Source organism: Bacillus pacificus, from assembly GCF_020861345.1.
Taxonomy (GTDB): Bacteria; Bacillota; Bacilli; order Bacillales; family Bacillaceae_G; genus Bacillus_A; species Bacillus_A pacificus.
On sequence record NZ_CP086328.1, the window covers coordinates 3,972,441 to 4,030,111 of the forward strand.

At 35.7% G+C, this 57,671-nt stretch carries 54 protein-coding genes and 4 pseudogenes (2 of these 58 cut by a window edge); 18 read left to right on the top strand and 40 right to left on the bottom strand.

Features of this window, described 5'->3' with window-relative positions:
- The 6 genes from LMD38_RS20645 to asnB form a co-directional block, all read right to left on the bottom strand.
- Positions 1–2,311, bottom strand: the 5' portion of a protein-coding gene (locus LMD38_RS20645; protein WP_062822690.1) for a cation-translocating P-type ATPase. Its footprint begins 2,228 nt before the window's first position; only the first 2,311 of its 4,539 coding nucleotides appear in the window; its start codon is at positions 2,309–2,311; the stop codon falls past the left edge of the window.
- 45 nt (positions 2,312–2,356) lie between these two features.
- Positions 2,357–2,707, bottom strand: a complete 351-nt coding sequence (locus LMD38_RS20650; RefSeq protein WP_062822691.1) for a YtxH domain-containing protein — start codon at positions 2,705–2,707, stop codon at positions 2,357–2,359.
- 784 nt (positions 2,708–3,491) lie between these two features.
- The gene (locus LMD38_RS20655; RefSeq protein ID WP_000382768.1) at positions 3,492–3,797 is read right to left on the bottom strand and encodes a hypothetical protein; all 306 of its coding nucleotides are present in this window, start codon (positions 3,795–3,797) and stop codon (positions 3,492–3,494) included.
- 117 nt (positions 3,798–3,914) lie between these two features.
- The gene (katB, locus tag LMD38_RS20660) at positions 3,915–5,381 is read right to left on the bottom strand and encodes a catalase KatB (protein WP_001069174.1); all 1,467 of its coding nucleotides are present in this window, start codon (positions 5,379–5,381) and stop codon (positions 3,915–3,917) included.
- A gap of 59 nt (positions 5,382–5,440) precedes the next feature.
- Entirely contained in the window at positions 5,441–6,400 is a 960-nt protein-coding gene (hemH, locus tag LMD38_RS20665; protein WP_001075098.1) for a ferrochelatase, read from the bottom strand.
- Between the two features lie 338 nt (positions 6,401–6,738).
- Positions 6,739–8,586 (bottom strand): asparagine synthase (glutamine-hydrolyzing), encoded by a 1,848-nt coding sequence (gene asnB / locus LMD38_RS20670; protein ID WP_000334012.1) that lies wholly within the window; start codon positions 8,584–8,586, stop codon positions 6,739–6,741.
- Positions 8,587–8,824: 238 nt separating this feature from the next.
- Between asnB and LMD38_RS20675 the strand changes: the two genes are divergently transcribed.
- Positions 8,825–9,379: a DUF2777 domain-containing protein gene (locus LMD38_RS20675; RefSeq protein ID WP_061183248.1), complete on the top strand. Its 555-nt coding sequence runs from the start codon at positions 8,825–8,827 to the stop codon at positions 9,377–9,379.
- 60 nt (positions 9,380–9,439) lie between these two features.
- Here the strand turns inward: LMD38_RS20675 and LMD38_RS20680 are convergent, their stop codons facing one another.
- Positions 9,440–9,805 (bottom strand): YisL family protein, encoded by a 366-nt coding sequence (locus LMD38_RS20680; RefSeq protein ID WP_000233489.1) that lies wholly within the window; start codon positions 9,803–9,805, stop codon positions 9,440–9,442.
- 150 nt (positions 9,806–9,955) lie between these two features.
- Here LMD38_RS20680 and rocD point away from each other — a divergent pair, with 150 nt between their 5' ends.
- Positions 9,956–11,146 carry an ornithine aminotransferase gene (rocD, locus tag LMD38_RS20685; RefSeq protein ID WP_000616655.1) on the top strand — a complete coding sequence of 397 codons (1,191 nt, stop codon included), beginning with the start codon at positions 9,956–9,958 and terminating at the stop codon, positions 11,144–11,146.
- Positions 11,147–11,253: 107 nt separating this feature from the next.
- Complete coding sequence (locus tag LMD38_RS20690; protein ID WP_061183250.1) at positions 11,254–11,538, top strand: hypothetical protein; 285 nt, start codon at positions 11,254–11,256, stop codon at positions 11,536–11,538.
- A gap of 35 nt (positions 11,539–11,573) precedes the next feature.
- Here LMD38_RS20690 and LMD38_RS20695 read toward each other — a convergent pair whose 3' ends face one another.
- Positions 11,574–12,473 (bottom strand): fumarylacetoacetate hydrolase family protein, encoded by a 900-nt coding sequence (locus tag LMD38_RS20695; protein ID WP_178378399.1) that lies wholly within the window; start codon positions 12,471–12,473, stop codon positions 11,574–11,576.
- Between the two features lie 247 nt (positions 12,474–12,720).
- On the opposite strand from LMD38_RS20695, the gene LMD38_RS20700 reads away from it, so the two are divergent.
- From LMD38_RS20700 to gerPF, 7 genes are all read left to right on the top strand, one after another.
- The gene (locus tag LMD38_RS20700; protein WP_000462840.1) at positions 12,721–12,900 is read left to right on the top strand and encodes an aspartyl-phosphate phosphatase Spo0E family protein; all 180 of its coding nucleotides are present in this window, start codon (positions 12,721–12,723) and stop codon (positions 12,898–12,900) included.
- 96 nt (positions 12,901–12,996) lie between these two features.
- A complete protein-coding gene (gerPA, locus tag LMD38_RS20705) occupies positions 12,997–13,218 on the top strand; it encodes a spore germination protein GerPA (protein ID WP_001111187.1) in 222 nt (73 codons plus the stop codon).
- A 14-nt stretch (positions 13,219–13,232) separates the two neighbouring features.
- Positions 13,233–13,439 (top strand): spore germination protein GerPB, encoded by a 207-nt coding sequence (gene gerPB, locus LMD38_RS20710; RefSeq protein ID WP_001012508.1) that lies wholly within the window; start codon positions 13,233–13,235, stop codon positions 13,437–13,439.
- Between the two features lie 68 nt (positions 13,440–13,507).
- Complete coding sequence (gene gerPC, locus LMD38_RS20715) at positions 13,508–14,122, top strand: spore germination protein GerPC (protein WP_001070750.1); 615 nt, start codon at positions 13,508–13,510, stop codon at positions 14,120–14,122.
- Positions 14,123–14,128: 6 nt separating this feature from the next.
- Entirely contained in the window at positions 14,129–14,323 is a 195-nt protein-coding gene (gerPD, locus tag LMD38_RS20720) for a spore germination protein GerPD (RefSeq protein WP_001102341.1), read from the top strand.
- A gap of 15 nt (positions 14,324–14,338) precedes the next feature.
- Entirely contained in the window at positions 14,339–14,725 is a 387-nt protein-coding gene (locus LMD38_RS20725; RefSeq protein WP_000902338.1) for a spore germination protein GerPE, read from the top strand.
- 42 nt (positions 14,726–14,767) lie between these two features.
- The gene (gene gerPF / locus LMD38_RS20730) at positions 14,768–14,983 is read left to right on the top strand and encodes a spore germination protein GerPF (RefSeq protein WP_001141566.1); all 216 of its coding nucleotides are present in this window, start codon (positions 14,768–14,770) and stop codon (positions 14,981–14,983) included.
- An 80-nt stretch (positions 14,984–15,063) separates the two neighbouring features.
- Here gerPF and LMD38_RS20735 read toward each other — a convergent pair whose 3' ends face one another.
- The 7 genes from LMD38_RS20735 to LMD38_RS20765 form a co-directional block, all read right to left on the bottom strand.
- Complete coding sequence (locus tag LMD38_RS20735; protein WP_016716842.1) at positions 15,064–15,351, bottom strand: RNA polymerase alpha subunit C-terminal domain-containing protein; 288 nt, start codon at positions 15,349–15,351, stop codon at positions 15,064–15,066.
- 12 nt (positions 15,352–15,363) lie between these two features.
- Entirely contained in the window at positions 15,364–19,089 is a 3,726-nt protein-coding gene (gene addA / locus LMD38_RS20740; protein WP_062822692.1) for a helicase-exonuclease AddAB subunit AddA, read from the bottom strand.
- The gene (gene addB / locus LMD38_RS20745; protein ID WP_000058555.1) at positions 19,086–22,601 is read right to left on the bottom strand and encodes a helicase-exonuclease AddAB subunit AddB; all 3,516 of its coding nucleotides are present in this window, start codon (positions 22,599–22,601) and stop codon (positions 19,086–19,088) included. The genes addA and addB overlap by 4 nt, the downstream gene beginning before the upstream one ends.
- A 116-nt stretch (positions 22,602–22,717) precedes the next feature.
- Complete coding sequence (lepB, locus tag LMD38_RS20750) at positions 22,718–23,281, bottom strand: signal peptidase I (protein WP_061183253.1); 564 nt, start codon at positions 23,279–23,281, stop codon at positions 22,718–22,720.
- 56 nt (positions 23,282–23,337) lie between these two features.
- On the bottom strand, positions 23,338–23,931 hold the full coding sequence (locus LMD38_RS20755) for a TVP38/TMEM64 family protein (RefSeq protein WP_000347516.1): 594 nt from the start codon (positions 23,929–23,931) through the stop codon (positions 23,338–23,340).
- Between the two features lie 353 nt (positions 23,932–24,284).
- Positions 24,285–24,881 carry a DUF4306 domain-containing protein gene (locus LMD38_RS20760; RefSeq protein WP_029141079.1) on the bottom strand — a complete coding sequence of 199 codons (597 nt, stop codon included), beginning with the start codon at positions 24,879–24,881 and terminating at the stop codon, positions 24,285–24,287.
- 239 nt (positions 24,882–25,120) lie between these two features.
- Positions 25,121–25,702, bottom strand: a complete 582-nt coding sequence (locus LMD38_RS20765) for a competence protein ComK (RefSeq protein ID WP_061183254.1) — start codon at positions 25,700–25,702, stop codon at positions 25,121–25,123.
- 283 nt (positions 25,703–25,985) lie between these two features.
- Here LMD38_RS20765 and LMD38_RS20770 point away from each other — a divergent pair, with 283 nt between their 5' ends.
- Together LMD38_RS20770 and LMD38_RS20775 are read left to right on the top strand one after the other, a co-directional pair.
- Positions 25,986–26,171: a hypothetical protein gene (locus tag LMD38_RS20770; RefSeq protein WP_000391455.1), complete on the top strand. Its 186-nt coding sequence runs from the start codon at positions 25,986–25,988 to the stop codon at positions 26,169–26,171.
- Between the two features lie 322 nt (positions 26,172–26,493).
- Entirely contained in the window at positions 26,494–26,715 is a 222-nt protein-coding gene (locus tag LMD38_RS20775; protein ID WP_000412680.1) for a hypothetical protein, read from the top strand.
- 337 nt (positions 26,716–27,052) lie between these two features.
- Here LMD38_RS20775 and cspA read toward each other — a convergent pair whose 3' ends face one another.
- Entirely contained in the window at positions 27,053–27,256 is a 204-nt protein-coding gene (cspA, locus tag LMD38_RS20780) for an RNA chaperone/antiterminator CspA (protein WP_000301522.1), read from the bottom strand.
- Positions 27,257–27,577: 321 nt separating this feature from the next.
- Here cspA and LMD38_RS20785 point away from each other — a divergent pair, with 321 nt between their 5' ends.
- Entirely contained in the window at positions 27,578–28,369 is a 792-nt protein-coding gene (locus LMD38_RS20785) for a phosphotransferase (RefSeq protein ID WP_062822693.1), read from the top strand.
- Positions 28,370–28,511: 142 nt separating this feature from the next.
- Here the strand turns inward: LMD38_RS20785 and aceA are convergent, their stop codons facing one another.
- The 10 genes and pseudogenes from aceA to LMD38_RS20835 form a co-directional block, all read right to left on the bottom strand.
- Entirely contained in the window at positions 28,512–29,789 is a 1,278-nt protein-coding gene (gene aceA / locus LMD38_RS20790) for an isocitrate lyase (protein WP_000787356.1), read from the bottom strand.
- 23 nt (positions 29,790–29,812) lie between these two features.
- Entirely contained in the window at positions 29,813–31,402 is a 1,590-nt protein-coding gene (gene aceB, locus LMD38_RS20795; RefSeq protein ID WP_228919963.1) for a malate synthase A, read from the bottom strand.
- Between the two features lie 204 nt (positions 31,403–31,606).
- Positions 31,607–32,386: pseudogene (locus tag LMD38_RS20800) on the bottom strand (S-layer homology domain-containing protein).
- Between the two features lie 129 nt (positions 32,387–32,515).
- Positions 32,516–33,172, bottom strand: coding sequence for an S-layer homology domain-containing protein (locus tag LMD38_RS20805; RefSeq protein ID WP_016716778.1), 657 nt, complete (start codon positions 33,170–33,172; stop codon positions 32,516–32,518).
- A 345-nt stretch (positions 33,173–33,517) separates the two neighbouring features.
- Positions 33,518–34,420 carry a DMT family transporter gene (locus LMD38_RS20810; RefSeq protein ID WP_062822694.1) on the bottom strand — a complete coding sequence of 301 codons (903 nt, stop codon included), beginning with the start codon at positions 34,418–34,420 and terminating at the stop codon, positions 33,518–33,520.
- 95 nt (positions 34,421–34,515) lie between these two features.
- Positions 34,516–35,781 carry a M48 family metallopeptidase gene (locus tag LMD38_RS20815; RefSeq protein WP_062822695.1) on the bottom strand — a complete coding sequence of 422 codons (1,266 nt, stop codon included), beginning with the start codon at positions 35,779–35,781 and terminating at the stop codon, positions 34,516–34,518.
- 187 nt (positions 35,782–35,968) lie between these two features.
- On the bottom strand, positions 35,969–36,088 hold the full coding sequence (locus LMD38_RS20820) for a hypothetical protein (RefSeq protein ID WP_016716775.1): 120 nt from the start codon (positions 36,086–36,088) through the stop codon (positions 35,969–35,971).
- Positions 36,089–36,099: 11 nt separating this feature from the next.
- The gene (locus tag LMD38_RS20825) at positions 36,100–36,399 is read right to left on the bottom strand and encodes a hypothetical protein (RefSeq protein ID WP_001006054.1); all 300 of its coding nucleotides are present in this window, start codon (positions 36,397–36,399) and stop codon (positions 36,100–36,102) included.
- 147 nt (positions 36,400–36,546) lie between these two features.
- Positions 36,547–36,901: pseudogene (locus LMD38_RS20830) on the bottom strand (hypothetical protein).
- 1 nt (position 36,902) lies between these two features.
- Positions 36,903–37,751: a CPBP family intramembrane glutamic endopeptidase gene (locus LMD38_RS20835; protein WP_061183260.1), complete on the bottom strand. Its 849-nt coding sequence runs from the start codon at positions 37,749–37,751 to the stop codon at positions 36,903–36,905.
- A gap of 141 nt (positions 37,752–37,892) precedes the next feature.
- Here LMD38_RS20835 and LMD38_RS20840 point away from each other — a divergent pair, with 141 nt between their 5' ends.
- On the top strand, positions 37,893–38,597 hold the full coding sequence (locus LMD38_RS20840; protein WP_062822696.1) for a response regulator transcription factor: 705 nt from the start codon (positions 37,893–37,895) through the stop codon (positions 38,595–38,597).
- 9 nt (positions 38,598–38,606) lie between these two features.
- A complete protein-coding gene (locus LMD38_RS20845) occupies positions 38,607–40,349 on the top strand; it encodes a sensor histidine kinase (protein WP_016716771.1) in 1,743 nt (580 codons plus the stop codon).
- Positions 40,350–40,743: 394 nt separating this feature from the next.
- On the opposite strand, the gene LMD38_RS20850 is transcribed toward LMD38_RS20845, so the two are convergent.
- Positions 40,744–41,646, bottom strand: coding sequence for an AraC family transcriptional regulator (locus LMD38_RS20850; RefSeq protein WP_016716770.1), 903 nt, complete (start codon positions 41,644–41,646; stop codon positions 40,744–40,746).
- A gap of 118 nt (positions 41,647–41,764) precedes the next feature.
- Here LMD38_RS20850 and LMD38_RS20855 point away from each other — a divergent pair, with 118 nt between their 5' ends.
- Both LMD38_RS20855 and LMD38_RS20860 read left to right on the top strand, forming a co-directional pair.
- On the top strand, positions 41,765–42,268 hold the full coding sequence (locus LMD38_RS20855) for an RNA polymerase sigma factor (RefSeq protein WP_153016934.1): 504 nt from the start codon (positions 41,765–41,767) through the stop codon (positions 42,266–42,268).
- Positions 42,269–42,273: 5 nt separating this feature from the next.
- Positions 42,274–43,392, top strand: coding sequence for an anti-sigma factor (locus LMD38_RS20860; protein WP_016716768.1), 1,119 nt, complete (start codon positions 42,274–42,276; stop codon positions 43,390–43,392).
- Positions 43,393–43,433: 41 nt separating this feature from the next.
- Here LMD38_RS20860 and LMD38_RS20865 read toward each other — a convergent pair whose 3' ends face one another.
- The 3 genes from LMD38_RS20865 to LMD38_RS20875 form a co-directional block, all read right to left on the bottom strand.
- A complete protein-coding gene (locus tag LMD38_RS20865) occupies positions 43,434–44,411 on the bottom strand; it encodes an HD domain-containing protein (protein ID WP_062822697.1) in 978 nt (325 codons plus the stop codon).
- Positions 44,412–44,636: 225 nt separating this feature from the next.
- The gene (locus tag LMD38_RS20870; protein ID WP_062822698.1) at positions 44,637–45,743 is read right to left on the bottom strand and encodes a metallophosphoesterase; all 1,107 of its coding nucleotides are present in this window, start codon (positions 45,741–45,743) and stop codon (positions 44,637–44,639) included.
- Between the two features lie 146 nt (positions 45,744–45,889).
- Complete coding sequence (locus LMD38_RS20875) at positions 45,890–46,807, bottom strand: alpha/beta hydrolase (protein WP_061183266.1); 918 nt, start codon at positions 46,805–46,807, stop codon at positions 45,890–45,892.
- Between the two features lie 168 nt (positions 46,808–46,975).
- Between LMD38_RS20875 and LMD38_RS20880 the strand changes: the two genes are divergently transcribed.
- Complete coding sequence (locus tag LMD38_RS20880) at positions 46,976–47,521, top strand: TetR/AcrR family transcriptional regulator (RefSeq protein ID WP_062822699.1); 546 nt, start codon at positions 46,976–46,978, stop codon at positions 47,519–47,521.
- Positions 47,522–47,570: 49 nt separating this feature from the next.
- Here LMD38_RS20880 and LMD38_RS28750 read toward each other — a convergent pair.
- From LMD38_RS28750 to LMD38_RS20930, 10 genes and pseudogenes are all read right to left on the bottom strand, one after another.
- Positions 47,571–47,921 (bottom strand): annotated as a pseudogene (locus LMD38_RS28750) (hypothetical protein); the annotation flags it as partial.
- 209 nt (positions 47,922–48,130) lie between these two features.
- The gene (locus LMD38_RS20890; protein WP_016716763.1) at positions 48,131–49,135 is read right to left on the bottom strand and encodes an ABC transporter permease; all 1,005 of its coding nucleotides are present in this window, start codon (positions 49,133–49,135) and stop codon (positions 48,131–48,133) included.
- Between the two features lies 1 nt (position 49,136).
- Positions 49,137–50,015, bottom strand: coding sequence for an ABC transporter permease subunit (locus LMD38_RS20895; RefSeq protein ID WP_061183267.1), 879 nt, complete (start codon positions 50,013–50,015; stop codon positions 49,137–49,139).
- A gap of 797 nt (positions 50,016–50,812) precedes the next feature.
- Complete coding sequence (locus LMD38_RS20900; RefSeq protein ID WP_061183709.1) at positions 50,813–51,739, bottom strand: hypothetical protein; 927 nt, start codon at positions 51,737–51,739, stop codon at positions 50,813–50,815.
- A gap of 134 nt (positions 51,740–51,873) precedes the next feature.
- The gene (locus LMD38_RS20905) at positions 51,874–52,524 is read right to left on the bottom strand and encodes a hypothetical protein (protein ID WP_061183710.1); all 651 of its coding nucleotides are present in this window, start codon (positions 52,522–52,524) and stop codon (positions 51,874–51,876) included.
- A 278-nt stretch (positions 52,525–52,802) separates the two neighbouring features.
- Positions 52,803–53,687: an Rpn family recombination-promoting nuclease/putative transposase gene (locus LMD38_RS20910; RefSeq protein ID WP_062822700.1), complete on the bottom strand. Its 885-nt coding sequence runs from the start codon at positions 53,685–53,687 to the stop codon at positions 52,803–52,805.
- A 361-nt stretch (positions 53,688–54,048) separates the two neighbouring features.
- Entirely contained in the window at positions 54,049–54,414 is a 366-nt protein-coding gene (locus LMD38_RS20915; protein WP_073530680.1) for a ribonuclease E inhibitor RraB, read from the bottom strand.
- Between the two features lie 51 nt (positions 54,415–54,465).
- Positions 54,466–55,221, bottom strand: coding sequence for an Imm26 family immunity protein (locus LMD38_RS20920; RefSeq protein ID WP_062822533.1), 756 nt, complete (start codon positions 55,219–55,221; stop codon positions 54,466–54,468).
- Between the two features lie 164 nt (positions 55,222–55,385).
- Entirely contained in the window at positions 55,386–55,988 is a 603-nt protein-coding gene (locus LMD38_RS20925) for a hypothetical protein (protein ID WP_062822532.1), read from the bottom strand.
- Between the two features lie 24 nt (positions 55,989–56,012).
- Positions 56,013–57,671 (bottom strand): annotated as a pseudogene (locus LMD38_RS20930) (RHS repeat domain-containing protein) (its annotated part continues 642 nt past the right edge of the window); the annotation flags it as partial.

Genomic DNA, 57,671 nt, shown 5'->3' on the forward strand with positions numbered 1-57,671 from the left:
ACTCCCCCGTTAACATTGCTTCATTCACTTCCAAATTCCAAGAATGTATAGTACGAAGATCAGCAGGTACACGGTCTCCAGCCTGCAGGCAAACAATATCACCGGGAACAAGCTCACTACTTGCTATTTCTACTTCTTCCCCTTCTCGAAGTACTATACAATTCGGCGCACGGAATTGATTTAAAGCTTCCACTACTTTTTCGGCCTTCCGCTCTTGAAGGGTTCCAATTACCGCATTGACAACGAGGATTATGCCCATTGCTAATCCGTCAAACACACCGCCTGATAATACAGACAATCCAGCTGCTCCAAGTAAAATAAGCGATGTAAACTCTTTAAATTGGCCCATAAATGAAACAACCCAAGGAACAGACTGCTTCGGTTCAATTGTATTCACCCCATACTTTTTTTGTCGCACTTGCACTTCTTGCTCACTTAATCCTCGCTGTTTCTCCACTTGTAAATCATTTATTACATCTTCTTGCGAGAGTGTATACCATTTAGTAGAAGGTTCTCTCACTGACGAGTCGTTCTTATTCCCTATCTCTTTATTAGAAAAAATCTTCTCACTCACCCGCTTTGCTCTAGATAAAAATGTTAAAGATAGAGCATTCGCCATTAAAGCGATGACAGGTGCAGTAAATATAGACCAAACAGCCAACATCTCTCCAGCAATATTCCACATTTTTGCTACTCGAAAATGTTCCTTCACTAGCATATCTATTCGTTTTGCATACGCTATTGATTGGAAAATATTTTTCATTTCATAGTGAGCTACTGACGGAAATTCAATCTTTTCCTCACATACAAATAACACTTCTTCCCCATTCAAACGGATACGCTCTACACGTTCTACAACATCGCTATGTCGCCAGCTTGTATCTATACCGTATTGCGTAAGAACATCCTCATTTATATTTAAACTATTTCCCATAACAGCTATTGCCCATTTATTTTCGTTTAACTTATGAAAGATATGTGCAAACTCAGGAACAATTGTTATTTTTGATCCAACTAACAATCCGAGGCATTTTTGACCCTTTGCTACAAACTGAATGTTAAACCCTTCTTTGCTTAGTCTCTTCGCTTCTAACTCATATAGGCTTATATCTACACCATTTCGTTCTGCAAATTCTTTACTACCGACAAAAGATGGCATACCTTGTATTTCACCTTTTATCCCTTCATCATCAGCTTCAACTTCAAAAGCTTTCCTTAACGTTTTTCTTGTTTGCTTCGCTCGTTGCACAACCTCATCTTTCCAATCATGCTCACTTTTCTCTAGTAACGAAGCTGCCGTGCACAAAACTTGCCCTTCATCTTCTGAAACGCAGCTAATCTCCGCTTCTTCATTACGGAATATACGAGACACATCGTCAAATACGACCGTTCTCGTTCGAGACAATTGAGATAATGACCCTTCATTTGGAATAACGTATCCTCTTTCTCGCGCAACGAGATCCCCTTGTCGCCACGCATACTCAGCAGATGAAACAGCAGGTTTTGGATTCGCAGCTAATAAAACCGCCATTCCGCGTAACGGATTTCTCGTAAATGCCCATGTTGCTCCGCCAAAAAGCATACCCCATTTCGATTGTCTTTCACTGTATGCTTTAATCTCCGGGGATAACATCCTTTCTTTGTACGAATCTGTTTCTTCATTTATATTCGCCTGACTACGCTTCCAATTTAAATAGTTTAATAGACTAAGTCCCGCTAATACGATAATATTTTCTCGCGCAAGTGCTAGCGCTAGCGTTCCTATGCCAAGCACTAAATCAGAATTCACTTTTTTGCTAGCAACCATTTTTTTGAATCCTCGTTTAAGAAACGGATATCCTGTTACAACGGATAAAGCACCCGATACATAAAAAAGCCCTGGACTTCTAGCTAAAGCTGACCTTCCCATAAATAATTGCTTTATACCAAATGCACCTAATCCAGCAACAGAAAGCGCTAACGGTAACGGGACACCTTCACCTTTTTTCTCGTAAGAAATTACACTAGATGAAGAATCTTCTACTTTCTTCGTTTCTTCCATATTATTAAGGTTATTATTTTTTGTAATTTGTTCTTCTAGGAGTTTAATTATTTCACAAATTGTATGTAGAGAGGTCTTGTTGATATCGTAAGTAATAAGGGCTCTTCCCGTAGAAATAGAGGGACTTACTTGATAAATACCTTCCACGTCACGAAAACGTTCTACTATCAAGTTCGCCATATTTGTATTGTATTTCAGTTTATATATTTCAATTCGAATTCTTCCAGGTAACGATCGTATAAATCTCGTTTTCAATGATTTACTCTGCATCATCATCCTCCTTATTCTTGTAAATGAAATAACATCACTTACTATTTAAGGAGTAACAGGTAGGCTTTCATAATCTACACTCTCATTCGAATGATATGCATTTACACGAGATGCCCATTTTTCCTGGAATTTAGAAATTGTAATCGGCACTGCTTCTACCGCTCCGATAATCGGTGATACTGTTTTTACCGCCGCTTTTCGTGCCGCTTCTTTAACTTTCGGCAGAGCTTCTTCCATTTCTGAACCAGCACTTTTTATTTGTTCTTTTGCCCCGAGAAAAGCAGATACTGTTTTTACCGCTAATTTTCTTAACCCCGTTCTCGCTTTCGGTGACGCCAATATAACTGCTGCTACCCCAACAGCTATACCGATTGGTGATTTCATAAATCGAAACATGTACATTTCTCCTCACTTCATTATTTTTGAGTCTGTAAACTGAATCAATCCTATCCAAGCTAAGTAAACGTGTAATCCATTTTGTCACATCCTTTTTTTGTAAAAAGTATATATCGAGTATATATTTTCATTTGCATTATTTCAACAATTTATTAGTTTTTTGTAAATTTTATGTTAATTCAGAAAAATGTTTTGTGAACTTTTCTATTCTTATGCAAGTATACAGGTAATATATTCCACATTATTCTTGCTCAATTATTGAGATTATATTGAGAATTCGTTTTATTTTTTTACAAATCACAAACTAAGACATGCACTTTTACAAAACAAATTTTATATACTATAAAAAATGCCTCAGGGAGTGATTTTCATGAGCTTATCCTATTGGAAATACGCAATTCTTAATCATATCACTACAAATTTCCGCACCTTCTTATTTAATATCATTGTCGCTATTTTAGGTGAAATCGCACTTTTCCTCGTCCTCAGTTTTGTCCCAAAAAGATTTCATAAATTTTTCGCATAAAAAGGCCTGAGTTCCTATCTATTGTAGAACTCAGGCTGCTTAGCTTTATTGAATGTAGGGGAACCTTTACATATTGTTTATATTCGCATCTTGAAATACCCCATCTAGTATTTGGTAGAATATATCGGCGATTCTTCGGATATATCGACGATTTTTCAAATATATCAGCGATTATTTCAATATATCGACGTTTCGACACAGGATATCGATTTACCAGCAAATTTCGACATGACTTAAACGTAAAATACCCCGTGTCACTCACGAATCACCATACTTACTTTTATTCAAACTTAATATAATAAGAAATGCAATCGCTATTACAGCTAAAAAACGAACTGGATTAAACGGTGTTCCTACCGTTTCATTAAAACGATGATAAATAAAAGGGATCATCTCAAGTACCATTAGCCCCATTGCAATTTGAAACGTCTCAGCCATCGCTTTGTTTTTTATAAATACAGCACGCTCATCACCTTGTTTCCCAATCGCTATAAACATCTTTATAATAGCAAACACTACAAATAAAAAGACACTTAACGCAATAATAAAAATCAAAACATCCATCAAAATACACCTCTTATATGTAAAACTTATTTGACAAGAGTATAACACCTTTTACCCATCATGTAAAATATCTTTTACACAAAAAAAGACGACCGTTTAACAGTCGTCTTTTCCAATTTATTTCGGAGCATTTCCTACATATTGCGTAATATCAACATTTAATGATTGCGCTAAACGCATACCGTACTCTTGATCTGCACGGAAGAAGTTACAAACAGCTAGTAATTTCGTGCGTTCATTTACGTCTTTTAAGTCATTTGTTAAGTTTGCAATTAAGTTGTCTTGCTCTTCTTTAGAGAATGAACGGTAACGCTCACCAGCTTGTTTGAAGTCATTTGGTTTGTCAATTTTCTCACGAGATACATAGCCTTCTACTTTCATAGTTGAATCACGGTAAGCTGGGTCTTCAACTGGATTTTCAGCATGACGGCTCGGCTCGTAGTTGATTGTAGATGGGTTTTGATTGATTTGCATTGCACCATCACGTTGTTGGTTATGAACAGCTGCATATGGGCAGTTTACAGGAATTTGTAAGTAGTTTGCACCAAGGCGATAACGCTGTGTATCTGGATAAGAGAATAAACGACCTTGTAATAATTTATCTTCAGATGGTTCAATACCATTTACAGTTGCACTTGGAGAGAACGCCACTTGTTCTACTTCAGCAAAGAAGTTTTTCGGGTTACGATTTAACGTCATTGTCCCTACTTCCATTAATGGAAAACGATCTTCTGGCCAAACTTTCGTTGGATCTAACGGATCGAAATCTAAAGAATCCGTTTCTTCTAGTTGCATCACTTGTACGTGTAAATCCCACTTCGGATAATTTCCTTTTTCGATTGCATCGAATAAGTCACGAGTTGCATGGTTGAAGTCTTTTCCTTGTACTTCTTGCACTTCTTTTGCACTTAAGTTACGTACACCTTGCTGTGGTTTCCAGTGATATTTAATGTAGACAATTTTACCTTCTGCATTAATCCATTTAAATGAATGTACACCGAAACCTTCCATTTCACGATAGCTCGCTGGTGTACCGTAATCAGAAAATACCCATGTCATCATATGTGTAGATTCTGGACTTAACGTCATGAAATCCCAGTAACGATCTGGTGTTTGAATATTTGTATCAGGTGCTGGTTTTAAAGAATGCACCATATCAGGGAATTTAATTGCATCACGAATGAAGAAGACCGGTAAATGATTACCTACGATATCATAGTTTCCTTCTTCTGTATAAAATTTAACAGCGAACCCACGTGGATCACGAGCTGTTTCTGGAGAACCTTGACCATGAATAACCGTTGAAAAACGAACAAATACAGGCGTTTCAGTTCCTTCATTTTGTAAAAATGCTGCTTTCGTATATTGCTTCATGCTATTTTTCGTAACGAATACACCATGAGCACCTGCACCACGTGCGTGCACAACACGCTCTGGAATACGTTCACGATCAAAGTGAGCCAATTTTTCTACTAAATGATAGTCTTCTAATAATACCGGTCCACGGCGACCAGCTGTACGAGAATTTTGGTTGTCTCCAACCGGAGCACCTTGGTTTGTTGTTAAACGATTATTTGGATTCATCTAGGGGGATCCTCCTCTTTCTTTCATAGTAATTATTATTTATTTAAAATTATTATAATCTAATTATTATTCAAAACTAAATCTTTGTCAACTACTTCTTTCATTTTTTTGGAAACAATTTCAGTTAAGCAATCGATAAATATAGATTGTGAATTTGGCATATTCGGTCTAAAATACGCAGCATTTATTTCATCCGTTACAACTCTACACTCGTAATCGTTGTCATATAAAACTTCTAGATGCTCTGCGACAAAGCCAACTGGGCAATATATGAAAGATTCATATCTATGCTCCTCAAATAAATCTCTCGTTAAATCTTGCACATCCGGTCCAATCCATGGATCAGGTGTATTTCCGGCACTTTGCCAACCTATTGTATAATTTTGAATGTTTGCAGCTGCTGCAATTAAATCCGCCGTATGCTGCAATTGCTTCACATAAGGATCACCCGCCGCAATAATTTTCTCTGGTAAACTATGCGCAGAAAAAATGACAACTGCTTTTTCTTTATCTTCAATCTTTGTAAATGTTTCTTTTATTTGATCTGCCCAATACGAAATAAATTTTGGTTCATCATACCATTGTTCAATTGGTTCAATAACAGGACCACCAATTTCTTCCGAAAGACGAATAGCACGGTCATTATACGCTTTAATGCTAAATGTAGAATAATGCGGTGCTAATACGATACTAATCGCCTGCTCAATCCCATCACGCTTCATCTCTTCTACTGCATCTTCTATAAATGGGGCTATATGTTTTAATCCTAAGTAACAATTAAATTCATACTCTGTAAATATATTATTCATTGAATCTGTTAATTTATGCGCTTGCTCTTTCGTAATTTTTGCAAGTGGTGAAATTCCGCCAATCGCTTTATAACGCCCAATTAAATCTTGGAGTGCTTCTTCAGAAGGTTTGCGCCCGTGGCGAATATGTGTGTAGTACGCTTCTACATCCTCTAATGATTCTGGCGTTCCATATGCCATTACGAGTAAACCTATTTTTTTCTTTGCCATCTATATAACACCTCAATTTTATAAAGTGAAACTTTAATCAGTGGGGGTTCTTCATCCCCCACTGATTATTAGTTGAACCAATCGGACTTTTATGGGCAGCCCGACCCCCACCTAACTTCTTTGCTTTCGCTGAATTTTGAGGTGGGGGTCTTACTGCCCATTAAAGCGGGATAAATGAGAATCTTTTTCAAGAACATTTGTTTCCAATTATAACAACTAATAATAAGTACGTCAAAATAATTATTCTAAATAAGTATTTTTTATAATATGATTTTGAATTTTATATGACAATTTCTTTAATAAAAAGCGACTTACATATAAAGTAAGTCGCTTTTCTTCTATTCTTTAATATTTACCCCGTATTCTTTAAACCAAACATGAATTTGCGCTAAATGAGCTAAAAGCTGAGGCCCAGTCATTAATTGACCGAACCAAGGTGTTTGAAATGCGCTGCCGCCTGACTCAATTAATCCGCTCAGCTGTTCTTTATCAAATAGTTCGTGTAAAATCGAGCCTTTATCCGTTAATAAATCTTGTAGCCACACCGTTACTGCTTTCGTATAGTGCGGATTATGCGTTTTCGGATACGGGCTCTTCTTTCTATATAAGATGTCATTTGGAAGTAATCCTTCTAGTGCTTTACGCAATAGACCTTTTTCGCGATTTTTATACATTTTCATTTCCCAAGGAATATTCCACGCATATTCGACAAGTCGGTGATCCGCAAATGGAACGCGTACTTCTAAGCTTGCGCCCATACTCATACGGTCTTTTCTGTCTAATAATGTTGTCATAAACCATACCATATTTAAATAAAATAATTGTCTTCTCTTTGCTTCAATTGGGCTTTCTCCCTCTAAAATAGGAACTTCTTGAATGGACTCTTCATAGCGCCTTTGTACATATTGTTGTAAATTTAATTTATTTCTCCATTCTTTCTTTAGCAATTGTTCACGTGCTTCTGTAGAACGCATCCACGGAAATGCACTCGATTGTAAATCATCCTCTCTATAAAACCACGGATAACCACCAAATATTTCATCTGCACATTCCCCAGATAAACCGACGACAAAATCTTGTTTAATTTCACGACAAAACCATAATAATGACGAATCAATATCTGCCATACCAGGCAAATCACGAACGAGTACAGCTTCTGTTAAATACTGCGCCAATTGTTCATTTGAAATGACGCATCGATGATGAATCGTTTGAAACGTCTCCGTCATCAAATGAATAAATGGTGCATCTGAATTTGGCTGGAATGCATTCGCTTTAAAATATTTGTCATTATCTTCATAATCAATCGAATATGTGTGTAATTGCCCTTTTCCTGATCTTTCGTATTCTTTCGCAGCAATTGCTGTAATCGCACTCGAATCTACACCACCAGATAGAAAAGTGCACAGTGGTACATCAGAAACGAGCTGCCTTGTAATCGCATCTTGTAATAAAAAGCGTGTTTTCTCTACTGTTTCTTCAAAGGAGTCTTCGTGCTTTTTACTTTCTACATTCCAATATCTCCATATACATAAACCGTTCTTTGAAAATGTCATCGCATGACCTGGACGTAATTCTTTTATACCAGCATATATACCGTGACCAGGCGTTCTAGATGGTCCAAGGCCGAATATTTCGGATAATCCTTCTAACGTCACTTCCGCCTTCACATCTGGGTGCGCCAATATCGCTTTTAACTCTGAACCAAATAGTAATCGCCCACTATCATATTTATAAAATAGTGGTTTTACACCTAATCGATCACGCGCGATAAACACTTGTTCTTTCTGTTCATCCCATACGGCAAACGCATATATACCGTTTAAATGATCGACACATTCTTCTTTCCATTCCATATACGACGCTAATAGTACTTCCGTATCAGAATGACCTTTGAACGTATATCCCCTTCTTAATAGTTCCTTTCGAATATCTTCCGTATTATACAGTTCACCGTTATAGCAAATTGCATAATTCGTTTCACCTTTTAAACAAGTCATCGGTTGTTTCCCACCTTCAGGATCAACAACGATTAACCGTTTATGTCCAAATGCAACATTGCCTTTAATCCAAACTTTATTATCATCTGGACCACGCTTCGCTAACGTCTCAGCCATCTTCGTAACGACGTCCCGTTCTCCTTCTAATGAGCGTTTATAATCCACCCATCCTGTAATCCCGCACATATAAATCATCCTTCCATCTTATTTCTTTTCTTGAACGTGCAGTAATCCCCACCCTAAGAGTGCGGATTTAAAAATAAAAAAATTGCCGATAACCTACTATCCACATATGGAATAGCATCTTCACTCAGTAAAACGTGTTTTATTGTATGCCCACCTATGTGTAGATGTGTCTAGTTATAAAGAACGCATGAACTGTCTATAACAGAAATAACTACTTTTCATAAAGGAGAAATCGTGTATGATACAACGTAACCATATTTTATATAACCAACCTCGCGCTCATACAGTCGGTAATGTAGAATATATAAACAATGAATGGGTATTCTTTGATGATGAAAATGAGGAAGCATTTTTATTAGAAGATATTGCCGGTGATGGCTTTGAAATTTTATATAATAACAACTGGCTACCAGCTCGTTTCTATGAACAAGATATATTACAAGTCGCCAACGAACAGCACCACCTGCAAAACGGGGAAATGATACGAATTCGAAAAAAATTACTCCTTAGCTATACGGAATGGCTTGAGGAATTACCTGACTCTGTCTTTTCCTTATTAACAGAGGCATTGCAATCACTTCATTACTCTTTATATGATTGTATGTATTGTCATAATTATTTATCCTTTTTACCGAAAGAGGAGGCATGCGAAGGAGTAAATATTCTTTTGTTTGATAACGAAGAGATGATTTGTACACTACAGCACCATTTCGTTCGTCACGCTACATCAAATAAAAATATGTTTCGTTTTACAAAAGTGAACGGAGAAGAGTTGCATATCGATGCGACATAAAATAAAAAACCACCTTATCTCCCAAGTCTTTGAGATTATAAGGTGGTTTTATTTTCTTTATTAGAATACTTTCCAACCAATCGGTAATTTCAGTCCTAGATAAATTACCGCTACTAGCGCGACAATAAATAAGCCCCAAACCGCCCCTGTTGGTTTGTTTTTGCTCATTTTTACAAGAACCATTTCCATTCCACCGATTACTAATATACCAGCTAACATTTTTAAACCGTACCACATGTGCATGCTACCTGTTGCTGTTTTCACAATACTCATGTACAACATGAATCCCGTCACAATAATGAAGATATACATTAGGCGAAGCCCCATATGTACACCTTTACCTTTTCTTCCTGCTGAATAAAGTGAATACGCAACGAAGAATAAAATTAAACCTAACGCCCATGCTGTAATATGCATATGTACCATCGTATCCCTTGCCTCCTCTTTTCACACTTTTTCATTCTATATGATAACATGTTCATTTATTTTCAGGAAATGTTTCGCTTTTTTACATTTAAATGCTATAATATTTAGAGTATTTACAAACTTCTTGTAATAACAAAAGGGGGAACAATCATGATTCAAACTAAGGATATTATCGAACTTACAGACACATACGGGGCAAATAACTATCACCCACTTCCAATCGTTATTTCTAAAGCAGAAGGCGTTTGGGTAGAAGATCCTGAAGGAAACCGCTATATGGACTTATTAAGTGCATATTCTGCAGTAAACCAAGGTCATCGTCACCCAAAAATTATTAACGCTTTAATTGACCAAGCTAATCGTGTTACGTTAACTTCTCGTGCTTTCCATAGCGATCAATTAGGTCCTTGGTACGAAAAAGTTGCGAAACTAACTAATAAAGAAATGGTACTTCCAATGAATACAGGTGCAGAAGCTGTTGAAACTGCAATTAAAACAGCTCGCCGATGGGCTTATGATGTGAAGAAAGTAGAAGCAAACCGTGCTGAAATTATCGTTTGTGAAGATAACTTCCACGGACGTACGATGGGTGCTGTTTCTATGTCTTCAAACGAAGAGTACAAGCGTGGATTCGGTCCAATGCTTCCTGGCATCGTTGTAATTCCTTACGGTGATTTAGAAGCGTTAAAAGCTGCTATTACACCAAACACAGCTGCATTCATTTTAGAGCCAATCCAAGGTGAAGCAGGAATTAACATCCCACCAGCTGGTTTCTTAAAAGAAGCTCTTGAAGTATGTAAAAAAGAAAACGTTTTATTCGTAGCAGATGAAATCCAAACTGGCTTAGGTCGTACTGGTAAAGTATTTGCTTGTGACTGGGACGGTGTAACTCCTGACATGTACATACTTGGTAAAGCACTTGGCGGCGGCGTATTCCCAATCTCTTGCGTTGCAGCAAACCGCGACATTTTAGGTGTATTTGAGCCAGGTTCTCACGGTTCTACATTCGGTGGTAATCCACTTGCATGTGCTGTTTCTATCGCAGCTCTTGAAGTGTTAGAAGAAGAAAAATTAACAGAGCGCTCTCTTCAATTAGGTGAAAAATTAGTTGGACAATTAAAAGAAATTGATAACCCAATGATTACTGAAGTTCGTGGTAAAGGCTTATTTATCGGTATCGAATTAAACGAGCCAGCTCGTCCTTACTGTGAACAACTAAAAGCAGCGGGTCTATTATGTAAAGAAACACACGAAAACGTAATTCGTATCGCACCACCTCTAGTAATCTCTGAAGAAGATTTAGAGTGGGCATTCCAAAAAATTAAAGCTGTATTATCGTAATAATAGAGAGGTTGTCCTACATGTTGGGACAACCTCTTTCATTTTATATTGATTTATACTAAAAAATCGTAATTTTCTGTATCTTAAAATCACAAAGGAGGTGCGATATGTTATTAAGATACGGCAAACATATTAACTATTTAGCTACAACTTTTCTTTTAGTTACATTCTTCGGCTTCCTACTTTCCGTAACATCGCTTAGTCACTACTCAACTCCCACTACATTCACACTACTGAAAGCATCATTTTGGACTACTGTTATTGTTACTATCATTGGTTTTGGACGCGAAAAAAGCGCACTTACGGTTATACTATTTGGCATTTGTACACTTGCAGTCATTGGTCTTTACACTTTTTCCGTTATCGATTACCTCTATCACCCAAGACCATAGAAAAGAGCTATCTATTTATAAGATAGCCCTTTTCTTCACTTCACTACATTTCGCAAAGTACCAATTCCTTCTACTGTAATGACTACTTCATCACCGGCATGCAAAAACTTCGGTGGTGTGAAACCTTTTCCAACACCAGCCGGGGTTCCTGTTGCGATAATATCTCCTGGTTCTAATGTCATTCCTTTACTTATCGTTGAAATGATTTCTTCTATTGAAAAAATCATTTTATTTGTATTTGAAGTTTGTCTTACTTCCCCATTTACTACCGTTTCAATGTGTAACGCATTTGGCGCACTAATCATCGATTTATGAATTAAATACGGTCCCATCGGACAAAATGTATCGAAACTTTTTCCAAGGAAAAATTGTTTATGCTTCCTTTGAATGTCGCGAGCAGTTATATCATTTATAATGGTATAACCAAAAACATGCTCAAGTGCTTTTTCTTTTTTTATTTGTTTCCCTCGCTTACCAATGATGATAGCTAGTTCTCCTTCATAGTCTAGTTCATTCGTTGCGTGGGGATGACTATTAATTTTTTCATCCATGCCAATAACTGTCGTTGGCGCTTTCGTAAAGATCATTATATTTTCTGGAATTGACTCTACTCCGCCCATTTCTATCGCATGCTCACGATAATTTTTTCCAACGCACAAAATATTCTTCCTTGGCCTTGGAATTGGTGCTAATATTTTCACCTCAGTTAACGGGTAATACGCCGTTCCTTCATTTTCCTTCGCCCAATTGACAATTTCACACATTTTTTCAACACATTCGGTTCCTCTTTCAATACACTCTAACATTGTAATTGGAATCGTAACCTTTTCCCCTTTTTGTCTTTGCGCTTCTCTTACATGCAATACCTTTTCTTCCTCTTCATCCACAATACCTACAAATACCTTTTCATCTTTTTTCGCCGTTACCAAACGCAATATTTCCACTCTCCATCCTAAAACTCATACACTTTAATTGTATTCGCATCCGCAAGAAAAAAACCTTCTCATACACGCTAATTTTTACAATATTCTTCTCATATCCGATTCGTTACTCCTTTATCATTTGGCATAAAATGTAGAAATTTTACTTTTTTTAGCGAATGCATTTCTTTTTTATGTTTTTTTTGTATAATATGTACTACATATATACTAAAAATTTCATTTAGAGATGGAGCCGATTTCAATGTTTGAGCAAGCGATTGAAAAAAAACGTGAAAAAATGATTTATTTTGCTGAACGCTACGGAATGACTTCTCAAAAAACAGTGGATTGTAGCCAAGAACTGGACAGGCTCTTAAATGCAATTTGGCATGTACATACGGATTTTCACCCTAATCAAACACTCGATACACACACGCAATAACGTGTGTGTTTCTTTTATTTCAAAAAAACACACATTTTATTGAAAACGCCCATACAATAGTAGAAAAGAAAACTTTAAAAACGAAAGGTGTTTTGTATGCCAGCTATGGTCGGACATATTCGTATCGTCAATATTGGATCAAGTGGTATTTTTCATATTGGAGATGTATTTGCGATTAGGCCTATTAGTTATTCACGTGCTTTCGCTGGGGCCGGCTCTTTTAATGTTGGGGATAACGTTTCTGTCTACAATTATCAAAGCGCAACGACTGTCAATGATTCAGATGTCATTGATCAAGCGATAATTGGTTCAACTTAGAGGAGGCGATTGTATTGAATTTTTATGTAAACCAAAGTATCATCATTAACAGCATTAAAATTGATAGCATTACAACCTCTTCTGTATTCCAAATTGGTACTGCTGGAAGTATTAAAGCACTATCTAAATTCTCAAATACTGGCGGATTTACAGAGCCCCTTCGCCCATTACAGGCGAAAGGACAAATTATTTCTATCAAACCATCAACTAGTTCTTCTTAAGACATCCTTGTCATAAATATATAGCAGGAATATATTTACCCTCCCTATTGAAAAGGAGGTTTCACAAAATGAATCAAGATATATATACTTACTTACACCAACTTCAACAAGCTCTTCAAGCACAACAAACAGCCATCCTGAATTTAGAAGATCAAGTACGTCTATTACAAGAAGAGCTTAACGAATTAAAAAATCGCCCCTCCTCTTCTGTAGGAAAAGTGGAATACAAATTCGATCAATTAAAAGTAGAAAATTTAAATGGCACTTTAAATATTGGTTTAAATCCGTTTTCAGCAAAAGGACAACAAATTGAAGATTTTCAAGTAGATACAGAAACTTTGAAGGTCAATCCTGAAACCGACACAAATCCAGATTTTTACCAAAGCATCCTTCAAGAAATGCATCGTTACTTAGATGAAGAAGCATATAATCGAATTCTCCATTTTGAACAAGAAGAGAGAACGCCGCTCGATGAAATGTATCGACAAATGATGGTTGACGACATCAAAAAACAGATGGAGCATAGACTCCCTTATTACTTATCACAAGCGCAATCACATGAAGGGATTTCAACAGATCCAGATTATTTACGAGATATCATTATTCAAGCTATGAAACATGATATCGACAAGGCCTTCCTCTCGTTTATTCAACACATACCGGGCAATTTCCGAAAGGAGTAAGTATGTATGAATGTTAACGTTGTAAATCGTGAATTAAAAGTCGGACAGATTAAAATGAACGGTGTATCGTCGTCCGCACTCTTTTTAATTGGGGATGCAAATTTCCTCATACTATCTTCTATTCTTGATACACCATTCGAAACTGTTACAGAGGGGCCATTTGTACCATTAGTAACAGATGTCCCTCCTACTCCAGGTTAAGGAGACTGAGAAATTATGTTACATCATGTGTCTGTTGTCCAAAATGTTTCTATTATTTCTTTAGGGATTTCTGCCGTATTTCAAGTTGGAGACGCCAATCAAATGGAATTAAAAAGTAGATCTCTTGCCGTCCACCGGGAAATTCCTTGTTATATAAAAGACGAAGGTCGCTTAGACGCATTTGAAATCTTTACAGATGAACACATCACAATCCCAAAACGAACGACCGACGTAACATTAAACATTGTAAATGAATGCCCTTTTATTGAAGTGAATGACGTTGAATTACGAACACTTTTAAATTCCGGTTGCTTTCAAATTGGAAATGTTGATTATGTTTTTAATAACTCTCGTATTATGCAAATTCGCCAATATATTACGGATGAACCTTCCGCTCCATAATTCATATAGTAATTAAAAAGCTTAGTAAAGTAGGTGGATGGTATGCCTTCCGTTGTTGGAAATCTCGTCGTTCAAAACAGTAATGGTTCTTTCAATTTAGGGGATTTTTATAACGTGTCTCCGAAAGAAAATACGAAAGCTTATAATGGTTCCGGAGCTTCCAATGTTGGATTTGTCGTGAATACGTTTAACGGTGTTAGTGCAACAAATACATTTGATTCTGATGTGGCGGATCAAGATCAGATTGGAACAGCGTAAAAAAAGTAGGAGAATATCTCCTACTTTTTTCTTTTACCTCATTTGATATTATCAAAATCTCCACTGTTTACTGTTTCATTTTATTTAAATGCTAACCCTCTCTCCTCCAAAGCTTTTCTAAGCTTCGGCAAAGACGCAGGTCCCATACCATGCAATTTTAAAATTTCTTTCTCACTATACTTTGAGAGTTTTTCTACAGTGTAAATTCCATGATGTTCTAGCGCCCTTCTTGCTGGTGCTGAAAGAAGAGCGAGAAAACCTTCTTTCGGCGCTCTCTCGTTCTCACAGGTTGGGCAAGTTGGACAATCGCTACTTTTGTAGTATTCATGTCCTTTTTCACACGTTCTTAACGTTTTTTCTGTTGCCATTTTCAAGTTCCTCTATTCTTCGATTTTTACAACATGATTACCATCAAAGAAGTATAAACATTTCTCTTTCACAGGGTGTTGTAAGCTTTTCTCGAGCGCTTTTGCATATAACGAAAGTTGCACTTTATATCGCTCTTCTAAAATTGGTTTCGCTTGATCAAATCCGCCTGGGAATTTCCCTACAATCGTATCCGTTTTGAAGTCGATTAACGTAATACCATCTTCCTCTTCGATCATGCAGTCAATAACCCCTTGGACAAGAATGGATTCCCCGCTCTTCCCTTGCCAATCTTGATATGCTTCTTCTGCTGCAAGCATCATCGTAAATGGTACTTCACGCTCAACACTTTTCGCCGCTAATACCCTTTTACCTAGGTCACTGTCAAAGAATGAAATCACTTTTTCAATTGCAATTTCTTCCGCCTGCTCGAATGTTAATAATTCTTTATTTACCATTCCAGCAATTTGCTCCCGAATCACTTCTTCTGTAATCGGCTTCTTCAAATCAACATGCTGCATAACAGCATGTACTGCTGTTCCGCGCTCTGCGTATGTTAATCCCTTTTTCTCCATAAAACGAGGACGCGTTTGAATTGGTGCACGTAATTTTTTAATAAAGGCGTTATCGCTACCTTCTTCAGATTGATAATTTCTCTTTATTTCTGTAACAGACTGTTTCGCACGATGAGATGTCGCTTCCTCATATCCGTACTTCCACATTAATCTGTCATACACTTCATCTTTTCGTTCACTTTGCAGGGGAACAGCTTTTTTCTCACGAAGTGCTTCTAACAATTCTTGTTTCTCTTCTTGAACGGGTTCTGGCGCGAGTAACGTGTTACCGTCAACAACTTCTACTTTCCAGCTCGTGTCATACCCATAAATTTCATCTGGAACGCTTCCTTGTCCTAATTCAAGAAGTATTTCACTATCACGATGTCTATATAAGGAAGGTGCAATCCAGTCTAAGTAGCAAGACGCTCCGGCACGTATATGATCTGGTAATAACCATTCACTATGCTCCCTCGCATCAAGCCATTTTTCCATTTCTTTATTTGCATCCTTAACCGTTCCAATTAAAATTAACTTCTCTTTTGCACGAGTTAACGCTACGTATAATACGCGCATTTCTTCCGCAATTAATTCCATCTTCATTTTACGCTTAATCGCAAGTTGCGATAATGTCGTATATTTAATTCGTTTACGAGGATCGATAAATTGCGAACCAAAACCGAAGTCTTTATGCAGTAAGAAACGCTTCATTAAGTCTTGTGTATTAAAGCGGCGACCTAGTCCAGCTACGAATACGACTGGGAACTCAAGTCCTTTACTTTTATGAATTGTCATAATGCGAACGACATCTTCTTGTTCACCTAAAGCTCTCGCCGTACCCATATCATCACCGCGTTCTAAAATACGCTCAATAAAGCGTAAGAAGCGGAATAGTCCTCTAAACGATGTTGCTTCATATTGTCTTGCGCGGTCATATAGTACACGCAGGTTTGCTTGCCTTTGCTTTCCAGCTGGTAAACCACCGACAAAGTCATAATAACCTGTCTCACCGTACACTTTCCAAATTAAATCAGAAAGAGACTGTTGGCGCGCGAATTCACGCCATCCTTGCAGTAAGTTGTAGAACCATTCTAATTTGTCATGTAGTTCTTTTTCTTCTTCAAGCGGTGCCCCTTTTAAGAAGGAGCTCATTACTTCATAAAACGAGCCTTTCTTCCCATGAGCACGAAGCGTTGCAAGTTCTTCATCATTTAATCCAACGATTGGTGAACGAAGTACTGCTGCAAGCGGAATATCTTGCATCGGATTATCAATAACGCGGAATACGTTCATCATTATATTTACTTCTGTCGCTTCAAAGTAACCAGTCGCAAGATCAGCGTATACTGGAATTCCTTGCAGCTTTAACTCTTCCATAATTTGTGGCGCCCACGGCATAGAGCGCAGTAAAATAACGAAGTCACGATATTGTACAGGGCGCATACTATCCGTTTTACGGTCATACACTTCATAACCTGAATCAACCATCGCTTTAATACGCTGCGCCATAAGTCGAGCTTCAAGCTGTGCTTTTTCTACTTCCGCACCTTCTTCACCGTCTAACACTTCTTCTTCTGTTTGCTGAATACATAGTAGTTCAGCCGCTACATCTTCACCTTCTGGATAGGTAGCACCTAACTTTAATTCAGCGTCAGCATCGTAGTCAATTTCTCCGACTTCTTCGCCCATAATTTGTTTGAAGATAAAGTTCGTACCTGCTAATACTTCATGACGACTACGGAAGTTTTTCGCTAAATCAATCTTCATTCCGCCGCCTAATCCTTCTTGCGTGAAGCGTTTATACTTTCCTAAGAATAATCCTGGTTCTGCTAGTCGGAAACGATAAATCGACTGCTTTACGTCACCTACCATGAACAAGTTTCCTTCACTCTCAGAATCTTTCGTTACGAATTTAATAATCGATTCTTGTACGAAGTTCGTATCTTGATATTCATCGACTAATACTTCAGCAAATTTATTACGATATTGAAGTGCTACAGCTGATGGCTTCATTTCACCTTCTTCACTTTGTTCGCTTAAAATTTGTAAACAGAAATGCTCTAAATCTGTGAAATCGACCATTCCTTTATCTCGCTTCATCGCTTGGAAACGCTCTGTAAATACTTTTACAAGCTGTACTAGTTTTTCTAATACAGGATGCATATCTTGAAAATCTCGTAAGAAACTTTCAGGTTTGCGGCTAAATAACTCTTCTTGTAATTTCTTCACTTCATCTTTCGCTTTATTACGAAGAGAGTCTACTTGTTTTACAACATCTTCATTGTAATCACTTTTCTTAATACGCTTTAACGTTTGCCACGATACGTTTTGCATCGCTTCATACACGCTTGTCCACGATTCACGAGCAGCTGATGATAACGTTCCAAGTAGAGCTAAATCTGCTTGCAGTGTTTCAACGCGAGGCGCTGGACCGTCAGGAAGCATTGCGAGTTCCGTCGCTTTCCGAATATGCTGTTCCGCTGTTTCAAGCTGGAATCTCACATCTTCTAATAAATAAGAAGCATACACTAAATCTTCAATTGTCTTTCCTTCTACGTCATATGCTTCTACTAATTTATCAAGCCATTTTTCCGGATTTGGATGCGCTCTTGATTCTGTATGAAGCGCTAAAATCATACGTTGTAAATCATCGTCACTACGGTCACTCGTATAGCGATCAACGAGTTCAAAGAATATTGTATTATCTTCTATCCCATACTCTTCTTCTAATATGTCATCTAGCACTTCTTCTTTTAACAATTCATTTTCGGTTTGATTCGCAATGCGGAAACGAGGATCAACATCAAGCATGTAATAATATCCTCTAATAACTTGTAAACAAAATGAATGGATCGTTGAAATGGAAGCTTTATTTAATAAGCTCAGCTGCTTTCGGATGTGCTGAGAGCCAGGCTCATCAATTAATACTTTTTCTAATGCTTCCCCAATTCTGTTTTTCATCTCTTGCGCCGCTGCATTCGTAAATGTTACAACGAGCAGGCGGTCGACATCGACTGGGTTTTCTTCATTAATAATCTTTTTAATAATACGTTCAACTAATACTGCTGTTTTCCCTGAACCAGCTGCTGCCGCGACTAAAATATCACGCCCGTTCGCTACAACGGCTTTCCACTGGTCATCTGTCCACTGACTACCTTCTGGTTTTTTAGGCCAATTTTCTATCATTCTCCGCCAACCTCCTCTCTAATTTTCTCCATCGCTTCGCTATCTTTCATATCTTTTAGCGTACGGAATTGGTTATCTTCAAGTGATTCATCGAACTGACAAACCGATTTGAAGTTACAGAACGTACACGCCGCTTTATTCCCCTTTTTGTAAGGAGCAATATCGATAACGCCTTCCGTAATGTCTTTTCCGATATTTTCAAACGTATGGTGTACATATTTTTGGAGGACGTTAAACTCTTGTTCACTTGCAATACTTGAACGCGCACTAAAGCTACCGTCTTTTTTCAGACCAGCAGAAATAATATCAGAGCTTCCTGTTGAAAGTTTATTATCCATTAAACGAACAACGTCAGCATCTCCTAGTACGAGACCTTTCATTTTGAATTTCTTTAAAATTTCTTTCTCAATTTCTGCTTCAGATGCGTCACCTTTTACCTCCACAATTGGGTTATGAATGTGGAAATACAATACACCAGCTGGTGATGCCGTGCCGCCTTTTTTCATCCACGTATGCGCATTTGAAGTAACAACATCTAAATACGTTAACATTTGAAGTGCTAATCCGTAATACACTTCCGTTAAGTCTAACGCTTTTGAGCTTGATTTATAGTCAATAATACGTAGGAATGTTCCGTTTTCATCTTCTGCCTTATCAACACGGTCAATACGGCCAACTACTTCCATCTTCACACCATTTGGTAATGAGAATTCCATTGGCGGAAGCGATCCTGTACCGCCCATACCGAATGGTACTTCTAAATCAACTGGTACGAAACCACTCGATTTCGCGTGCTCACGAAGAATGATTGACGTACGGAAAATGATTTGTTGTAGTTTTTGTTTTAAATAGAAATGACGGTTTGAACTTAATAAAATTTGTCTTTGTAATAACGGTGCAATTTCTTCTATTACTACAGCAGAAAGATGCTCACACTCTTTTATTGATAAATCCGCCCAAGTACGGTTTTCACGTAATAGCCTGTCCGCAATTCTCTTCAGTGCTGCATGGAATAGTTCCCCAATATCTGGCGCATCCAGTTTGAAAATATCACGCTCTCTTAACGATAAACCGTGCTGCGCAAAATGAGCGTACGCACAACGGTTAAATAATTCCATACGAGAAACGCTTCCTTTTATTTTGTCTCCATATAAATCTCTACTTACAGCTGTACTTAGCTTTTGCGCACGATTTCGGTAGAATAAGCTTGATAATACGCGGCTACTTTTTTGCTTCCATTCATCTGAAGTAACGTAGAAATTATATACATCCCACCAAAAGTCTAAGTTGCCTTCAAATCCATATCGCTTCCACGTTTGAAGTTGCTGCATAACATATGACAACGTTACTTCTGGTGTTGCTACATATGAAATTTGTTCCGAACGTGATAAATCATTTACGTCGTTCGTAATAAATGTATCTTTCACATCAGGGAACATTCTTTTTATTTTCTTAATAAAGCTAGAAGCAAGTAACGTCTTTCCTTCCTCATCTGCAAGCGGGCATGAAATGTATAATTTCTCAGTTGCTCTCGTTACCATTTGGTACATAACAAACTGTTCTTCTAATAAAGTTTGTCTCGTCGTTGGTGCGAGTTCAATACCTGCAGCGCTAAGAACATCTCTTTCTTCATCAGAAAGCATACCTTCATCCATCGGTGCTGCTGGAATCACACCTTCATTCACTCCAATGACGAATGTTGCTTTCACATTTGATAATCTAGAACGATCAATATTCGCAATTAACACTTGGTCTAATGACGGCGGAATGTTTGCGAATTGAAGCGCCTCAAGACCTGTCGACATAACGTCTGTGAACATAGAAAGTGACATTTTTTCTTCGCCAAGCATCTCAACAAACGTATCAAGAAGACTCATTACTTCTTCCCATACTTGTTCATGATCTGTCGCAAATAAGAAATCTCCGCTCTCTTCTGCACGAATACGTAATGCTTCTAATTTTTTCGGAACGTCAAGCTCTTCTAAAAATAAGTAAACAGCTTCGCACATTTGCATAACCGTTCCCGCACGCTTCAGTCTTTTTTGCATACGAATAACGGGCGTTCTTACAACGTCACGCAATCGATTTATTTTCTCTTCCATTTCACGTTCGCTGTCTGTAATCATCCCGTTCGTATCGTCAAGAGAACGATAGCGGCGATACATCCACGGATCCTCAGAAGTCCATCTTTTCCCTTGTACACCGTATGCTAAACAGTAGTTTTCAAACTCATCCATCTCTTCGCGCATCGTTTCTTTTCTTACGTCTAATGGATATAAAAGCTCTGTTTTCACGCAGCGAAATACTGCATCATAACGCCAATTCCCGCTAATAATCTCGAGTGCAGAACGAATACATTCTACTAACGGATGATGTGACATCGGGCGTTTTTCATCGATAAAGTGCGGGATATTATAATCTGTAAATAGAGTCCGCATTACATCGTAATAACTTTCTCCGTTACGAAGAAGAACTGCAATATCTCGGTAACGATAGTCTTCATCTGCCACAAGTCTACGAATTTCACGAGCAACACCTTCTACTTCCGCTCGTAAATTCGCGGCTGTATGAATCGTTACACTTGCTTCCCCGTTAAATTTCTCATTCGGACGCGCTTCATAATGAGCTTCTAAATGCGCTAATGCTGGAGAATGAAAACGCGGTTGTTCCATAAGTGGAATCGTTTTTTCAATTTCTATCTTCTCTTCACGTGCTACTTGTTTTATTTTTTCATACGTTAACGTCGTTTCATAAAATAAATCTAGTTCATTTACTGGCTGCGCTAACGTTTTTTCATCTAGCGTTAACGTGATTGTCACTCTCGCTCCGCAAATCATAAGCTGTCTTACAATTTCTAGTTCTTGCGGTGAAAACGAATGGAAGCCATCTATATAAATTTCAGCTCCCTTTACATATTCAGACTGCGGAAGCTTTTCCACTAGCAATTGCAGATAGTCTTCTGAATCTAAGTACTTTCCGATTAAAGCACGTTCAAAATCATCATATAATAACTGTAAATCATACACTTTATTCGCTAATAGCTTTTGTTCGGCGCTGCTACTATGCGCATCTAATTGTTGCCACATTTCATATACGTTTGATGGCGTCACGTTATATCGTTTAAACTCCGCAATCATACTGCCAAGATGTTCAAAGAAACCATTTTGCTCCGCTGCTTTTTGGAATACCGATAATCCATCTTTACGAGACTCTACAATTTTACGAAGTAACATATGTACGCCCGCTTCATCAATGTGAAGACGACTCGCTCCGCCAACTTCTTGCAATACTTTCCACGCTAATCGTGAAAAACTAAAAACTTGTGCCCGAATAGAACCTCTAACATCCTCACTACCAATTAACGCCTGCTGCGTTTGGAATGTCATCTGTTCTGGCACAAGATATAATATTGTTTCCCCTCTTGGGCGCTGCTTTAACTCTTCTTGCACTTCGTGTAAACAAAGTGTACTTTTTCCACTTCCCGCTCTACCAATCACAAATCGAAGTGACATGTAACCCCACCTTTCACTTACATAACGAACGTTAGTTTGCTACTATAATTGTATTATAGGACACGAAAAAAGACAAACGGAGTAGTTTGTCTTTTTCTATACTTCTACCTATTATATCAACCTTTTGAAAAATTCGTTTGCACCTCTTGAATTGGCCAATATCGTAAATCAACTTTACCGACAACTGTATCAGCTTTTACAAAACCAAAATGTCTACTATCCCAGCTCCCGAGGCGGTTATCACCTATTACAAAAATATATCCAGGTGGCACCGTTTTTTCCTTCGTTAACTCTTCTAGCGTAAAATCACCTGTTAGTTGTCGTCCATTTATCTCTTTCTTATATTTCTCTAGATAAGGTTCATCCACGAATTGTCCGTTTATATATAGTTTATCATGCTTATATTCAATATGGTCCCCAGGTAAACCGATAATTCGTTTTACGTAGTCCTCTTTTTTGTTCGCATGAAATACAACAACATCAAACCTATTCAAGTCCCCCACTTGATAACTCACCTTATTTACAACGAGCATATTGCCATCTTGCAATGTCGGCATCATTGACTTCCCCTCTACAACATACGTTGAAAAGAAAAACGTTCGAAAAAATACAGCTAATAATACACCAATTAAAATTGTTCGTATCCACTCTATGCCTTCTTTTTTCAAAGTTTTCTTCATCCGCTTCTCCCCTTATCCTTTAATAATGAAGCTTTCCTTTACAAAGAAGACTATTCTTAATGCAGTTCTAACTTTACTTCAATTTTCTTGCCGACATACCATAAAATAAAAATACCAATCGCTACAATGACTGATTTCACCGGATTATGAATAAATGACATTAAATCATGACCGATATACGTTAAAATAAAAATCATCACAAGCTTTCCGAACGCGAGCGCAAGGCCAAACTGTTTTACACTAATACGTGATAGACCAGCGACAACATTTATAAGCGCAGACGGTGTAAACGGAAAACAAAAGATGACGAAAATCGGCGCGAACCCTTTCCTTTCAATCCATCCCATTGCCTTTCGTACTTTCTCATGCTTATTCACAAAAGAAAAGAAACGACTTCGGCCAAAATGGCGGATTATGAAAAAAACAAGTAAGGCACCCATTACTGATCCAAGCCAAGAATAAAGAAAACCGAGCCAAAATCCAAATGCAACAGCATTCGCCAGTACAAATACGATAAGTGGCAATGCTGGAATTAGCGCCTCTATCATCGGTAGCCCAATACCAAGAAGTGGTCCGAACGCTTTATAACTTTCAACAATATGATCCATATTTTCTGGTGAAAAATACTCTTTGATTGTCTGAAAATCCATTCTACACTTTACCCCTTTACTCTAAGTACTACCTCTACTGTATCATTGCCTATATGAAAGAGGAAATGGTAGATACGACATATGGAGATGTAATTATTAAGTTTCCATATCTTTCATGAGAATTCCTTCATTATTATGCTATGATAATCTATCAATATTCGACAGGATATGAAGTTAATTTAGACAACGTACCCAGATTATCACTCAATGGTTATTATAAAAAAGAAGAAGATACAAAAAGTAATAATGAGTCTTTTTCATAAGAATAACCCTACTGCAAGTAAGGTTATTTCTACCTATACGAAAATAGGTAGCAGCGGATAATTATTTTACCTTCAAACAATTCCCCTTTTCTATTGGCTATTTCTTACAAGCAATCTTTTTAGCAAACGTACACTGTCAATCACAGTAAGTATTAACAAATACATAAAAGATAGTATTAATACTGTACTCCGAATAGGTAACATTCGAAATTTGTATAGAAACTTATCAATCATATATATATCTTGCTCATTCGTTATAGTTGCAGGAGTAAACATAAGATAATCTTTCCAATTATCTATCCAAGTTAAACTAACTGCGGAAAATTGTGTTATCCCTAACCATAAGTAAATAAAAATTGAGATAAGAATCATATATTGCAAACTATGCAATATCTTTCTTTGCTTCTTGCATTCAATAATTTGAAAAACAAGCAGTGTCAGTACGTACACAATCGATAGAAGAAATACTATGGTGACAACTGGTTGAATTGAAAAAGAAAATAGTAATTTATCAATTTCACTAATTTGACTATATTCTGTAGCATTTTGAGGCGTAAATATAAAATGTCGTTTGTCAGCCCCTATCATTAACTGACTGCCAACAAAACCAGTAAACATAAAGGTAAGCAATAATATAGGCACAACAAGAATATATTGCGCCCAAAATAACATAGTCCTTTTCAACATACCATCTCCTTTTTATACAGTATGAAAAAAATATTATGTACTTCACAAATGTAACATGATATATGTTCACACTATATTAAGTACATAGAGGAATTACCATTATATTGTAATTTTATATTATCGTAAGCCCTTAGAGAACAAAAAGTTTGTACATTTCTCTCGTTTTGTTTATAAATCTTACAACGTAAACTGGATATATATTGAAATCAAAAAGGATGAGTCACCCCATCCTTTTCCTCTCATACATCCTCTTCTCTAACAAAATACACTTTCTCATAAGCTGGTCTTAATGTTGATTCATCCCTTTGATCAACCTCTTTAAAACAAGGATTCCCTTGTTTTTTCCTACGATCTTCATACTCCGTCCGCAATTTCGCAGTACGATTTTGTTGATTTTCAAAACTAGTTTTTGATATCTCTAACTTCACCGCAAAGCCATTTATAAATCTAATAATAAGGTTTCCATCTTTTAATTCTTTATTGCTTTCAATATAAAAATGAGATAACCACGCGCACTCTTTTCTAGAATACGAATAGGTAGGGAAAAAATAAAGTTGATCGGTCGGACTAATTGCAATTGGTGCTTTATGTGTAATATGAGTTAACTCTTTCGTTCCTTCTTTTCTGCCTAAGAAACTAGAACCATGCTTGCGACAACTTCTTTCTATAATATCTAGAGGTTTTTGAAATACGAAAAAAGAGTCTTGCACCTCAACAACTCGCGTAACAATTTTCTTTTCACTGAGAATTACAGGAAGTAAGGCCATTGTATTTTTATTTACAACATAGTTTTCGACGTAGCGTTCTACTTTACTTTCCATATTCCACTATCTCCTTTTTTCTATTTATATTAGCAGCTGCATGTATAATTTTAGCATCTATGAAAAGGAAATGGCTTACAGATTCCGCTTTTTTACAATACTTTATTATTTGTCAAATACCTTTTAAATTATAAAATAAAAATATATCGCTTTTATAATAATAACCTATACAAAATATATTTATACTACCTATAAATATATACAACTACTTCCTCATTTCGCATCATTACGACAATTAACTTTGCTATAATAAAAATAAAAATCCACTATATGGAGGTCCACTATGGAAGAAAAAGAAAGCCAGCCAACAATTCAAATGAAAAATAGTAGTATTGTGATTGTGAAAAACTCAGCTAGTATTATATTTGGGCTATTTTTCATTCTCTTATTCTTTGCAAGGCCTTTTCGTAAATCGAAATGCTCTGAATGTAAAAAACGAGAGAAGAAAAAGGTTGAAAAAGAAAAGTAAAAGGCTTTCCATTTCGGAAAGCCTTTTACTCTTCTTCATATTTTCTTCCAAGTGTCCCTACACCCCTTTATTTTAATATTATTACATAGTAAAAATATGATAAAAAATTATCGACTACATTAAAAATACTTGCACGTGTTACCCGTTTTTATTTTTTATTTTTTATTAAGAACTTCAACTTTATACATCACTAGCAACTTTTTAACTCGTTAAATCTGCAATATAAGTTTTGTATATAATTCACTTCAAAACACAAAATATGTAAGTGATTATTTATGATTACATTAGTTTTTTATCTAATTCCAAAAAGGAGCTGTATAATATGGAGAAAAAAAGTCTATTAAGCCAACAGATTAATAGCGTCCCATCAGATGCTCTGAATACCCCTAGTAAGGAGCAAGAACAAATGTTAGAAACATCATCTCAAGACGAACAAACTTCTAACAACAACAATGCTAACAAAAAAGATGTTACTCAAAGCCTATATGGCGCAGATTTACCCATTTCAGATGTAGACAGAACAACAAATAAAGTGAACCTTTAATCAGTGGGGGTTTTGTTCATCCCCCACTGATTATCAGCCCTCACCAATCGGACTTTTACGGACAGTTGATCCCCCACCTAACTTCTTTGCTTCCACTGAATTTTGAGGTGGGGGTCTTACTGCCCGTTAACGCGGGATAAAAAATGAATTGTAAAGAAAAAAATTAAGAACAAATAAACTTAATACTTTCTTATTTATAAAGTGAAACTTTAATCAGCCCTCAACAATTGGGCGTTAACAGGGAGTTGGTCTCCCGCCGAATTTTAAGATGGAAAGACTTTCTCCACAACAAAAAAGGATGGCAGCTGCCATCCTTTTTCCATAATAAACTATAAAATTATAGTTTGATTACGTTTTTAGCTTGAGGTCCACGGTTACCTTCTTCGATTTCGAAGCTAACTTTTTGACCTTCTTCTAGAGATTTGAAACCTTCAGTTTCGATTGCAGAGAAGTGTACGAATACGTCGTTTTCGCCTGGAACTTCGATGAAACCGAAGCCTTTTTCGTTGTTAAACCATTTTACTTGTCCTGTTACTGCCATGATTATTTCCTCCTAAGAAAATACATTTTTTAAAATTTTTAGTTTTCCTATCTAAAAAAAGAATCCACACATTATCAAATACGAAACATAAACTAGTTCTCACATACTTTTTCTCGTTCGTTTTCAGCACTTGATAATATATGGATTGCTTAATTTAACTATTCAACTGACACTATCATAGCATACTTAAAATAAAATGTACAATCTTTTTTGAAAATAGAATTTCTAATTTTTAGTATTTCTTATAAAATATAATTATCTCTATTGTTGGTCTATTCACTATTTGGAATTGGATTTTTTAATCACAGGGGGAATTTTCACATGTCAAACTACGCCAAAGAAGAAAAGCTTACAGGGGGAAACGTCTCAAACGTATATCGTTCTAAAAATACTGTTCGACGAGAATTGAAGCCAGACAGTGCAAAAGTTCATAAGTTATTACAGCATTTAGAAAACAAAGGTTTTCATTACGCACCAAAGTTTTTAGGTATAGATGAGAAAAATAGAGAGACTTTATCTTTTATTGAAGGAGATGCTGGAAATTATCCTTTAAAAGAATATATGCGATCTAATGATGTGTTAAAAGAAATAGCAAAGATGCTTCGCCTTTATCATGATGCGGTAAGTGACTTTCCGTTATTAGATGATTGGAAACCTATGGACCATACCCCAAATAACATTGAGGTTTTATGCCACAATGATTTTGCCATATATAACATTATATTTAATAACGAGAAACCAGTAGGTATTATTGATTTCGATGTTGCTGCTCCTGGCCCAAGAATTTGGGATATCGCTTATACGCTTTATACTTGTGTGCCTTTAAGTAGAGTGTATTATACGGAATCAGGCGAGGCAATTCGTTATGAATCAACACAACATGCTGATCGTATAAAAGAAAGAGTGCAATTGTTTGTTCAGTCCTACGAGAAAAGTATGGACGAAGATTACTTAGGAATGGTACTACTACGCCTAGAAGCGTTATGTACGTATATGAAAAGAAAAGCGCAAGAAGGCGACTTGAATTTCCAAAGAATGATTGATGAAGGACATTTAGAGCATTATGAAAAAGATATGAAGTTTATTCGTGATCATGGAGCTGAGTGGATTTGATCATATTGTCTTTTTTTGTCGGTAAGTCGATATTTTTTGTCGAATCGTCGATATATTTGAAAAATCGTTGATATATTTTCATTTACTCTCGAATCGTGCGAAAAATAATAAGGGGCATCCTTCAAAAAGGGGCCCCTTCCTTTTATTTCGTAAATTGTGCTTCTTCTGTAGATCCTTTTAATGCTGTCGTTGATGAAGTACCACCTGTAATCACTTGTGCTACTTCATCAAAGTAACCTGTTCCTACTTCTCGTTGATGGCGAGTTGCAGAGTAGCCGTGTTTTTCTGCTGCGAATTCCGCTTGTTGTAGTTCAGAGTACGCTGCCATGCCGCGCTCTTTATAGCCGCGTGCTAATTCGAACATGCCGTAGTTTAATGAGTGGAATCCAGCAAGTGTTACGAACTGGAACTTATAACCGTAAGATGCGATTTCTTTTTGGAAGCTCGCAATTGTTTTCTCATCTAGTTTTTGTTTCCAGTTAAATGAAGGTGAACAGTTGTATGCAAGCAATTTCCCTGGATGTTCTTTATGAATTGCTTCCGCAAATCGTTTTGCATCTTCTAAATTTGGTTCAGACGTCTCGCACCAAACAAGGTCTGCATAAGGAGCGTATGCTAAACCACGTGCAATTGCTTGATCAAGGCCCGCCTTCGTACGATAAAATCCTTCTGGTGTTCTTTCTCCTGTAATAAACGCTTTATCAACCGGATCGATATCACTCGTAATTAAATCAGCTGCATCCGCATCTGTTCTTGCAACGATAATTGTCGGCACTCCCATTACGTCAGCAGCAAGGCGTGCTGAAATTAAATTACGTACCGCTGTTTGCGTCGGTAGTAATACTTTTCCGCCTAAATGCCCGCATTTTTTCTCTGAAGATAATTGATCTTCGAAGTGCACACCTGATGCACCTGCTTCAATCATACCTTTCATCAGCTCAAATACGTTTAATTGTCCGCCAAATCCAGCTTCTGCATCTGCTACAATTGGCACGAAATAATCTGTATCACCGCTTCCCTCCATATGCTGAATTTGATCCGCACGTTGAAGCGTTTGATTAATTCGTTTTACTACAGCAGGTACGCTGTTCGCTGGATATAAACTTTGGTCTGGATACATATGTCCAGAAAGGTTTGCATCTGCTGCTACTTGCCATCCACTTAAATAAATTGCTTTTAACCCAGCTTTTACTTGTTGCATCGCTTGGTTTCCTGTTAATGCGCCAAGTGCGTTAATATAATCTTCCGTATGAAGCGACGCCCAAAGCTTTTCAGCACCGCGGCGCGCTAATGTATGCTCAATATCAATTGATCCACGCAGGCGAATTACATCTTCTGCCGAATATGGACGTGTGATCCCTTTCCAACGCGTATCTAATTCCCAGCTCTCTTGTAATTTCTCGATTCTTTCGTTTTTCATTTGTTCCATCCCCTTTTCACTTTTTATAAAATTTCATAACCCGGTAATGTTAAAAATGGTACAAATTCATCATTCCGAACGAGATTTGTAAATAACGTTGTTGCCTCTTGGAATCTCCCTTTCTTAAAGGCTTCTTTACCAATCTCTCTTTCTATTTTTGCTAACTCTTCTTCTTTTAGCTCTTCCATTAATTCAAGTGTAATATTACGACCATCATTTAATTTTCCACCTTCATGGCGAATCCATTGCCATACTTGTGCCCTAGAAATTTCCGCTGTTGCTGCATCTTCCATTAAGTTATAAATTGGTGCTGCTCCCCGGCCGCTTAACCAAGATACAATATATTGAATACCTACGCTAATATTCAGACGAAGACCCTCTTCTGTAATCGTTCCCACTGGTACTTCTAATAAATCCTTTTCTGTAACATGTATTTCTTCACGTTTTCTAAAAATTTGATTTGGCGTTTTCATAATGTGATTAAATACTTCCATCGCGACTGGTACAAGTCCCGGGTGGGCAACCCAAGTCCCATCATGACCGTCTAAAGCTTCGCGCTCCTTATCCGCACGCACTTTTTCAAAAGCTGCTTCATTCGCTTCTGGATTGTTTTTAATCGGAATTTGTGCTGCCATCCCTCCAATAGCTGGTGCATTACGGCGATGACAAGTTTGAATGACTTTCAAAGAATACGCGCGCATAAACGGCGCCGTCATCGTGACTTGCGCTCTATCAGGAAGTAAAAATTCATTATGATTACGGAAAGCTTTTAGAAAACTAAAAATATAATCCCATCTTCCGCAATTTAATCCAGCAGAATGATCTTTAAGCTCATACAAAATTTCCTCCATTTCAAACGAAGCGTGAATCGTTTCCAGTAACACCGTTGCTTTGATCGTTCCATTTGGAATACCAATATATTTTTGAGCAAATACGAAAACATCATTCCATAATCTTGCTTCTAAATAGCTTTCCATTTTCGGTAAGTAAAAGTATGGACCGCTTCCTTTTTCTAAAAGAGCTTTCGCATTATGGAAAAAATAAAGTCCGAAATCTACTAAACTACCAGACATATTTTTTCCATCAACTTGCATATGTTTTTCTTCTAAATGCCATCCCCTTGGACGCACAATTAATACAGCTGTTTTACTATTTAAACGATATTCTTTTCCGTTTTCATTTTTATGTGAAATCGTTCCCTTTACTGCATCTCGTAAGTTTATTTGACCTTCAATTGCATTTTCCCAAGTTGGTGAATTCGAATCTTCAAAATCCGCCATAAAAAGATGTGCTCCTGAATTTAAAGCGTTAATAACCATCTTTCTATCTACTGGACCAGTAATCTCTACGCGGCGATCCTCTAAATCTTTTGGCAATTTAGCAATTGTCCAATCCGCTTCACGTATGTGCTTCGTTTCTTCTAAAAACTTCGGAAACTCTCCTGCATCAATTTTCTGTTGTTTTTCCACACGTTTTTGTAAAAGTTCTATGCGGCGCTCATTGAAATTTTCATGTAGTTCCTTCAAAAAACTAAGCGCCTCAGGTGTCAATATTTCGTTGTACGCTGGTAACATTTCTCCCACGAGTGTAACCCGTGAAGTTTGCGTCGACATATTAGCATCCCCTTCTTAAACTGTTTTATAACAGATTTGATTTTATGTTTTATATTATATAACAAATCTTCAGAAAAGGAAGTTTTTTTTGAAAATTCATTTCATTTTTTTTCAAAATGCCTTTCTTTCGCGCTTTATTCCATACAAAAAAGACCACTGTTATACAACAATGACCTTTTTATACATTCTATTTTACTTATTTAATTATTGCTGTTCTTCTTTAGCACCATGCAACATTGCTTTGTATAAAAACTGTGCGTATTGTTCTCTTGTTACTTTCATAGATGGGCCAAATTTATTATCGCCAATTCCCGCTGTAATACCATTTGTTTGTATTGCACTAATTGCATTCTTTGCCCATGAATTTGCTGGAACATCATTAAACGTATGCGATCCCTTCGCCTGTAAATCAAAAGCATTCGTAAGAACTTGCGCCATTTCTGCACGAGTTAACGTTGCTTTCGGTCTAAAGTTTCCATGCTCGTCTCCCATGAAAATTTCTAGTTCCGTTAAAGCTAATATCTCTTCAATAAAGTTTGTTGAATTTTCATCAATATCTCCATATGGGTTTTCATATTCATCTTGTTCTTCTATATCAAACACACGATAAATTAGAGCTGCAACTTGTTCACGTGTTACGTCATCTCCAAAACCGAAAATTCCATCCCCATATCCAAATATAATTTCGTTTGCCGCTAAATTATGAATTGCTTCTTCTGACCAATGTCCTTTTGGTACATCTTTAAATACAATTGGATTTGTATTTTGTAGCGGTGCACTTTCCGCTTTTACATAATTACTCTCTGCTGAGAATAACACTCCACCCATAATTGTTAATGCCGTAGCTGTTTTTAATAATTTTTTACTCATCAAATTATCTCCCCAATATGTATATGTTTTTTAAAAAATATACATAACAAATGATATAGTGACAATAGATCTTTCGACAAATTTCGTGACATTTCTGTGAATCATATTACACATCATGTCTTTTTTACGGAGTTGATTATAAAGCTTATGTACAAAAATAAAAATACATAAAAACGAATAATAATTCTGATACGAACAAACAAAAAAGCACAAATAGTTCTATTTGTGCTTTCCTATTTCACTCTATTTCCAGTCCTCTTTCAAATGATAATTAATAATCGCATTGTTTATAAACTGAGCATATTGTTCTCTCGGTACAGGGCGATTTAAGTCATACATACCTTTTCCAGTTCCTGTCACAACCTGATTGGATTGCAGTGCACTAATTGCCTCTTCTGCCCAATGTCCTTTTGGTACATCTTTAAATGTATGCTTTTGTTTTGCTTTGAAAGTATATGCCTTTTGAAGTACTACTGCCATTTCAGCTCGAGTAATTGGCGCTTTCGGTCTAAAGTTTCCATTTGTATCACCTTTAAAAACGCCACGTTTTGTTAACGCTAAAATTTCCTTTTGAAAATCAGTTGAACTGCCAGAAATGTCTTTGTATGGATTCGCTATTGCCCCTTCGTCTTTCATTTCAAGTGTTTTGTAAATAACCCCAGCTACTTGTTCACGTGTTGTAAGGTCTCCAACACCGTACTTTCCATTTCCGTATCCAACTATAATTTTATTATAAGCTAAATCTAAAATAGCATCATATGCCCAAAATCCGTATGGAACATCATCAAATACAATCATTTCCGGATATTCTTCCGCTTTTACAGGGGCCACATTCGTCCCTGCAAATATACCACCTGCCATTGTCGCAATCATCATTACACCCAATATTTTTTTCTTCATTGTCCTCTCTCCCTATTTCCATTTTATGTTAAATAGAAAAATAATAGATAATACGAAGTTATCCATACTACATATGTAGTATTTTCAAATAAAATGAACTTCATTATTTCAGGAGTATTAATTTGTTGGTGAATGTAAGATAAAATGCACATCTTCTAGAAGGAACATTTCGATTACCTTTCTGCTTTATACCTCCTTCTTTCTTATTTCAAAAAGGAAGCTGTCACATCTAAGGTGTTATATATTAAAAATTCTACAATCTCTTTGTGAACTCCTTTACATTTTTAAATTTCACTTTATTAACACAAAAAGACGCAAATCGTATATAGTTGCTTCTTTTCAACATTATGAATTAGCACTTTCCTTCATCGATAATTCCTTCTCTGTTCCCTTGCGAAAAGTTAGCGCCATTCCTACAAATATAAGAACAATTCCTACTACTTGCATACTAGTCGGTCTAAACCCAGTAAAGACCGTATCTAATAGTATTGCAACCGCAGGATCTAAAAATACTAATACAGAAATCATTCTAGTAGATAAATCTCTTAAACTGTCAAAAAATAAGTAATATACAAATCCAGTATGTATAAGCCCTGTCGCTGTAATCATCATCCAGTTCATCTCTGTTAATCCTTGAAACTTGCCAAAATCTACGAATGGCAGCAATAAAAATATACCTAAAAATGTTTGTAAAAATGTCATCGCATATGCGCTCGTATGCTGAATTCCTTTTCCTAGTAAAGTAGTAAAAGCATAAAATAGTGCCGCAAGTAGTGCCCATACCATGCCAGATGACATCAGTTTTTCAAGTGATAAACTTCCATCTACTCCAGCCACTAACACTGTACCGATAAAACAAATGACAATGGACAAAACAGCAAACATTGTAAGTCTCTCTTTAAATACGATACTACCAATCATTAATACGATAATGGGTGCTAGATGATAAACTGAAATTGCAATTGTAATCGACATAACTTCAAACGCTTTAAATAGAAATACCCAGTTAAAAACGAGAAATACACCGCATGCTAATATTTGCATGATTTCTTTTTTATTCCATTGCTCACTTTTATATTGTCCTGTTACGAGCCAACATAATGCTAAAAATATAGTCGCACAAATACAACGAACGAATACTAATTCAAAAGACGGTAAACCTGTTTGAACAGAGAAAAATCCAATTGATCCAAAAATAGACATCGAAAGGATCATTTTTATAGCCGGCATTGATTTTGAATGAAACAAAATATTAACCTCCTAAATATTTAACTGAATATTCCATATATTATACACTATAATTTTCCAAAACTCGAATAACGCATAAAAAAAGAAGCAGTACACTACCGCTTCTTTTCCCTTTCATATTGTTCAAACGTATGAATTCTTTCGAAAATTGGTGGATGTGTGTATAAGAAAAACTTCACTAACGCAGGAGGATTTACTTGGCTTAAACTCGTTTTTGATAAATATTGAAACGTTTTTACACCAGATTTCCCGTCCTTTGTCATGTCTAAAGCGTATTGATCTGCTGCTCGTTCTTCTATACGAGAAACGTAGTTTGTTGCTGGCTGTGATACAAAAGAGAGGACAGAAGAAATTAAGAAAAATAAAGGTAAAATTGAGAAACATGCTGCTTTTGAAATTTGCAGCGTATCCCCCCATTTTCGAATACACATATTGATAATACGACTAATGAGGTACATCCCTATAAACGATAGCAACACATAACTCGCAACGCCCCAATATATATGTTTCATAACATAATGCCCCATTTCATGGGCCATTATAAATAAAATTTCTTTATCTTTTAATTGCTTAAGCGTCGTATCCCACATTACAATACGCGAGTTAAGTCCTATTCCTGTTACATATGCATTTAACGCATTCGTTTTTTCCGACATATTGACTTCATATACATGTTTTGCTGGAATATCAGCTTTGTCTGCCATCGCTAAAATTTTTGTTTCTAATTCTTTATCTTTCAGCGTCGAAAAGTCGTTATACAGTGGATCAATCACGACAGGCTGTATGAATGTTAAAAAGATTGTAAACGGAACAGAGAGTGCCCAGCCTGCTAACCACCATCTCTTCGGGAATTTACGGATAAGCCAGAGAAGAACCGTAACTACAATTAACATAGTTGCATAACTTTCCCAAAAACCGATAACATGATCTTTTATCCAGCTTTGTGTACTTTGCGTTGAAATGCCGTAATCAACGGAAACTTTTCGGCTAATCCATTGCATCGGCAAGGCAAGAACTGTTGTAAGTAATGATAAATAAAAGAAATAAATCGCAACTTGCAGGACACTTATTTTCGTCGTTTCCTTCGACCATTTCTCAAACTTTTTTGAAATACCGAGCACAAGTACAAATAATAAAATAATCCATTCAAGAGGCGTCGCTAAAAAATACAGTAAATTTTTCACGCGCGAATAATCTTGGCTTAGCGTAAGCTCTCTTGCATTCATAAACGTTTCTGGATCTGCACTCGTTCCTTTGTACATGTCAGGAATTAGTTCATGATTCCATCCAAATAAATACCAATATATAAATAACGCAAACCCAACGTACAAAAAAAGCGACCACCCGATAACCTTTCTCACGCTATTCCCTCCTCTATGCTGCCTGTCTATTATTATTGTAAGTTCGTACATGCTAAATTAGAACAAGCTTATTACGCGAATTGCTCGAGATCCTTTTATTTACATAAAAAAACTCTTCTACAAATAGAAGAGTTTTACCTACCTTTAGACGTTTTCTTCGGTTCATACTCTGGGATAAGAGACGTACTTACAACCCAGCTTTTATATAGCGTATATATTCATAGTCTTGAAAAAATAAAGTCGTTACAATAAGCGTAAAAAATACAATTAAAACTAGTACATATCCTATTTGCTTCTTAGATAACATAACGTGCCTCTTTAAGGAAGTACATCCATTAATAAGCTAAAATCTTGTAAAGAAAAAGAACTATATTTCATAATACCTTGTACAGCTAAAAGTAAAATAAGACCGGTCACACACATATAATTAACGCTTTCTTCACTCTTTTTTTCAGCAACTACGCCGCCACTAATACATAAAATCCCTAGCAAATGAAGTGCTAAATACATAAAGAAATAAGCTTCCTCCCAGCGAAGAATAACGTTGACTGTCGTTATTAGCACAATACTAAGCACAATCAAATAAAAAAACTTATTTGATGATATTGTTTCATTCATATAATTTTATACATCCCTTTCAAATTTAGAATGAATGATGCTTCAAAGCTATAAAGTAAATGATTGTTTTCATACTATAAAGTGAAACTTTAATCAGTGGGGGTTTTCTTCATCCCCCACTGATTATTAGTTGAACCAATCGGACTTTTATGGGCAGCCCGCCCCCCACCTAACTTCTTTGCTTTCGCTGCATTTTGAGTTGGGGGTCTTACTGCCCATTAAAGTGGGGTAAAACAAAAGGAAAGCCACTATTACTTTCTCGAATATTTTATGAACCCACATATACTTCTCTTCATTTTTTCTGAAGATGCGCTTCATCATTTCTTCTACTATTAGACCAAATATTAGTAAAACCCCTAGCACAATAAGAAGAGAAATACTCCGGAAACACAATCGTATCTACTACAGGTTGAAGTCAATGACAAACGCTTTTATCACACATATCTGTAATAGACGTAGCATCTATAATGTCTTTCAATATTTTTTCAACCGTCTTCTTCATCTCATTTACTCCCCACGACGTCTGAAAAGCTTTTTTCCTGCTCTACATATATAGCGGGCATTTCTTTACTCCAATATTTGCGGTTAACAAATAAAAAGATGAGTACTAGGTTTAATCCTGTTATAAAAATAATAAGTCCTGGAAAGAACGTCGTATAATTTGAGAAATCTGCAAAACTCATTATCTCTTCTTTATTTATTAAAAAAGAAGCACCGATTACAAATGCATTGTTTAACATGTGAATAGCAATTGGCATGAGTAAACTATTCGTACGAATATATACGATTGATAGTACAACGCTAAATACAATTGCACCTAGGAAATCAACGTGTAACAATGCAAACAATATTGCTACAACAATGATCGCTATACTCGTTCCCCATTTTGCTGCGAAGCGTTGCAGTAAAAATCCGCGAAAAACAAATTCCCCAATAATTGGTGCGATGAATACGACCATAATAACTTGATAAACATATCCCCCAGTGCTATCCATAATCGGTTCGCGTAATGCGTTCATAATAAATGTCGGTGTAATCCATGCAAAGCTATACATGTACAAAATAAGATATCCATAACTAAACACGCATAACATGATCGTAATGTATAAAACTTGCATCAGGTTAAATGTTTCATTTCTATTAATAAATAATGAAAATGCAACACGGTGTTTTTTATACTCAAAAAAAATCCACGTAATCGGCAGAATATAGAATATAAGAATATTTATAAAAGTAGAATTTTGCATATGAAATGTATTTTCTATCAATTCATTACTGGCTCTTGCAACTACAGTTAATAGTGCAAATACAATTAAAAAATATCTAGCTCGCATCGTTTGAAACGGATTCACACTCATCTCCTCCCCTATGTTACTTTTATCATATCATTTGATTCTTAATTTTTTGAGAAAGAAAACCTTAAAATTTCCTTAAAAATTCCATAAGTTACCGAAAAATGATATGATATTCGAGGAAATTAGGAGGGATTTTTTATGTATGAAGCAAATATTTTGCTCGTTGATGATGAAACAGCAATTTTACAATTACTAACTACCATTCTTGAAAAAGAAGGTTTTTCTCATATTACAACTGCAACATCAGCTGAAATAGCTTTATCTCTCACAGAGCAAAACGATTACGACTTAATTATTTTAGATGTCATGCTTCCTGGACAATCTGGTTTTGATATTTGTCCCATCATTCGACAGAAAACAGATTGCCCTATCTTCTTCCTCACAGCTAAAACATCTGATTTAGATAAAATATCTGGATTTTCACATGGTGCAGATGATTATATTACGAAGCCATTTAATCCACTTGAAGTAATAGCTCGTATGAAAGCACAACTCCGAAGACATATGAAGCAAGTAATGACACATGAACAAAAAGCACACTCTAGTTCATTTGGTAGATTTGCAATTGATCGCGATTCCGCAGAACTGACAGTGAATGGACATGTTGTCGAATGTTCTGCTCAGCTATTTCAGCTATTACTCTTCTTTTGCGAGAATCCAAACTACGTCTTTTCGAAGGAAGAAATATACGAAAAAGTTTGGGGAGCACCTGCCTATAATGGCGATGACAATACCGTTATGGTTCACATTCGAAAACTACGTGAAAAAATTGAACAAGACCCAAGTAAACCAGAATATATAAAAACCGTTCGCGGACTTGGCTATAAGTTCATTACAAAGTAGGGTGACGATATGAACTTTAATAAACGACTTATTATCCAGTTTATTCTGCAACACGTATTTGTTTTAGTTACATTACTAATTGCTGTAGTAGCTGCTTTCACTTATTTAATTTTTCTTGTTACTAGTACTTCATATGAACCGAATATTCCAGATGCTGATAATTTTATGATTGCAAGATATATCTCTTCAGAAGATGGCGATATTTCGTTAAAAACTGAAGTAAAAGACTTAATGAAAGAGAAAAATGATTGGATTCAAGTTGTAGAGGAAAACGGAAAAGTTCTCTATCACTTTAATACACCTAGTGACGTACCGACATCTTATACGAAGGCATCTTTATTCTCATATATACAGAATCACATAGAAAGCCCTTATACATTTACGTATTGGGAAATTGAATTAGAAGACAAGAATGTGCTTGTTATTTATGGCAGTATGTTAAAAAGCAATGAATTACTAAAAACAATCCAGAAAACGCACCCTTCTGTATCTACAGATTCGTTCACATTAACAGAAGAAGAACAGCATTTACTTACTAAAGAAAAAGCAACACTTCAAATCTTTAATAGCGTTGGCGAAGAAGTATTCTCCTATCCAAACGGAAAGAAAAAAACATTTTCTGTTATACAAGCCGCTCTTAGTGAAAAAGAACCGTGGAATCATAAAGAAAACACGTCTAGCTTTTATGACACAAATAGCAATCATCTCCTTGTTGTAACTGCCAAAAATGAGCACTACTACCCAGATGATGAAATAGAAGATGTATTTACTAAAAAGTTTCTAATTGGATGCGGATTAATCCTTCTTATCGTATTTGTTTATTTAGTTATTCTTTCTATTTGGTACGGTAATAAATTTGGAAAACCGTTATTACATGCGATGCGCTGGCTTAAAAACATAGCTGGCGGAAAGTACGAAGAACCTGTTAGTAAAAAAGGGAAACCTATCAGATTCAGGCGATCTGGTAAAGAAAAATGGTCATTCCGCTTGTTTCGAGATGTTACAAGTTCACTAGAGCACCTTTCTATTACACTCCAAAAAAATGATGCGATGAGGCAAGTACTGCAGCAAACACGTGAGGAATGGATTACCGGTCTCACACATGATTTAAAAACACCACTAAGCTCTATATACGGCTATGCTTTATTACTAGAATCACAGCAATACAACTGGACTGATCGTGACATTCAACAATTCGGTAGTGTTATGAAAGAGAAATCTCAATATATGACGACATTAATTGATGATTTAAGCTTAACGTATCAATTAAAAAATAACAGTCTTCCTGCGCAACACGTAAATATTGAAATGAATCAATTCGTTCAAAAAGTATTATTACAATTCATTAATAATCCGACACTTCAAAATCAAAATATTGAATTTGTACCAAGCTCAAACAAAATTCAATATTTCATTGAAGAAAAATGGTTCCAGCGTATTATCGAAAACTTACTCGTAAACGCGGTAAAACATAATAACGAAACGACTAATGTCATCGTAAAACTTTCTCAAAATGAAAATTCATTTACACTATCTATTTCCGATAACGGAAAAGGAATGGATGATAAAACGAAAGAGCTTCTATTTGAGCGATATTACAGAGGAACAAATACAGAAGAAAGCAACATCGGAACGGGACTTGGCCTCGCTATTACGAAACAGCTCGTTCATGCTCATAACGGAACGATTTCTATCGATAGCGAACTAGGAAAAGGAACAACAATTATACTTGTGTTTCCGTTTCGTTCATAGAAAAGACGCTATGTGGCGTCTTTTCTTTTTTCTATTCTGGGAGAATTCAGCGATAAATGAAATGATGTAGACCATCTTTATGAGTTATTTTAACGGTATATGAAATGATGTAGACCATCTTTATGAGTTGTTTCAGCGGTATATGAAATTATATCGGCGATTTTGCGAATATATCGGCGCAACTCGAATTATATCGGCGATTTTTCAAATATATCGGCGCAAATCAAAATATATCAGCGATTTTCTGAATATATCGACTTACCGACAAAAATCGACAAAAATAGCACCCCATCTTATATGCAAAGCTCCTGAAAAACAACGATTCCGCCCGCGCCAATTGAAATTTCACGAAATAAAAAAGCGAGCCATTTCTCAATGACTCGCTCTCAATCTATTATTTCTTCTTCACCGGTATCCAAAGCTCTACTTGAGCGAACTCACTTTTATCTTCGTGGCAACGCTCATCGTATAGTTCAAACTCTGTAAAGCCGCAATGTTCATAGCCTGAATGCGGGAACCATTCTGAGAATACAGCGTTCCACGTTTGGTGAATAGACGATACCATTTCTTCATGAGGAACTTTCGGCGTTGTAAATACTGCATATGTTGCTGCTGGGAACGTACGCTTTGCAATTTCATTTGGTACATTTTCAAAGCCTGTAACTTCCATTCCAATAATATACGTGAAGTCCCCTGTTTCTAAATTAAAATCAGTACATAATCCAAGCTCTACCCATTGGCTCGTATCTTTACGATTCGGAATTGTCGTTCCAAGATCTTTTTGTAAATATTCTTGCCAAAATGCTGGAATGTCTTGATGGTTTTTCCCTTCCTTACTTGTCGTCTTCAGTTCATAACCCGCCACTAAAAATTCTGGTTTATTTACAATACGATATTCCATTTGTATGCCTCCTAAATACGGATTTAATTTTCTTTGCTTTACATTCACACTGTAATACATCGGTGTTTCTATTTCTTGCTTTCGATATTCACTCGGTGTCATTTGAAATAATTTTTTAAAGGCTCTCGTGAACGTTTCGTGAGATTGAAAGCCATGCTCAAATGCGATATCAATAATTTTTTCATTCGTATGAGAAAGTTGATAAGCTGCCCGGGCTAACCTCCTCTTTCGAACGTACTCCATTACTGTATCACCTACTAACGCCTGAAATACACGATGAAAATGCGATTCAGAAAAACCTGCAATACGCGCTAAATTACGCAGCGTCTGTTTTTCCATTACATCTTCCTCAATATAATCAATGGACCTTTGAATTTGTGTTTCATAGCTTTCCATCTCTGTTCACCCGCCTTATATGTATTATGATAAAAGAGAATCTTATCCAATTCTTGACGTTTTTTACTATAATTCCATAAAACATTGTAACTTTTTTATATGTATTTCGTTGTTATTTATGAAGGGAGGGAAATTAGTGAAACGCAAACAATCATTAGAAGACATTTATACAGAGCATATGCATGATTTATTTCGCTATCTTCTCTCCCTCACCGGAGATTCTCATTTTGCTGAAGATCTCATGCAAGAAACCTTTTACCGAATGCTCGTCCATATTGACTATTATAAAGGAGAAGAAATTAGGCCGTGGTTATTTACGATCGCCTACAACGCCTTTATCGATTGGTATCGAAAAGAGAAAAAATATAAAACAACTACAGTAGAAGAATTCCATTTACCAAACGTGCCAAGTACAGAGCATGAATATTTTGTAAAACATGAGATTGCTAGTTGGTTAGACAGTTTATCTTCTCTTCCGCTTGAAAGACGAAATGTCCTGTTACTACGAGATTACTACGGATTCTCGTATAAGGAAATAGCAGAAATGACCGGTCTCTCATTAGCGAAAGTGAAAATTGAATTACACCGCGGACGGAAAGAAGCAAGAAACATAGAGGAGTGATACAGATGGGTTGTGCAGCATTTAAAAAATTATGGGAGAAGTACGAAAATGGAACGCTCACGCATGATGAACAGGAGCTGTTAGAAAGTCATATTGAAACATGTGAAGAGTGTGAAGCTTACTTAGATGAGTTGCTTTTGAAGAATGAACCAATAAAGAAAAAACTACCACCACAAAATCTGAAAGTCCCGTTTTGGAAAATAAAATGGAAACAACGTTGGCAAACCGTTAGTTTTGTCCTTGCTGTTTGTATAGCAATCTATTTTGTCGGTCATTTTTCGTCTTCTCTTTACTTCTATAATATGAAAAAGTTAGCTGAAGTAAATGAGATTCCAGCACTCGCACTAGAAGCAACCATTCCAAATAGTCGTTCCGCTGGAGGCAGTACAAAAATCAAACCCTTTTTCCGTACAGAAAATGAAATGAATTTAGTTAAAACTGTCGGCAAAAAAGAAGTTCAATTCGGTACCGTAACAACGAAAAGCTTCTTATCGTCTGTAACTGTTACAAGTAAATCTTGGGCAAACAAATTGAATTACTCTAATCTTTATTTTGTTCATCCAAAAATAAAACAAGGTGATCACTTAAAAGAATCGTCTAAAAAAGTTTGGGATACACTTGCAAAAGTACATGATGGAACCGTTGCTGAAGTAGCTATTTCTTTTGACAAACCATATACGTTAAAGGAAATAGAATCCATACTATATAGCGTATTTGAAGCGCAAGAAATGCCACCAACTCCTGTATGGTACGCTTTAGACACAGGACAAGAGAGAATAGATGAGGAAGATTTCATCCTACATGGCGGAGAGGCTATCGGATTTCCAGAACATATAAACCTCCCTGATAGTGAAGCAGAACGACCGAAGACAAAAGAAGATGAAGTAATCGAAATGATGCGCATTCTTTCTGAGCATAAAAAAACTGTAAGCAAAACTACTTGGACTCCTGAAAAAGAGCTGAACTTAGATAAACGTTATGAGTATGTAAAAGATAACGGCGTAAAAGTATATGGAATTGTCATTACAGGCCCGTCGAAAGAGTTATTAAAATTACAAAACTCGCCTCACGTTCGTTATGCGACTCTTGGAGATATTGAGGTTTGGAATTGGTTTGATCAGTGATGTAGGAAAAGTAGAGCATCTAGAGGTGATGCTCTACTTTTTTAATCCGAAACCACCTTCACATACATCCCTCTCACCGCTTTTTCATAAGCAATCTCACTCATCTTCCTTATGTTTTCTGACACAACAGACGATGGAACGACTTCCCCTTCACGAAGTAACGACGGATCAATAAGACGGACTTTATTGTTCTGATATAAATCATAATCATTTCTATCTTCTTTTACTTTTACATTCGGATGAACTTTGCTTACTAAAGCATGTACTTCCGGATCACTACATTGCTGCAATTTCAAAATTAGCTCATCATCTTCAAGAAGAAAATCATCTGCATGAATAACCTTTTTGTGTAGAGCTAACTTTAGCGTTTTTGCTAACATATCATTTCCGTAACTATTCATTGGTTGCATAAAGAAATCAATGACTTCTTTGTAATATGTTTCTGTAAACCACTCTGCCATTTCGATGTTTTGAAGGACCATTTTTCCGTTTACTTCAATTACATCCTCTAAAAAACTGTGAGCTTCTTCTAAAGAAATATACCCATATGTATACATATCTCGTAACGTATAATCCACTCGATCTGCGCATAATTCGGGCGCTGACCTTTCCAATAACGTCCACTTTGAATCATCTAACAAAATCTCTTCATAGTTATAGCCATACTTCGCAAGAATCGCTGGAATTTCTGAGTGTTTCACAACAGAACTAAATATCTCTTCATGATAACTTTCATTTCTATTATCAAAAACGTAATCAATCACATGGGAGAAAGCAGTATGCGATACATCGTGCAGTAAACCTGCAATTTGCTCTTCTACTGAACCACCTAGCTTTTTAACTAACAACATAACACCAACTGAATGATCAAAGCGCGTTACATTCCATTCCTTGTTCACTAAATAACTTGCGCCAGTTTGATGAATACCTTTTAGTCTTTGCACAGACTTACTTAAGATTAATTCTTCTACTACTGGATCCACTTTAAATTCTCCGTATAGTATATCTGATATGATCACTTATAATCCCCCTCTATCTTAGCCGCCTCTTATAATCGTACCTCTTTTATAAAATCAACACTAACAAAAGTTTTAAATCCTAATATATTGATATTAAATTAAAAATATTGTATATTATACATGTCTGTTATTTGTTTTAATTCATTTATTTTTATTGAGTGCTCCTTATATGGAGCCTTTTTTATTTGTAAAAATAGAGAGCCATTAGCTCTCTATTACATACACTTATTCAAACGTAACATCCACCTGTACAACCTCAGATCTACTTCCAAGTCTAAGCGGCGGTCCCCAAAATCCGAAACCAGAAGAAACAATTGCGTGGAATGCACCTTTTTGTGCGTATCCCCAATCTAGTTCGTACATTCTTCTCGTTACAATATGATTGGGCGCCATTTGTCCGCGGTGCGTATGACCGGATAATAGTAAATCTACGCCAGCATCCGCTGCTTGTTTTAACTCGAATGGTTGATGATCCATTGCGATAACTGGCATCGTTTTATCTACCGTACTCATAAGATTTTCAAAACTTTGGCGATCTCGCTCAGTTTTATCTCTTCTTCCAACGAGATAAAACTGATCTTCAATTGTAATTACTTCATCTAATAAAATGCGAATATCAATCTTATCCATCTCTTGTATAAATTCTGGAACTGCTCGCCCGTAATATTCGTGGTTTCCTAACACACCATATACGCCTAGTGGAGCTTTCATCTGTTTCATAATATGTCCCATATTTTTTTGAATGAACACACCTGGATGATCATCGATAATATCTCCTGGCAGTAAAATAATATCAGGCTCCATTTCATTTACATGATGGACAAGTCTTTTTAAATGCGAAACGCCAGATAGTTTACCAAAATGCATATCAGAAGCCATCGCAATGCGTAAGCTTTTACGTCCCTCTACTTTTTTCGGTATGTGCACCTCGTATTTTCTTACTACCGGGCTATATGCGTTGAATACTCCGTACGCAAAGATTAAAATAAATGCAGCTAACACAGCCGCCCCTGTCCAAATAATTGCCGCTTCTTGCTCCACTGAAAACTGTAAAAGAAAGACCATAATATTAGCTAAAGGCAATAGCATAAGCGCGTATTGTATAACCGCAAACCAAATCGAACCTATCGTTCGTAGAAATGGCAAAAACTTAAACACTTGCACGAGAATGTACGCATATGACATGAAGCCAACAACGAAAGCGTAATATCCCCAAGACTCCCAGCCAAATACCGTATGAAGCCAAACCCATCCGTTCCAGCCGATGTAAAACATAAGTAGTGTGTATACAAGTAACATAGTAAATATATTGAAATAACGACGATTCTTCACAGCGCGCCTCCTTATGTATTTCTTCTATTATATCTTGTTATGCACGTTAAACGTAAATATTAAGCACTGCAATCTTCACAATAAAAACCCCTAATTGCTAGACGCAAATCTAACAATTAGAGGTGCAATGCAAAACAACATTCCTTTTATAGATTTTCGTTATAGAAACTTGTTAATTTTTCAACCGCAATTTTTACTGGTTCTGGTTGATCATATAAATCGTAGTGACTCGCACCTTCCACAACAAGTAAATCTTTCTTCTCTGAAGCTGCTTTCTCATAAAGCTCATGACCATCTTTATAAGAACCGAATGCGCCTTGCTTGCTGCCGACAATAATTTGCAGCGGCTGCGTTAATAACGTATCTGCTAAATGGAACGCATCAAAACCAATTACCGATCCCATACTCGTAAAGTTTAATTTGTTTGGAGAGTTCACACTTTGACCTCGCGGCGTTGTGTAATACTCAACCGCTTCTACAATATCTATATCCGTCATACCTGCTGCCGCTAACTCTTCCTGATTTTTAGGAATCCAATTTGTAATCATTTCTTCTGCTCCGCGCGCTTCAGCAGTACGTTGTTTACCAATTGCCTCTAACACACCAATCGGGTTAGACTCACGATTTAAACGGCCGATATTTGCACCAACAACTGTACCAACCGCTTTAATGCGGCGCTCTGTCATAGCAGCATTTACCGCATAACCACCGCCTGCACAAACCCCTAACACACCGATACGTTCTTCATCTATATAAGGTAGGGTAGTTACATAATCTACCGCTGAGCGAATATCCTCAACACGCGCAGCTGGTTCCTCAATATATCTCGGTGCCCCTTCACTTTCACCTTGATATGATGCATCGAATGCAAGCGTTACATAACCTTGTTCTGCTAACTTTTCCGCATACAATCCTGCTGTTTGATCTTTACAGCTACTACCTGGATGCACACAAACAATCGCTGCATTTTGTTTCTTTTCCTCAGCACCTTCGGGAATGTTCAAAATACCTGCAACTTGTAAACCTCTTGCATAAAATCGTACATTTTTCTTCGTAACTGCCATATATAAAACCACCTTTATCTCATTTTTAATTTTACACTTGTGAGAGTTATTACTCACGTGTATATTTATAATAAAGCGAGCAACCACTTGTTTCAATGACCACATTTACGCATTTGGGTCATAATACACACATACAGAAATATGTGTATCAACAACGGAGGAACCCATATGGAGAAAATCGATCGAAGAATTATAAAATCACAAAACGCCATTCAATCGGCATTTATAGAAATGTTAATTACAGATGGTTTCGACGAAATTACAGTAAAAAACATTACCGAAAAAGCAAACATCGGGCGAAAAACTTTTTACTTACACTATCTAGATAAGTACAATTTATTAGATAAAATTGTGGACGATCATTTAGACCAATTAAAAGAAATATGCTATGAGAAACAAAACAAAGGGTTTATAGAAGGAACGATCATATGGTTTGAATACTTCAAAGAACATAAACCATTTTTCGCGGCGTTATTTAAAAGTAACAGCACATTATCGTTTCAAAAAAAGTTATTAACTTTCATCATGGGTGAAATAGAGAAGAAGTTAAACACAAACACATCAATAAATAAAAACATCGATAAACACATCATTTTAAAATTTTTAGGAACGGCTGTCATGGGCATTTTAGAATCTTACGTGTTAGACGAAATTGATAGTGATGTTGCGTTTGTTGCGACGCAAGTTGGGGAGTTGATGAAGAGGAATATATAACGGTTATGAAAAAGCGCACCCAGATTGTTGAGTGCGCTTTTTTATCACCTCATATATTAATTGTATCAACATAATACAGCCTATCATCCATCTGAAAATACATAACAGATCCGCGGCTATAATAAGCAACAAATTGAATCGGTTCTCCTAGTTCATTACGAAGATTCACATCATGCACATGATTATTATTTAAATCATAAACAACCAACTTTTTATCTTAAGTAATGAACACTACTTTATCTTGAGCAACCGCAAAACTTTCTGACCATATTTCCATAGTTACCTTTATTTCATTCCACGACATATGAAATTTTTTATCTTTCATTTGAACTAAAGGATATTCTGAATAATAGAGCCAAACGTCTCCATCTAACACATTTATTGCATAACAATCAGCTATATAAGATATTTATAAAAAAGAAAAGCCGATATCAGCTCTTCTTTCTACAAATTATTTTTCATTTAATTTTCACCATCCATTTCCTCTGCTGTCCCAGGTTAAAATTCTTTTAGTTTTTTTCAATATCTCTACTTTTTTCTCCATATAAATATCCCTTTTTACTAAAAAAGATGTTTTACACTCCCCTCTAGAAATATATTGCTCCAATGCTATTTGTCATCATAGAGTGTAAATGAATTAGCGGGGAATTGTTGTGTAAAATTAGAAGTATTGAGTTGTTCTATTGGTTCTTGAGATGTTTGTTTCATGTGTCGTTTTTCAAATGCTAATTGTATCCTTTGTAGCATAATATGTGCTGTAATAATAGTCAGGATGAAAAATGTAATAGGAACCATTGGAATCCAAGGTTGAACGGAGAGGGAACGAAAATAGAGACCAATTAAACCTGACCATTCATTGCTAACTGACTCAGCTTCATTTCCGTAGAAAAGAATTGTACCACCAAAAAATAATTCTAAAATACCAAAATGAGAGAAAATGATTAAAGTTTGTACAAATTGTTGCATCATGACAATGATTAGAATAGGAAATATATTTGGAAATATGTGTTTTATAGCGAGATGAAATTTGCTTCCTCCTAATATTGTAGCAGCTTCTATAAATTCTTCGTTCAGTATCTTTTTTGTCTCTTTTGCAAAATAAAATATAAGAACGGGTAAAGCGAGAATGACTAAGACTACGATTTCAAAGGATGCTCGTTCAAAGAAAGAGGGAGCTGGAGACCCGTTTTGAAAACGCAATACTGTATCAAGAATAAAGTAACCAATGAGGGTCATTGGAACAACTGTAAAACAATCAAAGAGAGCTTCAAGTGTCTTAAAACTTTTTCTTACATAAAAAGCGAAGAATAATCCAATTGCTAGCCCGATAAATGTTCGTAGAAATGCTATCAATAACGATATACCAATGGTCCATTTCGCTCCATCAACTACTCTATGTAATAAATCAAATCCCTTCATATCCGTACCTAACAGAAAAGTGAAAGAAGGGGGAAATGGTGCCGCTTGTACATTACCACTTTCATCATATAGAATAGATGTTTGGCGAACTTTCCCATCAAAGAATATGGAATTTCCAATGCTTACTATGATTAATAGAAGCAAAAAGGATATACAAATTATGAAATACTTATCTCTTTTTAAATGGGCCCACATGTTAAGATTCTCCTTTCAATTCATCAGGTATGAAAATATTGAAAAGCTTAAAGACAATAAAGATAGGAATGTAAATTAAAAACAATGTAACGCAAAATATTTCAGGTGCTGGTTCTAATTCGGTATTATACGTTTTTAAAAATGTGAAAATACCTTGAACATTGAGTAAGTATTCAATAATGTATAAATTAGATAACATATACCAAATATTTGTTTTTGAGAAGTAGAGAGTACTTAAAAAGACGTTTCTCAGAACGTGACGATTGAGAATATAAAACGTGTCAAATCCTTTGGCACGTGCTAGCAAGGTATAATCTTTTTGTAATTCATTTTCAAAACGTAGCAATAGTAGCTTGTTAAACATAAGAATAGTTGGAAAACTTAAGCAAATAATTGGAAATAGTAAGATTGAGTTGTCTTTTGTACCAGCTATATTTGCGATTAAAAAGTTTGTCTGTTTATAAATCCAAACGACAAGTAATTGGAGACATAAAATAATAAAAATATCAGGAATTGCTTCTAATAGTAAAAAAAATGATTTTATTCTTTCTCTTTTTTTTACAGGGAGTAGCAACAAGGCATAAACAGTCATAAAAGAAACTAATACGGAAATAAGAAGAGCAGCTAAAAAGATAATAATCGTGTTTCCATATTGAATTAGAATTTGAGGAAATAGGGGTTTTGCAAATTTCGTGTAAGTTAATGGATCCCACCCTATTAATTTAGAGGTGACGTCCGTAAGTGTGTGCAGGTAATTGTTAAAGTCAATCTTCATCCCAATAAATAAGTGCGGTAACGTGCCGATAAATATAATGATAATAAACGATAAGAATAAGTGGAACGGTATCGTTAAATATGTTTGTGCAAAATTTTTTTTCATGTTAGCCTAACCTTTCCTATAAAGTGAAGCTACCATCAGTAGAGATTCTCTACTGACGGTAGCCTAATGAACTAGTTTTTACAACAAATTCAGGAAAAAGAAACACTTCATATACTTGAATTGAAAGGGAAAAAATTTTTATTCCTTATTTATTAGGGATGCTAAATGTTTTTATAAACAAACTAACAACCTCTTTTCAAATTATTGGTAATACAATGAAAATTTTAACAATAAAATACAGAATATTCAATATAAAATTTTTTTCGAGTTTTTTCAATTTATAGCACATTAATTATAAAAAGAACCAGTTTCACAATTGTTTCTTTTCCTATTTGCTAGTAGAGAAGACATTAAATTACAGCAAAATTATTCAAAAAAATAGTTATAATTCATTTTGAATAGAAAGATTTATAAATTTCTTCAAGTTTTTTCAGTTTATAGCCCATTAATTATAAAAAAGAATCTGATTCACAATTGTTCTTTTTTATTTGCTAATTTACTGCTTGGAATATGATATCTTTCGAACATCTTTAATTTCTGTAATTCTCCCTTTAGATAAACTATCAGGAATTCCGGCCCATTACCTTTTTTGTATTTTTCGCTAACCCAAATTCTTTTAATACTTTCTTTTCAAAGCTTCAACAATAGACTTAAAACTGATTAACTCTTTACATACGATATCTTTCATATAAATAAAAACCCTCTCATTGATTCTAAACATAAAAAATAAGCGTCAAACTCCCTTAATTCTAATAAGTTTGACGCTTACCCTCCATTATAATTTTATATACTTCACCTTACTTACTCCAAGAAAATGTTAAATCCCATTGTTGCTTTCTATAATTTATTGGACTCATCTTTTCAAATGTTTGATCTTGGATATGAAAAACTATCTTCTGTATATTTGCTTTTGGATTGAATAAAAAATCTCTTAAATCGATATACTCTTCATTTATAAATACAGCTCCTTCTATAACAGAAAAAGTCTGCGCTATTTGGTCTACATCTATGTTTAAAATACATTTATATAAACTATTATCGTCCTTTAATAATAAGTCTGCTTTTATAAAGACATCCATATTATCTATTTCAAATATACTCTTAACAGTTGATGGTCTGACCCAAGTTTCATCTTGATACTCAAAGCTTTCATTTTCTAAGTCCCATTCCCAAATGGATGAAACAGAAAAATCTTCAAGATTTAGCTCCTCTATCGGTTTTCCATTAGTTGAACCCACCGGTGATTCTGCCTCTTTAACTATTTGAGGAATAAGATTACTAAAGTACATATTTCTCTCACTCGTTACTAATTCCTTAATAAGGGGATATAAATATAAAGTAGCCATTGTTCTTAAACCATTACTCGCTTTTAATTCTAATTCCATTGCTATAGAAAAAGTCCTTATTGATAAATAACTAATTCGAATGTTTCCATTAAGGACCGTAAAAGTTTCTCCCTCTATATTAAATTCCGATTCTTGAAAATTAAACTCTCTATAGTAATAACTTTGTTCCTTATGAATAAAATCAGGGTACTTATTTAAATATATATCTAAATAATCATCTTCTACTAAAGTCTTATATGTTGGACATACAATTTTAAACTGTAACTTTCGAGATTTAGAATCCACAACAATAAAGTTATCCTGTATGACACAATGCACCCAAGGTATATAAAATTGATTCCCCTCTATTATAAGCTTTGAAGGCTCTCGTTTTAACATTGATACCACCTCTTTTATACATCCTAACGTAACTCAAACCATTGATAAAAGTTCTATTATCACTTATTCTTTTTCTACATTTATAAATGGTGCTCTCTCTTCTCAATCAAATAAAACTTCCATGCAGAACAAACTCAAGTGCTCTGCATGGAAGTTTGTATGATTAAACATTCTTTACATAGATAAAAATATAAAAAACTCTCTCCTATTTGAAACGTTATTCCTCCTGTAAGTTCTCCTTCATTCCCATAATCTTCTCCGGTCAACATAGCCACATAGTTCATACTGTTCGAGCAACAAGGACACGTTGCCTCTATAGAATCTTCTATGTATAGGGGTACTCCAACTATTCTACAAATATAATCTCTTCCCATCGCATCAAAAGCTTGGTCATTTTCATCTTCATCACAAGGGACATCATAATTCTCCATCGTTACTAATTTCATATCATATTTCGGCAAAGGAACTGGTATCTTATCAATTAATTCATACTTCCAATTAAACATCTCACTTTGAGTAATGGTATGTATAGAACGTTCCATTATATTTATTTTGAAGTTTTGCACATCTTCATATAAGGAACAATTTAAACAAGTAATTAATGGCAACTCTCTTAATTCTTCTATCTTAAGTTCCTCTAATCTAGAATCATTCAAATCAAAGGTAAATATTTGATGTGCTTGTTCATTACATTGCGGACATATAGGAACTTTCCAAGTGTCTCCACCAAAATAATGACCATATCCCTCTTCTCCGCAAATAACTCTAAACCCTAATTTATTCATACATTTGCCTCCACTTTATAAATTGTAGGTTAATTATACCTCATATGTAATCCTCTATTACTACCTGTCTCGTATAAATAGTTGTTTAATTTTCGATATAACATATAACAATAACGTCGTTTCTGAAGTGTTTAAAGCAATGTGAGAGGAATGAAAAACACCAAAAAATTAATTAAGAAAAAGCACTGCCAACATTTTCAGCACTGCTTTTCTATTAAACATATCATAATAATAAGCATCTATTTTCTTTTATTCATGAGTACTTTAGGTTCATATATTTACTTTAATTTCAAGATACGCTCTATTTCCTCCACACTCAACTTACTTGCTTTTGCAATAGTTTCAAGCGATACACCAATTTCATACATCCCTCGAATCATCTGCATCTTACCTTGTTCAATGCCTTTTTCCATGCCCTCTTGTTCTGCATGAGCTAACTTAGCTTGTTCATCTAAAAGTAATTTCTCTCGAGCTTCATATGCTGTTCGGAAAGAAGAATCATGACTCATATTTTCCCATTTATTTATTGCCTTTTGTAAAATTGGATCTTGATTCATCGCAATCTCCTCCAATGTTTGAGTTAAACGTTCATCTTCATGTGCTGGTAATAATAACATCCAACGAACAAATGTATTTTCCCACGGGTTTACTTTTTCTTCACGCCATTGTTTTACCAATTTTGGTATTTCTACAAAATGAATTTCAATGTCGTCACTTAAGAGTTGCTGCATTTTAGTATTCCATAATTGTCCGATAGTATGAAATGCATCATCCTGAGAAAATAAAATAAAATCTAATAAGTTAATAGTAATGGTTTTTCGAAGTGAACGATATGGCATTCCTTCTTGCATCTGAGATGTATAAAGTTTACTCCAGTAATATAAAGATCGCTTTACCATATCATGTGTATTCCTAAGCTGAATTTCGATATTCACTTGCGTTCCATTACCTAGCGTTGCTAATAAGTCTAAAATTGATAGCTTATCATCTTCATAAGATTTATGGAGATGTGGATCGTCTAGTTGTAACGATGTAATAGGTGCATCTAAAGATTCCTCTAAAATTGCATTTAAGAAACCTGCTAAAATTTCCTCATTTCCTTTCGTTCCAAATAACTGTTTAAAAGCAAAATCAATCCGTAAATTTACTAATTTAGTGGACATGGATTTTCTCTCCCTGTCTATATCATTTCTTATCCTTATTGTACATAAAAAAAGATAGAACATGCAAACAGACTCTTATGTTATCAGCTTGCCTAAACCTATAAAAACTTGTGATTCCAATGTGTAAGATTTACTTGTTCCGTTTGGCAGTGCTTCATTTAATAATTGGTTAATCGGGTCATAGACAAAGTTTGTCTCTGTTACTTTTCCGCCTCAGCTATCTGTTGCGCTTGTGACACGGTCTGCCTTGTCATATGTTTTTGTACGTTCTACGCCATTTGTGGTTATTATTAATTCAGTTCATATTTTCACAATAAAAAAGACTACCTAAAATTTAATTTAGAATAGTCCTTCTTTATTATTACTCTACAACCTGTGTTTCCCATCCGTCATAACTATCACATGTTCCACTATATAGAATCGCTAACTCAGCCATTTGCTTTGTTTCTTCCCAAACATTTTCTTTTGTTGGTATACAATTTTTCCCCACTATAAATACATAGAAACTTAATCCGTCTTCTGATACTTGTTCAGATGGTTCATAAATATCATAGCCTTTTTCATGTAGTACATCTGCAATTTTCTCAGCCATCTCTATTGTATCTACTAAAAAGTAATGTTCTAGATAGTGCACTTTCGTTAAATTAGATCCTGCATCCTTCAAAGCTGCTAGCGTTTCTATATCCTGATTTTCTCGTTCTTGTCTTTCATGAACTGTTTCTGCCATTTATAAATCTCTCCTCAAATTATTTTATAATACGGATAAAAATTGCTATCCTCATTTATACTCGATTACAAAATTTTTATTAGCGGATATCTCTTCTACAAACTTTTGTTTCTCTTCTAACTTGTATTCCATGCAGAAATCTACTAAATGAGAAGTAGACCAAGTCACATTTCGAACTGGATTTCTCCTAGTGTTTTCGGTTATTTCTCCCATTATTTCCATTTCAAAAATAACCTTAAGAGTATAATCGTCAAATACCATTCCATTAAGCATCAAAGCTGTTAAAATGTTAGCATTATCGATATCCTCTTTAGTAGGCACTGTTTTCAAATGCCAATCAAATATAACACATAAAGGAAACACGTCTTCCATCAATTCAACAATTTGTCCGAAAAAATATGTTTCATTTGGTAAAGGGATAGAAAATACATCCCCAACTTTCCATTTTTGTTTTTTAGGTCGTTTCCAAGATCCTATGAACTGCTCATACTCTCTTTGATTCGTAAATGTAAATTCTTCGTCTATAAGTTCATTCACTAAAATCGCAACTTGTAACATTGTCTTTCCATTTGTTGAATATATCTCTACACAATCGCTCTCTGAATCAAAACGGACTTTACCTTTTATTCCCGCTTCTTTAACTTGATTTCGTATAAAAACCATTGCATCATAATTTGTCTCTAAATCTAAAAGCCCGGCTAAATCCTCAAAAATGATATATTCTTTTGAACTAAAATCCGGTATAAACATACGAAATCTCCCGACCTGTAACGTATAATTTAATTTATTAAATAATACTGATTCCATTTATTCTCTCCTATAACACACTAACTATTTTTCATTGAAATCATTTTCTTCTAGTAATAAAATCCTCTCATTGATTCTACACATAAAGGTTGTAAAAAATGCACCCAAAAATTCAGGTGCATTTTCATTCTCAATGTAGAAACTTCATGTTTTGCGGCTTCATTCTAATCCATAATACGTTCTTCCGCATAACAAACAAATACTTGCTTTTCCGAACGTAAAGATACTAAATAATACTCATCTTCAAAATGCCCTACTATATACCCCATTTCCCCCGCCAGTTCAATTGTTTCTTTATTGAAATATACTCTTGTCCGATCAAAATTTATATGTTTTATGATACTCTCTAACTCATTATCGTTTACTTCTTTTTCAGAGAAAAGGAACATGAGGCTCCCTTCCATACATACAGGAGAAATCACATCGAAAATATCAGTTGCAGGATCATACTGGTTTATTAAAATTGTGCTCTTCACAATCGACTTTTTCCAGTTTAACTCTTTTAATTCTTTTTCCCAAATGTAATTTTGCACCTTTGTTAATTCCTCTTGAACCCCTTCACAATTCACTAAAATATATAAATGAAATTTCGACATCATTGTTTTCATAAATTGTTCCATGCTTGTATCAACATCAACTATATATCTATTAATTTTTGATAACAAATTCAAGATTTTATCATTTTCAAAATTATCATGTTCATCCAACACTAGAAAATATTCGTTTTTTTCCGTTGCAGGTTTGTGTATTTCAATATATTTGTCCATATTTTCTCCTTAAACACAATTTTTTTATTTATTCCGTCTTGGATCCCAATTACTGCGGTAGAAAATATGTTTATTTACAACTACAGTTCCTTTCACTTTAACGTATACATTAAAATGTGGTTTAACAGTTCTGCCATCTGCAAATTTATGCCCCCATTTATCTTGAGCAACTCTTACACCAGATCCTCCCTTATTAGCAAAACTTCTGGTTTCCCAAGTAGGGCGAACCTGTCGACTTTGTTGTCCATATGGATGTCTTGATCCTGGGTTATAATAATACTGTTTTTTCGATTTGTAATTATTATAATTATTTTTCCCCCATCCTGCAGTCCTAATCGCTAACCTGAAGGCAGTATTACGAGCCTGTTGTTTAGCATTAGCCTCTATTCGACTTACTGATTTATAAGCTTTATATCCATAATAGGCCGCACCAGCTCCTGCGGCAGCTACACCTAACCAAAGTAAAGGTGCAGCTGCCACTGCAAAAATAGGGATTTTCCCATCAGGATCTATTTTTAATACTGGATTGTTATCTACATAAGTATACCCATTCATCGTAACCGGATCATCCTCATCACCCGGATCAGGATCCACTGATAAGAACACACCATGTTCTGGATTATAGTATCTCGCAATCAAGTAATACATACCAATTTCTTTATCATACATGTATCCCGCATATCCAAATGGATTATCTGCTGCGATACCTTTCGTATCACTCTTTACTACGTTACCCCACGAATCATATTCATACGTTGCTACAACTTCTCTATTTTGATCTGTCATCGCAACAACATCACCACGGGGGTTGTAGTGATAGTATAACGTTTGTCCTTTTGATTTCATCGCTAGGCGCGTGCCACTTGTTGAGTATACATATTGACGCAGTACAGTTCCACTACCATCTGTTTCATATAACGGGTTAATACTATCTCCATCATAGAAATAACGTGTTACTTGACCACTTACATTCTTTTCAATACGACGATTGTTTTCATCGTATTTATAAGTTGCGAATGCATTGCTTTCACCTTGTTTTGTGATCGCTACAATTTGATCGTTTTCATTCCATGTATACTTATACTTTCCGTCTGATGTACGATTGCCATTCGCATCATACGTTAACGATTCATTTCCGAATTTTACAAGCTGATTTCCTTCGTTAAATGTTGCTGCTATAGATTTTGTTTCTTTTCCATTCTCTACAACTTTCACACTCGTACGGTTTCCAAATCCATCATATGTGTAAGATTTAGTTGTTCCGTTTGGTAATGCTTCATTTAATAATTGGTTAATCGGGTCATATACAAAGTTTGTCTCTGTTACTTTTCCGCCCGCACCTTCATGTTTAATCTTCGTACGGTTACCCGCTTGGTCATATTCATATCGTTCAGAAAGTAGAATACTGTTTGATGTACCGACTACTAAATCTTTAATTTTGTTCGCGTGGTCATAGTTAAACGTCGAACCTGAACCATTTCCAGCTGTATACGTACGAACATTTCCTTGATCGTCATAATCAAAGCGATACGTTTGAGAACCGTCTGTTACACGAATGTTTTGATCTAACGTGTTGTAGTCATACGATACTTTATTTGTATATCCGCCTTGTGTTACTGTTTGTTCTTTTAGTTTTTCTGTCTTACTGTTTGCTTTGTCGTGATATGCCCAATCAACTTTTCC

What these genes read in the sequence shown, in the direction of transcription:
- LMD38_RS20655 (WP_000382768.1), bottom strand. Translation starts at nt 3,797, where the DNA reads ATGGATGTTTTGATTTTTATTATTGCGTTAAGTGTCTTTTTATTTGTA.
- LMD38_RS20880 (WP_062822699.1), top strand. Translation starts at nt 46,976, where the DNA reads ATGGAGAAAATCGATCGAAGAATTATAAAATCACAAAACGCCATTCAA.
- hemH (WP_001075098.1), bottom strand. Translation starts at nt 6,400, where the DNA reads ATGGCAAAGAAAAAAATAGGTTTACTCGTAATGGCATATGGAACGCCA.
- katB (WP_001069174.1), bottom strand. Translation starts at nt 5,381, where the DNA reads ATGAATCCAAATAATCGTTTAACAACAAACCAAGGTGCTCCGGTTGGA.
- lepB (WP_061183253.1), bottom strand. Translation starts at nt 23,281, where the DNA reads ATGAAGAAAACTTTGAAAAAAGAAGGCATAGAGTGGATACGAACAATT.
- LMD38_RS20910 (WP_062822700.1), bottom strand. Translation starts at nt 53,687, where the DNA reads ATGTCCACTAAATTAGTAAATTTACGGATTGATTTTGCTTTTAAACAG.
- LMD38_RS20895 (WP_061183267.1), bottom strand. Translation starts at nt 50,015, where the DNA reads ATGAAAAAAAATTTTGCACAAACATATTTAACGATACCGTTCCACTTA.
- LMD38_RS20700 (WP_000462840.1), top strand. Translation starts at nt 12,721, where the DNA reads ATGTTTGAGCAAGCGATTGAAAAAAAACGTGAAAAAATGATTTATTTT.
- LMD38_RS20770 (WP_000391455.1), top strand. Translation starts at nt 25,986, where the DNA reads ATGGAAGAAAAAGAAAGCCAGCCAACAATTCAAATGAAAAATAGTAGT.
- LMD38_RS20775 (WP_000412680.1), top strand. Translation starts at nt 26,494, where the DNA reads ATGGAGAAAAAAAGTCTATTAAGCCAACAGATTAATAGCGTCCCATCA.
- LMD38_RS20845 (WP_016716771.1), top strand. Translation starts at nt 38,607, where the DNA reads ATGAACTTTAATAAACGACTTATTATCCAGTTTATTCTGCAACACGTA.
- cspA (WP_000301522.1), bottom strand. Translation starts at nt 27,256, where the DNA reads ATGGCAGTAACAGGACAAGTAAAATGGTTTAACAACGAAAAAGGCTTC.
- LMD38_RS20785 (WP_062822693.1), top strand. Translation starts at nt 27,578, where the DNA reads ATGTCAAACTACGCCAAAGAAGAAAAGCTTACAGGGGGAAACGTCTCA.
- LMD38_RS20915 (WP_073530680.1), bottom strand. Translation starts at nt 54,414, where the DNA reads ATGGCAGAAACAGTTCATGAAAGACAAGAACGAGAAAATCAGGATATA.
- asnB (WP_000334012.1), bottom strand. Translation starts at nt 8,586, where the DNA reads ATGTGCGGGATTACAGGATGGGTGGATTATAAACGCTCATTAGAAGGA.
- LMD38_RS20675 (WP_061183248.1), top strand. Translation starts at nt 8,825, where the DNA reads ATGATACAACGTAACCATATTTTATATAACCAACCTCGCGCTCATACA.
- LMD38_RS20925 (WP_062822532.1), bottom strand. Translation starts at nt 55,988, where the DNA reads ATGGACAAATATATTGAAATACACAAACCTGCAACGGAAAAAAACGAA.
- LMD38_RS20875 (WP_061183266.1), bottom strand. Translation starts at nt 46,807, where the DNA reads ATGGCAGTTACGAAGAAAAATGTACGATTTTATGCAAGAGGTTTACAA.
- gerPA (WP_001111187.1), top strand. Translation starts at nt 12,997, where the DNA reads ATGCCAGCTATGGTCGGACATATTCGTATCGTCAATATTGGATCAAGT.
- gerPC (WP_001070750.1), top strand. Translation starts at nt 13,508, where the DNA reads ATGAATCAAGATATATATACTTACTTACACCAACTTCAACAAGCTCTT.
- addA (WP_062822692.1), bottom strand. Translation starts at nt 19,089, where the DNA reads ATGATAGAAAATTGGCCTAAAAAACCAGAAGGTAGTCAGTGGACAGAT.
- LMD38_RS20855 (WP_153016934.1), top strand. Translation starts at nt 41,765, where the DNA reads ATGAAGGGAGGGAAATTAGTGAAACGCAAACAATCATTAGAAGACATT.
- gerPD (WP_001102341.1), top strand. Translation starts at nt 14,129, where the DNA reads ATGAATGTTAACGTTGTAAATCGTGAATTAAAAGTCGGACAGATTAAA.
- LMD38_RS20900 (WP_061183709.1), bottom strand. Translation starts at nt 51,739, where the DNA reads ATGTTAAAACGAGAGCCTTCAAAGCTTATAATAGAGGGGAATCAATTT.
- LMD38_RS20860 (WP_016716768.1), top strand. Translation starts at nt 42,274, where the DNA reads ATGGGTTGTGCAGCATTTAAAAAATTATGGGAGAAGTACGAAAATGGA.
- LMD38_RS20825 (WP_001006054.1), bottom strand. Translation starts at nt 36,399, where the DNA reads ATGAATGAAACAATATCATCAAATAAGTTTTTTTATTTGATTGTGCTT.
- LMD38_RS20920 (WP_062822533.1), bottom strand. Translation starts at nt 55,221, where the DNA reads ATGGAATCAGTATTATTTAATAAATTAAATTATACGTTACAGGTCGGG.
- LMD38_RS20680 (WP_000233489.1), bottom strand. Translation starts at nt 9,805, where the DNA reads ATGGTACATATGCATATTACAGCATGGGCGTTAGGTTTAATTTTATTC.
- LMD38_RS20755 (WP_000347516.1), bottom strand. Translation starts at nt 23,931, where the DNA reads ATGGATTTTCAGACAATCAAAGAGTATTTTTCACCAGAAAATATGGAT.
- aceA (WP_000787356.1), bottom strand. Translation starts at nt 29,789, where the DNA reads ATGAAAAACGAAAGAATCGAGAAATTACAAGAGAGCTGGGAATTAGAT.
- rocD (WP_000616655.1), top strand. Translation starts at nt 9,956, where the DNA reads ATGATTCAAACTAAGGATATTATCGAACTTACAGACACATACGGGGCA.
- LMD38_RS20840 (WP_062822696.1), top strand. Translation starts at nt 37,893, where the DNA reads ATGTATGAAGCAAATATTTTGCTCGTTGATGATGAAACAGCAATTTTA.
- LMD38_RS20650 (WP_062822691.1), bottom strand. Translation starts at nt 2,707, where the DNA reads ATGTTTCGATTTATGAAATCACCAATCGGTATAGCTGTTGGGGTAGCA.
- gerPF (WP_001141566.1), top strand. Translation starts at nt 14,768, where the DNA reads ATGCCTTCCGTTGTTGGAAATCTCGTCGTTCAAAACAGTAATGGTTCT.
- LMD38_RS20805 (WP_016716778.1), bottom strand. Translation starts at nt 33,172, where the DNA reads ATGAAGAAAAAAATATTGGGTGTAATGATGATTGCGACAATGGCAGGT.
- LMD38_RS20905 (WP_061183710.1), bottom strand. Translation starts at nt 52,524, where the DNA reads ATGAATAAATTAGGGTTTAGAGTTATTTGCGGAGAAGAGGGATATGGT.
- LMD38_RS20765 (WP_061183254.1), bottom strand. Translation starts at nt 25,702, where the DNA reads ATGGAAAGTAAAGTAGAACGCTACGTCGAAAACTATGTTGTAAATAAA.
- addB (WP_000058555.1), bottom strand. Translation starts at nt 22,601, where the DNA reads ATGTCACTTCGATTTGTGATTGGTAGAGCGGGAAGTGGAAAAAGTACA.
- LMD38_RS20760 (WP_029141079.1), bottom strand. Translation starts at nt 24,881, where the DNA reads ATGTTGAAAAGGACTATGTTATTTTGGGCGCAATATATTCTTGTTGTG.
- LMD38_RS20735 (WP_016716842.1), bottom strand. Translation starts at nt 15,351, where the DNA reads ATGGCAACAGAAAAAACGTTAAGAACGTGTGAAAAAGGACATGAATAC.
- aceB (WP_228919963.1), bottom strand. Translation starts at nt 31,402, where the DNA reads ATGTCGACGCAAACTTCACGGGTTACACTCGTGGGAGAAATGTTACCA.
- LMD38_RS20725 (WP_000902338.1), top strand. Translation starts at nt 14,339, where the DNA reads ATGTTACATCATGTGTCTGTTGTCCAAAATGTTTCTATTATTTCTTTA.
- LMD38_RS20690 (WP_061183250.1), top strand. Translation starts at nt 11,254, where the DNA reads ATGTTATTAAGATACGGCAAACATATTAACTATTTAGCTACAACTTTT.
- LMD38_RS20850 (WP_016716770.1), bottom strand. Translation starts at nt 41,646, where the DNA reads ATGGAAAGCTATGAAACACAAATTCAAAGGTCCATTGATTATATTGAG.
- LMD38_RS20890 (WP_016716763.1), bottom strand. Translation starts at nt 49,135, where the DNA reads ATGTGGGCCCATTTAAAAAGAGATAAGTATTTCATAATTTGTATATCC.
- LMD38_RS20820 (WP_016716775.1), bottom strand. Translation starts at nt 36,088, where the DNA reads ATGTTATCTAAGAAGCAAATAGGATATGTACTAGTTTTAATTGTATTT.